The organism is Burkholderia sp. BDU5, from assembly GCF_001522845.1.
GTDB classification, from domain to species: domain Bacteria; phylum Pseudomonadota; class Gammaproteobacteria; order Burkholderiales; family Burkholderiaceae; genus Burkholderia; species Burkholderia mayonis.
Map to the genome: position 1 here is coordinate 1 of NZ_LOWC01000021.1, position 57,671 is coordinate 57,671.

At 66.4% G+C, this 57,671-nt stretch carries 45 protein-coding genes, 1 tRNA gene and 1 pseudogene (1 of these 47 running past the window's edge); 17 read left to right on the plus strand and 30 right to left on the minus strand.

The features are described 5' to 3' along the window. Positions 1–145 precede the first annotated feature (145 nt). Positions 146–232: transfer RNA gene (locus WS69_RS04005), tRNA-Leu, on the plus strand. A gap of 580 nt (positions 233–812) precedes the next feature. Here the strand turns inward: WS69_RS04005 and WS69_RS30035 are convergent. Together WS69_RS30035 and WS69_RS04010 are read right to left on the minus strand one after the other, a co-directional pair. Beyond that, a complete protein-coding gene (locus tag WS69_RS30035; RefSeq protein WP_082715929.1) occupies positions 813–1,073 on the minus strand; it encodes a hypothetical protein in 261 nt (86 codons plus the stop codon). Next, positions 1,054–2,178, minus strand: coding sequence for a type IV toxin-antitoxin system AbiEi family antitoxin (locus tag WS69_RS04010; protein ID WP_231747072.1), 1,125 nt, complete (start codon positions 2,176–2,178; stop codon positions 1,054–1,056). Before WS69_RS04010 ends, WS69_RS30035 begins: the two co-directional genes overlap by 20 nt. An 872-nt stretch (positions 2,179–3,050) precedes the next feature. Here WS69_RS04010 and WS69_RS04015 point away from each other — a divergent pair. Together WS69_RS04015 and WS69_RS04025 are read left to right on the plus strand one after the other, a co-directional pair. Beyond that, entirely contained in the window at positions 3,051–4,532 is a 1,482-nt protein-coding gene (locus WS69_RS04015) for an alkaline phosphatase family protein (RefSeq protein ID WP_059469523.1), read from the plus strand. A 584-nt stretch (positions 4,533–5,116) separates the two neighbouring features. Further along, positions 5,117–6,691 carry a hypothetical protein gene (locus tag WS69_RS04025; protein ID WP_059469524.1) on the plus strand — a complete coding sequence of 525 codons (1,575 nt, stop codon included), beginning with the start codon at positions 5,117–5,119 and terminating at the stop codon, positions 6,689–6,691. A 188-nt stretch (positions 6,692–6,879) separates the two neighbouring features. Here the strand turns inward: WS69_RS04025 and WS69_RS04030 are convergent, their stop codons facing one another. The 3 genes from WS69_RS04030 to WS69_RS04040 form a co-directional block, all read right to left on the minus strand. Continuing rightward, positions 6,880–8,592: a SulP family inorganic anion transporter gene (locus WS69_RS04030; protein WP_059469525.1), complete on the minus strand. Its 1,713-nt coding sequence runs from the start codon at positions 8,590–8,592 to the stop codon at positions 6,880–6,882. A 46-nt stretch (positions 8,593–8,638) separates the two neighbouring features. After that, on the minus strand, positions 8,639–9,265 hold the full coding sequence (locus tag WS69_RS04035) for a ParB-like protein (protein ID WP_059469526.1): 627 nt from the start codon (positions 9,263–9,265) through the stop codon (positions 8,639–8,641). 152 nt (positions 9,266–9,417) lie between these two features. After that, positions 9,418–9,972, minus strand: a complete 555-nt coding sequence (locus WS69_RS04040; protein WP_059469527.1) for a GNAT family N-acetyltransferase — start codon at positions 9,970–9,972, stop codon at positions 9,418–9,420. 323 nt (positions 9,973–10,295) lie between these two features. Between WS69_RS04040 and WS69_RS04045 the strand changes: the two genes are divergently transcribed. The 4 genes from WS69_RS04045 to WS69_RS04060 all read left to right on the plus strand — a co-directional run bounded on the left by WS69_RS04045 (position 10,296) and on the right by WS69_RS04060 (position 15,713). Continuing rightward, complete coding sequence (locus WS69_RS04045; protein ID WP_059469528.1) at positions 10,296–11,522, plus strand: MFS transporter; 1,227 nt, start codon at positions 10,296–10,298, stop codon at positions 11,520–11,522. Between the two features lie 216 nt (positions 11,523–11,738). After that, entirely contained in the window at positions 11,739–12,749 is a 1,011-nt protein-coding gene (locus WS69_RS04050; protein ID WP_059469529.1) for a TetR/AcrR family transcriptional regulator, read from the plus strand. 159 nt (positions 12,750–12,908) lie between these two features. After that, entirely contained in the window at positions 12,909–14,681 is a 1,773-nt protein-coding gene (locus WS69_RS04055; protein ID WP_059469530.1) for an AMP-binding protein, read from the plus strand. A 54-nt stretch (positions 14,682–14,735) separates the two neighbouring features. Continuing rightward, complete coding sequence (locus tag WS69_RS04060) at positions 14,736–15,713, plus strand: DUF1571 domain-containing protein (protein WP_059469531.1); 978 nt, start codon at positions 14,736–14,738, stop codon at positions 15,711–15,713. A 137-nt stretch (positions 15,714–15,850) separates the two neighbouring features. Here WS69_RS04060 and WS69_RS04065 read toward each other — a convergent pair whose 3' ends face one another. Beyond that, positions 15,851–16,123, minus strand: coding sequence for a hypothetical protein (locus WS69_RS04065; protein ID WP_059469580.1), 273 nt, complete (start codon positions 16,121–16,123; stop codon positions 15,851–15,853). A 305-nt stretch (positions 16,124–16,428) separates the two neighbouring features. On the opposite strand from WS69_RS04065, the gene hfq reads away from it, so the two are divergent. Next, complete coding sequence (gene hfq, locus WS69_RS04070; protein WP_059469532.1) at positions 16,429–17,046, plus strand: RNA chaperone Hfq; 618 nt, start codon at positions 16,429–16,431, stop codon at positions 17,044–17,046. Positions 17,047–17,186: 140 nt separating this feature from the next. Here the strand turns inward: hfq and WS69_RS04075 are convergent, their stop codons facing one another. From WS69_RS04075 to WS69_RS04140, 14 genes are all read right to left on the minus strand, one after another. Further along, positions 17,187–17,891: a DUF2968 domain-containing protein gene (locus WS69_RS04075; RefSeq protein WP_059469533.1), complete on the minus strand. Its 705-nt coding sequence runs from the start codon at positions 17,889–17,891 to the stop codon at positions 17,187–17,189. 86 nt (positions 17,892–17,977) lie between these two features. Beyond that, positions 17,978–19,369 (minus strand): sigma 54-interacting transcriptional regulator, encoded by a 1,392-nt coding sequence (locus tag WS69_RS04080; protein ID WP_059469534.1) that lies wholly within the window; start codon positions 19,367–19,369, stop codon positions 17,978–17,980. 16 nt (positions 19,370–19,385) lie between these two features. Beyond that, a complete protein-coding gene (locus WS69_RS04085) occupies positions 19,386–21,194 on the minus strand; it encodes a TadG family pilus assembly protein (RefSeq protein WP_059469535.1) in 1,809 nt (602 codons plus the stop codon). 7 nt (positions 21,195–21,201) lie between these two features. Then, positions 21,202–21,573: a DUF3613 domain-containing protein gene (locus WS69_RS04090; protein WP_059469536.1), complete on the minus strand. Its 372-nt coding sequence runs from the start codon at positions 21,571–21,573 to the stop codon at positions 21,202–21,204. Between the two features lie 21 nt (positions 21,574–21,594). Further along, positions 21,595–22,575 (minus strand): tetratricopeptide repeat protein, encoded by a 981-nt coding sequence (locus WS69_RS04095; protein ID WP_059469537.1) that lies wholly within the window; start codon positions 22,573–22,575, stop codon positions 21,595–21,597. A gap of 27 nt (positions 22,576–22,602) precedes the next feature. Then, a complete protein-coding gene (locus WS69_RS04100) occupies positions 22,603–23,622 on the minus strand; it encodes a type II secretion system F family protein (protein WP_059469581.1) in 1,020 nt (339 codons plus the stop codon). Between the two features lie 5 nt (positions 23,623–23,627). Next, entirely contained in the window at positions 23,628–24,650 is a 1,023-nt protein-coding gene (locus tag WS69_RS04105; protein WP_059469538.1) for a type II secretion system F family protein, read from the minus strand. Further along, the gene (locus tag WS69_RS04110; RefSeq protein WP_059469539.1) at positions 24,643–25,983 is read right to left on the minus strand and encodes a CpaF family protein; all 1,341 of its coding nucleotides are present in this window, start codon (positions 25,981–25,983) and stop codon (positions 24,643–24,645) included. The genes WS69_RS04105 and WS69_RS04110 overlap by 8 nt, the downstream gene beginning before the upstream one ends. Before the next feature lie 3 nt (positions 25,984–25,986). Then, positions 25,987–27,225, minus strand: coding sequence for a fimbrial protein (locus tag WS69_RS04115; protein WP_059469540.1), 1,239 nt, complete (start codon positions 27,223–27,225; stop codon positions 25,987–25,989). Between the two features lie 60 nt (positions 27,226–27,285). Next, positions 27,286–28,611: a type II and III secretion system protein family protein gene (locus tag WS69_RS04120; protein ID WP_059469541.1), complete on the minus strand. Its 1,326-nt coding sequence runs from the start codon at positions 28,609–28,611 to the stop codon at positions 27,286–27,288. 63 nt (positions 28,612–28,674) lie between these two features. Further along, positions 28,675–29,586 carry a Flp pilus assembly protein CpaB gene (cpaB, locus tag WS69_RS04125; RefSeq protein WP_059469542.1) on the minus strand — a complete coding sequence of 304 codons (912 nt, stop codon included), beginning with the start codon at positions 29,584–29,586 and terminating at the stop codon, positions 28,675–28,677. 86 nt (positions 29,587–29,672) lie between these two features. Next, positions 29,673–30,140: a TadE/TadG family type IV pilus assembly protein gene (locus tag WS69_RS04130; RefSeq protein ID WP_059469543.1), complete on the minus strand. Its 468-nt coding sequence runs from the start codon at positions 30,138–30,140 to the stop codon at positions 29,673–29,675. Continuing rightward, the gene (locus WS69_RS04135) at positions 30,137–30,637 is read right to left on the minus strand and encodes an A24 family peptidase (protein WP_059469544.1); all 501 of its coding nucleotides are present in this window, start codon (positions 30,635–30,637) and stop codon (positions 30,137–30,139) included. The genes WS69_RS04130 and WS69_RS04135 overlap by 4 nt, the downstream gene beginning before the upstream one ends. A gap of 82 nt (positions 30,638–30,719) precedes the next feature. Further along, on the minus strand, positions 30,720–30,917 hold the full coding sequence (locus WS69_RS04140; RefSeq protein WP_162498962.1) for a Flp family type IVb pilin: 198 nt from the start codon (positions 30,915–30,917) through the stop codon (positions 30,720–30,722). Positions 30,918–31,551: 634 nt separating this feature from the next. Between WS69_RS04140 and WS69_RS04145 the strand changes: the two genes are divergently transcribed. The 4 genes from WS69_RS04145 (at position 31,552) to WS69_RS04160 (ending at position 36,977) form a co-directional block, all read left to right on the plus strand. After that, positions 31,552–33,123 carry a collagen-like triple helix repeat-containing protein gene (locus WS69_RS04145; protein WP_059469546.1) on the plus strand — a complete coding sequence of 524 codons (1,572 nt, stop codon included), beginning with the start codon at positions 31,552–31,554 and terminating at the stop codon, positions 33,121–33,123. Between the two features lie 50 nt (positions 33,124–33,173). After that, a complete protein-coding gene (locus tag WS69_RS04150; RefSeq protein WP_059469547.1) occupies positions 33,174–34,475 on the plus strand; it encodes a collagen-like triple helix repeat-containing protein in 1,302 nt (433 codons plus the stop codon). 163 nt (positions 34,476–34,638) lie between these two features. After that, complete coding sequence (locus WS69_RS04155; RefSeq protein ID WP_197419202.1) at positions 34,639–36,294, plus strand: ShlB/FhaC/HecB family hemolysin secretion/activation protein; 1,656 nt, start codon at positions 34,639–34,641, stop codon at positions 36,292–36,294. Positions 36,295–36,512: 218 nt separating this feature from the next. Next, the gene (locus tag WS69_RS04160) at positions 36,513–36,977 is read left to right on the plus strand and encodes a DUF2147 domain-containing protein (RefSeq protein WP_010104067.1); all 465 of its coding nucleotides are present in this window, start codon (positions 36,513–36,515) and stop codon (positions 36,975–36,977) included. Between the two features lie 124 nt (positions 36,978–37,101). Here the strand turns inward: WS69_RS04160 and WS69_RS04165 are convergent, their stop codons facing one another. From WS69_RS04165 to typA, 6 genes are all read right to left on the minus strand, one after another. Further along, positions 37,102–37,509 (minus strand): transposase, encoded by a 408-nt coding sequence (locus WS69_RS04165; protein WP_059469549.1) that lies wholly within the window; start codon positions 37,507–37,509, stop codon positions 37,102–37,104. Positions 37,510–37,705: 196 nt separating this feature from the next. Next, positions 37,706–38,803: a cell division protein ZapE gene (zapE, locus tag WS69_RS04170; protein ID WP_059469582.1), complete on the minus strand. Its 1,098-nt coding sequence runs from the start codon at positions 38,801–38,803 to the stop codon at positions 37,706–37,708. A gap of 106 nt (positions 38,804–38,909) precedes the next feature. Further along, a complete protein-coding gene (lpdA, locus tag WS69_RS04175) occupies positions 38,910–40,340 on the minus strand; it encodes a dihydrolipoyl dehydrogenase (RefSeq protein ID WP_059469550.1) in 1,431 nt (476 codons plus the stop codon). 96 nt (positions 40,341–40,436) lie between these two features. Continuing rightward, positions 40,437–41,708: a 2-oxoglutarate dehydrogenase complex dihydrolipoyllysine-residue succinyltransferase gene (odhB, locus tag WS69_RS04180; protein ID WP_059469551.1), complete on the minus strand. Its 1,272-nt coding sequence runs from the start codon at positions 41,706–41,708 to the stop codon at positions 40,437–40,439. Positions 41,709–41,841: 133 nt separating this feature from the next. Beyond that, positions 41,842–44,706: a 2-oxoglutarate dehydrogenase E1 component gene (locus tag WS69_RS04185; RefSeq protein WP_059469552.1), complete on the minus strand. Its 2,865-nt coding sequence runs from the start codon at positions 44,704–44,706 to the stop codon at positions 41,842–41,844. A 356-nt stretch (positions 44,707–45,062) separates the two neighbouring features. After that, a complete protein-coding gene (gene typA / locus WS69_RS04190) occupies positions 45,063–46,889 on the minus strand; it encodes a translational GTPase TypA (RefSeq protein ID WP_059469553.1) in 1,827 nt (608 codons plus the stop codon). On the opposite strand from typA, the pseudogene WS69_RS34480 reads away from it, so the two are divergent. The 5 genes and pseudogenes from WS69_RS34480 to WS69_RS04210 all read left to right on the plus strand — a co-directional run bounded on the left by WS69_RS34480 (position 46,842) and on the right by WS69_RS04210 (position 52,142). Beyond that, positions 46,842–46,980 (plus strand): annotated as a pseudogene (locus tag WS69_RS34480) (pyridoxal-dependent decarboxylase). The gene typA and the pseudogene WS69_RS34480 sit on opposite strands and share 48 nt — an antisense overlap. A gap of 200 nt (positions 46,981–47,180) precedes the next feature. Continuing rightward, a complete protein-coding gene (locus tag WS69_RS04195; RefSeq protein WP_059469554.1) occupies positions 47,181–47,678 on the plus strand; it encodes a MarR family winged helix-turn-helix transcriptional regulator in 498 nt (165 codons plus the stop codon). 99 nt (positions 47,679–47,777) lie between these two features. Beyond that, positions 47,778–49,274: an efflux transporter outer membrane subunit gene (locus WS69_RS04200; protein ID WP_059469555.1), complete on the plus strand. Its 1,497-nt coding sequence runs from the start codon at positions 47,778–47,780 to the stop codon at positions 49,272–49,274. Between the two features lie 62 nt (positions 49,275–49,336). Next, positions 49,337–50,557: an HlyD family secretion protein gene (locus tag WS69_RS04205; RefSeq protein ID WP_059469556.1), complete on the plus strand. Its 1,221-nt coding sequence runs from the start codon at positions 49,337–49,339 to the stop codon at positions 50,555–50,557. 25 nt (positions 50,558–50,582) lie between these two features. After that, positions 50,583–52,142, plus strand: coding sequence for a DHA2 family efflux MFS transporter permease subunit (locus WS69_RS04210; RefSeq protein WP_059469557.1), 1,560 nt, complete (start codon positions 50,583–50,585; stop codon positions 52,140–52,142). 227 nt (positions 52,143–52,369) lie between these two features. Here the strand turns inward: WS69_RS04210 and truB are convergent, their stop codons facing one another. The 4 genes from truB to nusA form a co-directional block, all read right to left on the minus strand. Continuing rightward, positions 52,370–53,278, minus strand: coding sequence for a tRNA pseudouridine(55) synthase TruB (gene truB / locus WS69_RS04215; RefSeq protein ID WP_231747073.1), 909 nt, complete (start codon positions 53,276–53,278; stop codon positions 52,370–52,372). Positions 53,279–53,335: 57 nt separating this feature from the next. Beyond that, positions 53,336–53,704 carry a 30S ribosome-binding factor RbfA gene (gene rbfA, locus WS69_RS04220; RefSeq protein WP_059469559.1) on the minus strand — a complete coding sequence of 123 codons (369 nt, stop codon included), beginning with the start codon at positions 53,702–53,704 and terminating at the stop codon, positions 53,336–53,338. A 105-nt stretch (positions 53,705–53,809) separates the two neighbouring features. Further along, positions 53,810–56,737: a translation initiation factor IF-2 gene (gene infB / locus WS69_RS04225; RefSeq protein ID WP_059469560.1), complete on the minus strand. Its 2,928-nt coding sequence runs from the start codon at positions 56,735–56,737 to the stop codon at positions 53,810–53,812. A 91-nt stretch (positions 56,738–56,828) separates the two neighbouring features. Then, positions 56,829–57,671 carry the 3' portion of a transcription termination factor NusA gene (gene nusA, locus WS69_RS04230; RefSeq protein ID WP_010104097.1) on the minus strand. The gene runs 633 nt beyond the window's last position, so only the last 843 of its 1,476 coding nucleotides appear in the window; its start codon lies beyond the right edge, outside the window; the stop codon is at positions 56,829–56,831.

Below are 57,671 nucleotides of genomic sequence, written 5' to 3' on the forward strand. Positions count from 1 at the left end.
ACGCCGGCTTGCCGCCCCCGCCAACATGCGGACATTTCATTTGCTACAAAACCGGACATTTCTATTTGTCCGCGACATCACCCCAAATTTCTGTTGACAGAATTCATAAGATGTCTAAAATGGCGGTCTTGCTCGATGCAGCAGTGCCCAGGTGGCGGAATTGGTAGACGCACTAGGTTCAGGTCCTAGCGGTGGCAACATCGTGGAGGTTCGAGTCCTCTCCTGGGCACCAGAAAAATAGGTTCAGATCAGTTGCTGGATTTGATGTTCATCATAAAGCCCGCAAAAGCGGGCTTTATGTTTTTGGGACGCCTGGAGGATGATCCGGTCCCACGATAAGCCGACAACGAATGAGTACGTTTTTGAGTACATGAAAGTTCGAGTTCCTCGAAACGCACTCACCGCACGCCCAGCGTCTCTTCCGATAGGTGCGCGCCACGTGCGGAGCCAAGTCTAACCTCCGCCACTATGCCACCCCACACGCCTCGCTTCGCGAGAGATCGCTGACGAACTGCCGTGGTGGTCTGGCGATCTCGGCGATACGCGCCATTATGTGGCCGCAACCGCAGCCTCCGACCATTAGTGCCCCTCCAATTAAGGCCGGCGAATACTTTACAATTCGACCCACGCACTTCATCGTATGGTATTGCGAAGTGTTCTTTGCGAAATGCTGTAGGCCGGCAAGAAAATAGACACTCTCCTCCCGCTGCGTCCGCTCGAGGAACATAGACAGATGGCCTGAACTCGACCGAAGCGGTCAGTCACAATGTGTTAATCGCTGCGTGCAGCGAACGTCCGCTTCGGAACGCGATCTACTCGCCGGAGTCGCCCCAAAAACGGTCGCTCGACGTCCGCCGAAAGCGATCGCCGGCGGCGTAACCAACACTCCCGATGGATGCAACGGTTCTCCCTCGGGCACGAGGGAATCCGTGGAGGTGATACATCAGGATGTCGCGCGCTGTCGCACCGACGACGAAGTACCGCAGGTTCGTCAGCCGGGCCACGCGATCCATGACCGTCAGCAGAACCTGCTTTCCTTCCGGCAGCGGCGTCTCAAGATGAACTGGAGTCATCCGCCCGCTCCATCTGGTTGAGAATCAACACCGCAGCCTCCGCATTGCGGGGTTCCCTCGTACGCCGCAAATCTGCGTACACGAGCAAAGGTGGTGCCACAACTTTTTCCATCCGTGCCTCGTCGAGATGCCAGAAGGCATCGATGATTTCCAGCGTGCCGGCGGGATCGGCACGCAAGCGATGACGCTTGGCGAGTGCCATCGTCGCAGCCGGTCTTGCCGTCGGTTCGACATAGAGCGTTTGCGCGGCCGGCCGAAGCTGCCCGGTCAGCTTTGCAGCAGCAACCTCCCCGCCCCACCACATCTGCCCTGTGGGAAGCTCGGCATGCTGCCACCAGGATGGATCGCCTACTGCGAACCGTTGCACATTGAGCTTCGGCAGCAGGCGAAGCGGATAGTTGATCACCCACTCATCCATGAGCGCTGCTGGATCGACCAAGCGCCGGTCGGCTGTGCCCGCCGGCAAGCCGCGTTCACGCAGGTCGTCCAGTACGCTGCCAACGGTGCCAAGCGCCACGCCCGCCGCTGCCGCAATTTCCCGGTATGGACGGTTAAGCAACTCTGGAGCAGATAACAACACAAAAGTCATTCTGAGCGCAGAGGCGCTCGCGGAACTGGCCGGCTTCCCCGATCTCGATGCCAGACGCCTGATCTCGGGATTCGCCGGCCTGCCGGTGACAAGCATGTATTGGCCAGGCGGATGCACGTACAGATTGCCGGCCAAGTCGATGAACTGCAGGTCGCGTTCGACGCACTCGTCCGCTAACGCGGGTGTCAAATAGGCAGTGGCCAGCAGGACGGGAAAAGCCGCGGCGCGGTTCTTCGCCACGAGGGCTCCGACTTCCGCCCGCGATCTTATCCGGCCTCGGGCCGCGAGCATGTGTTGCTGGACCGCGCCGTTCACATCGAGCGTCAGCGTCCCCTCCTCGACCAAACCATCGCTGCTTCGCCCAGCCGGACGAAAATCGATAACACTGAGCGGAACACGTCCGTGTCGGGTTGCCGCGCGAGTGAGCTGACCGAGTAGCGCTTCGGTCGGGCGATCAAAGTCCGGAAGGCGACCGTCGTCGTTCATAGATTCCGCTTGTTCAAAAAACGTGAACACGCGGGCATTATGAACAACAGACACCAGACGTTTAATTATTTTTCTTGTTCATACTTCATGAACTTGAGCCTGATCTGAACGAACCCAACCTTCCCGCCCCACGTTCGGGCACTGGCAAACCGCAGCCTGGAACGACCAACACGTAACGTCGACCTGCGTTTACGCAAAAAAATGGCACGTTTTCGCGCCAATGGTAAATGAACACATCGACGAGTACATGATGATGACAATCAAAGAAAAATATCGTTACAAATCAATCAACTAGAATTCAAACACGAGTCCTCTCCTGGACCATCATTTTTCGAGCAACACAACGAACCCCGTAACGCATTGCGTACGGTTTTTTTGTTTTCTATGCGAGCGGGGCCGCTCGTTCGCGTCACGCGTGACGCCCGCCGCGAAGCACGGCACACCCCGCGCATATGCGGTCATTGCGACGGCCTTCGCAACCTTCGATCCATCACCCGGTCGTGCGCTCGTCGCGCGATCCGGGAACCGGCCCGAGCCCGCCCTCACGCAGCCCCGCTCGGGACAACCGACAAAACGCCCTCCTGTCAAACGCATGCCGCGCTTGCGAAGCGTCCAGCGCGAGCGCCCCAATGTTGCGCGTTCGAATCGTCCATCCGCCTCGCTCGCACGCGCACTGAATCGCACGTTCGCGCCGCGCCGCCACCCCGCCGTCGAAAGCGCGCCACGCCGCCGTTCCGGTGCATTGCATTTGAACTCCGACGCCGGCATTCGTATAACGATCACGTGCCCGACGCACTTTTCGCGCACGAATCCAAGGCCCGGCGCAAGCCGGGAAGCCCTTCGCCTCCGCCACGCGCGGCCGCCCGAGCGCTAGACGGATGCATCCCGACCGGAGTCGACTCTTGGCGAATCAACTCAAAAGAATCGAACACGTCGTCCATCTGATGCTTGAAAACCGCTCGTTCGATCAGATGCTCGGCTTTCTCTATTCCGACAACGGTAACCGGTCGCCCGCCGGCCAGCCGTTCGACGGACTGACTGGCAACGAATCGAATCCCGACGATCTCGGCCGCCCCGTCGGCGTCTACCGGATCCGAGCGACCGATCCGCATCCGTATCTAATGCCGGGCGCCGATCCCGGCGAAGGCTTTCAGAACACCAACTATCAGTTGTTCTCCGACGACAATCCCGCCCCGGGCGCCGTGCCGACCAATCAAGGCTTCGTCGTCAACTTCAAGTCGGCGATCGCAACCGATCAATCGCGACATGAGAAAGACGCGCTGCCCGGCACGACGGCCGCGCAGATCATGGGCATGTACACGCCCGAGCTGCTACCCGTGCTGTCGGGACTCGCGAAAGGCTACGCGGTGTGCGACCGCTGGTTCGCGTCGGCGCCGACGATGACGATGCCGAACCGCGCGTTCGCGCTTGCCGGCACGTCGCAAGGCCATCTCGACGATCACGTGAAGATCTTCACGTGTCCGAGCATCTTCGGGCGGCTGTCGGATCAACGCGTCGATTGGGCGATCTTCGGCTACAACCGCGATCCGCTCACGCGCCACGACTTCCCCGACACGCAGAACGCCGACGACAGCCACTTCGGCCACTTCCGCGACTTCCAGACGCGCGCGGCGAACGGCACGCTGCCCGCGTTCACGTTCCTCGAGCCGAGCTGGGATGCGAACGGCAACAGCCAGCATCCGAACTACGACGTCTCCGCGGGAGAGCAGCTGATTCATGACGTCTACTACACGCTGCGCAACGGTCCGGCCTGGAACAGCACGCTCCTCATCGTCACGTACGACGAGCACGGCGGCAACTACGATCACGTCCCGCCGCCGTCGGGCGCGACGCCGCCCGGCGACGGCACCGTCGGCGAATTCGGCTTCGACTTCACGCGCTTCGGCGTGCGCGTGCCCGCCGTGCTCGTCTCGCCCCTTATCGCTGCGGGCACCGTGTTCAGGAGTGCGGCGGGCACGATCGATCATGCGTCGGTGCTGAAGACGATCAGCGAGCGCTTCGGCACAGCGCCGCTGACGGCGCGCGACCAGGCCGCTCCGTCGCTTGGCGACGTGCTCACGCTCGCGACCCCGCGCGCCGCCGCCGACGATCCGCTGAGCGGCGTGACGGCGCCCGTGTCGACGCTGCCCCATCCGAATGCAGCGAAGCCTTCGAGGCTCGACAAGCTCCATGCGGCCCGCATCGCCGCGCTGCCGTTGCGCAACGAGAAAGGCCATTACGAGGAGGCGGAGGCGCCGCTTGAATCGACTGCCGAGCTGTCGAACTTCATTCGCGATCGCGGCGCCGCATGGAGCCAGCACCGTCAGCGGCAGCAGCAGCGACTGCAGCAACGGCAACCGCCGCAGCGCAAGCGACGACGCTGAGTGCGGGGGCGCGGCGGTGCCGTCGCGTCACGCGCGGTCTTGCTCTGTCTTGCGCGGCGGCGTGCGAGGCTGAGCGGCGCGCGTCGCCGAGTGCCTCGCGTGGGTGCGAAGCGGCGCGCCTTGGTGTTCGGTGTGTCCGCGACGATGCGTATGCCATGCGGCCGCCGTACGTTCGCCTTCTTTAGCCGCGCCGAACAGCATCGCCAGACGGACTCGTCGCATCGCCCGCAGCACGCAGCACGCAGCACGTCGCACGTCGCACGTCGCATACAACGCACTGCCCGCCACGAGCCACATCGTCGAAGCCGACATGCATCCGCCGCAACCGTCGGGGCGTCGAACATAGCACGAGGCGGCAAGCGTGACGTCTCGCGCGCCGGACGTGCGTCGAAACGCCGGCCGACGCGCGAAGGCCGAGAACGCGAGCCTCGACGTCACGACGCGCATCGCTGTCGACGCATCGCCCCACGCGATCGCATTTCGGTTCGTTCCATTCGTTTCGGATCATCTGGCGAGGGCGCCAACGAGGCCCGCGTCGCATCGCAGATCGGCCGCCCTGCGATCTGCCTCTCGAGGAGATTCGAATGACTCAGCCCATATCACGGACGCGCTGCCTGCTCGGCGTTTCGGGATGCGCACTGTTGCTCGCGCTGTCGATGGCCGAAGCGGCGCACGCCGATCCTAAGCCAGACATCTGGCCGACAGCCGCGTTGCCGGATCGAGCGGCCGTCGAAGTGGACGCGTCGCAGTTCCTGCCGCCGGCACAGCTCGTGCGCTGGCAGATCGATCTCGACCGCCGCGGACTTCGGTCGACCGGCTCGCCCGCGCACGAACGCTATATCGACGCGCTGCGCGGCCGTCTCGCGCGCGCCGGCGTGCCGCAGCTCTATACCGAATCGGTGACGATGACACGTTGGACCGCCCGCCATTGGCGGCTCGACGTCGTCGACGGCGCGCCGCCCGACCGCATCGACGTCGCCGGCTACATTCCGTATTCCGGCGATGCCGGCCGCGAAGGCGTCGTCGCGCCGATCCGGTATCTCGCGCCGGGACAGGCGCCCGAAGCGGACATCGCAGGCAAGATCGCCGTCGTCGAATTGCCCGACGCGCCGCTGTCGGGTGCGTTCTTCCACGAGCGCGCGCTGCGCGTCTTCGATCCGGACAATGCGTTTCCGCCGTCGGCGCCCTACGTCCGCACAAGCTTCATGCTCGGCCCGCTCACCGCGATGCTCGACAAGCTGCAGGCCGCGGGCGCGGCCGGCGTCGTAATGATCGCCGACACGTCCGTCGCCGAAGCGACCGATCTCTACGCGCCGTACGACGGCCAGTTGCGTCGCGTACCCGGCCTCTTCGTCGATCGCGCGACGGGCGCGACGCTCGCGGCGCTCGCGAACCGCGGCGCGACGCTCAGGCTATCGCTCGACGCGGGCATCGATCGCGTGCGGACCCGCAACCTGATCGGCATCATCCCCGGCGCGACCGACGAGCTGACCGTCGTCAACAGCCATACGGACGGCACGAACGGCATCGAAGACAACGGCCCGAACGCGATCGTCGCGATCGCGCAGTACCTGAGCCGCGTGCCGCGCGCCGCGCTGCCGCGCACGATCATGATCATGTTGTCGAGCGGGCATTTCGCGGGCGGCGTCGGCGTCGAGGATTTTCTCGCGCGCCATGCGCACGACGGCCTCGTCGCGCGGATCGCATGCGTCGTCACGATCGAGCATCTGGGCGCGCAGGAATGGCTGCCGAACGCGCGCGGCGTGCTCGTGCCGACCGGCAAGGCGGAGCCGACGGCGCTGTTCATGCCGCCCGTCCCGGCGCTCGTCGACGCGGCCGACGCACTGGTGCACCGCGCGAACGCGGCGCCCGCGTTCGTGATGCCGCCGCTAAACCCGAACGGCGACGGTAGCGCCGACGATGCGGTCTGGCCGGGCGAAGGGCAGTATTTCTGGGGGCGCGGGCGCGTGCCGACGATCAACTTCATCACGAGCCCGACGTATCTCCTCAACTACGGCGTGACGACCGCGAACAAGATCGACTACGCGCGTCTGCGTCGCGAAATCGCAGCGACGACGCAGACGCTGCTCGATCTGTCGCACGTGCCCTTCTCCGAGTTGCGTGCGGTGCAGCCGGGGATGCGCGCCGTGACGCCGTGACGCGCGCGGACCGACACGCGTTGCGTAACGGCGTGCGAGCGAACGGACCAAGCGGATCGAGCAGACCATGCGGACCGGTCGGGCACGGGGGACGCGCAAGCGGAACGAACCGGAGCAGCCGTCGTCGCGATGGGCACCCGCCGCGCGCGTCCAGGCACGAGCGCGCAGCGGCGACCGATGCCGGCGCGTCACGCGCCCGCCGACTCGCCCGCCGCCAGCAATTGCAGACTCTCGTCGACACTCAGCTCTGACAGCGCGCCCGCCCGCAGCGCCCCGTCGGCCGCGCGCTGCAGCACGCGCAGCACGTTCGGCTTCAGGCGCACGAACACGAGACGCCAGCCGCGTGCGTCGCATTCGGCGGCGAACGTCTTCAGCGCTTCGATCGTCGTGCCGTCGATGTCGGGCGACTCTTCGAGACTCAGCATGACCGTATGCACGGACGGCTGCGCGTCGCGCGCGAGATGCCGCACCATGTTCAGCACGCGCTCCGCGTTCGCGAAGAACAGTTGCGCCTCCGGCCGCACGATCAGCACGCCCGGAATCGGCTTTGCGTCCTCGTGCATCGACACGTCGACGAAATCGTGGCTCTCGCGCAGCCGCCCGAGCACGCTCACGTTCGGCTCGGACAGTTGCCGCAGCGTCAGCAGCAGACTCACGCCGATCGCGACGAGCAGGCCGTGCAGCACGCCGAGCACGATCACGGCCGTCAGCGCGGCGATCACGACGATCCGGTCTCGATGCCACGCCCAGTATGGCCGGAACACCTCGGGATGCAGCGAATGGCTGACCGCGAAGATCACGATCGCGGCGAGCACGGGCTCCGGGATGCGCGCGAGCTGCGGCAGCAGCAGCCAGACGATCATTGCGATCACGGCTGCCGCGAAGAGGCCCGCCATGCGCGACTGCGCGCCCGCAGCCTCGTTTGCCGACGTCGCCGAATAGCCGGCGCCGACGGGCATCCCGTGCAGCAGCCCCGACACGAGATTCGCGCAGCCGAGCGCGACGAGATCGCGGTTCGGCGATATCGTGTCGCCGTGCTTCAGCGCGAAGTTGCGAATCGACCCGTACGACTCCGCATACAGAATCAACATCAGCGCGAAGCCGAACTCGGCCGCCTGCATCCATTCGGAGCGGCCGAGCGTCGGCATCCCGACCGCGAGGTTCTGCAGGTCGATCGTGCCGACGACCGCGATCCCGAAGCGATGCCAATCGATCCAATAGCCGGCCGCGATGCCGAGCACGATGACGACGAACGTCGCCGGCACGCGCGAGCGCCGTCCGAGCGCAAACAGGATCGCGAGCGCCGTCGCGCCGAGCGCCGCGCTGTGGACATTGCAATGCGGAATCCCAAGCAGCAGGTCGAGCGCGACGCGCAGCGTATCGCTGTGATGGATCGACACGCCGAGAATCTTCGGCAACTGCTTGATGACGATCGTGAGTGCGAGGCCGAACGTGAAGCCGCGCAGCACCGGGCGCGCGATGAAGTCCGACATGCCGCCGAGGCGCGCGGCGCCCGCGAGGATGAACAGGATGCCCGTCGTCGCGACGAGTGCGGCCGCGAGCAGGAGCTGCGCGGCGACGTTCGGCCCCGCTTCGGAGATCACGGTCGCCGCGAGCACGACGGCCGACGACGACGTCGCCGACACGATCGCGAAACGGCTGCTGCCCGCGATCGCATAGACGACGAGCCCGGCCAGGAGCGCGATGAGCCCCGCCTGCGGCGGCAGGTTCGCGAGCCCCGCGTACGCAACCGCCTCGGGAATCAGCAGGCCCGCGATCGCCAGCCCGGCGAGCGCATCGAGCGCCGTGCGCCGCCCGCGCGGCGTGGGCGGCTCGTCGAGCGCGGCGAAATGCGCGGCGTGCTGCGGCGGCGCGTCGAGACGGTTCGAATGAAGGTCCATGCGCGTTCCGTGTTCGTGACCCGTGGTTCGGCCGAAAACGCGGCGCTCAGCGCGGCGTCGCGATCACGCCGGACCAGCCCGGCAGATAGCGCGCCTCCTGCGCATGCGCATGAGCGAGCGCCGCCTCGAGCGCCTTCGCGAAATCCCTGCGGATGTCCGTCAGCGCGATTTTCGGGCGCAGGAAATCGGCCCACAGGAATTCGCTGAACGGCGTCGCGTCCTTCGCGTAGCCGCCCGCCGTGCGCAGCTCGCCCGCCAGGCTGCGGTAAGGATCGTCTTTCAGGCCGACGAGCGTTTTCGGCAGGCGGGCGTAGTCGTGGCGCGCGCCGTTCGCGCCGAACGGATGCACCCACTGGTTGTGCTCCATCATCCGCCAGAAAATCGTCTCGTCGAGCCACGACAAGTCCTTCAACAGCATCGCCTTCACTTCGCTCACGCCCTCTTCGATGAGCGCGAGCCCGAGATGATGATGATCGGTGATGTAGTATTCGCCGCCCGGCCCGAGCACGGCCGGAAACCAGTGCGATTCGATCGCCGCCTTGCGCGCCTTCTTGCCGAGCGACTTCCAATGCTTGCGCTTCGCCTTCACTTCGCGATAGCCGACCGTGATCTGCGTCGGCCGCAGCGCGTCGAGCCTGGCGGGAATGAGATGCACGTCCTGGCCGATCGTCATGATGGGGCTCCCGAAATCGATTTCGGCAACGATACATGGGATCGGCGTCCGCGTTAATAGCGCATTGTCCCCGAAACTTGCGCAAAGCGCGCTGCCGCACCGCCGCACGATGCGCGGCGCACACGCGCCGCCGTCGGCCGCGCGCCGGCGCATCAGCGGCGAGCCGTCAGATCCGCGCGCTCGATCCGGTGGCGAATGTACGGGATGCCGTCTTGCACGACGCCGACGCGCCGCATCCCGAGCTTGCGCGCGACGTTCAGCGACGCGTCGTTCGCCGCGGCGATGTCGGCGACGATGCGCGGCAGCCTGACCGTCTCGAACGCGTGCCGGACGACGCACTGCGCGGCTTCGCTCGCGATCCCGCGCCCCCACGCGGTGCGCACGAGGCGCCAGCCGATTTCGACGTCACGGCCGCCGTCGACGTAATCGGGAATCAGCAGCGTCCACCCGACGAACCGGTTCGGGCGCACCTTCTCGAAAATCGACCAGTAGCCGAGCCCGGGCGGATACCCGCGCGTGATCCGGTGCTCGACGAAACGACGGTGCTCGACGGGATCGTCCCACGGACCGGCGATGTGACGCGTCACGTCCGGATCGCGATCCATCGCGATGCATGCGTCGAGATCGGCGAGCGCTCGCGGGCGCAGCCACAAGCGGTCGGTCTCGAGAATCGGCAGCGCCGGACGAGCTTGCGAATCCGAATCCATCTGTAAGCACGTGAAAAAAAGAAGACGGCGCCACATTAGCATCGCTCGCCGCATCGCGAAAACCGGTGCGAATCCCAGCGACTCGCACGACGCAACGCAACCTCGCGCGACATCGCGCAACGCAATGCGATGCGATGCGTCGAGGCAAACGCATCGATTGCTCGCCGCGCAACAATGTATTTCATAGGGATAAATCCGGATCGGATCGCTCGGAGCCTTCACGCGCGCAATGAGCGGCGTACACTCGCGTTACCGTCTGCGCACAGCGCCAGCCCGGACGGCGCAAGCGACCAAGGCGCTTCCCTCTCGAGGAGACCGCCGCCATGACCCTAAGCTGGACGCGGGAACAACGCAACGTCACGATCGCCGCCTATCTCGGCTGGACGCTCGACGCATTCGATTTCTTCCTGATGGTTTTCGTGCTGAAGGACATCGCCGCTGAGTTCAACACGAAAATTCCCGCTGTCGCGTTCGCCATCACGCTGACGCTTGCCGCGCGCCCGATCGGCGCGCTGATCTTCGGCCGCCTCGCCGACCACTTCGGCCGCCGGCCGACGCTGATGATCAACATCGCGTGCTACTCGCTGCTCGAGCTCGCGTCCGGCTTCGCGCCGAGCCTGGCCGCGCTCCTCGTGCTGCGCACGCTGTTCGGCATCGCGATGGGCGGCGAATGGGGCGTCGGTTCCGCACTGACGATGGAGACGATTCCGACGCGCGCGCGCGGCGCCGTGTCGGGCCTGCTTCAGGCGGGCTACCCGAGCGGCTATCTGCTCGCATCGGTCGTCTTCGGCCTCTTCTACCAGTACATCGGCTGGCGCGGGATGTTCATGATCGGCGTGCTGCCTGCGCTTCTCGTGCTGTACGTGCGCGCGAAAGTGCCCGAGTCGCCCGCATGGAAGCAGATGGAAAAGCGCGCACGCCCGAGCCTCGTCGCAACGCTCAAGCAGAACTGGAAGCTGTCGATCTACGCCGTCATCCTGATGACCGCGTTCAACTTCTTCTCGCACGGCACGCAGGATCTCTATCCGACCTTCCTGCGCGAACAGCATCATTTCGATCCGCACACGGTGTCGTGGATCGCGATCGTGCTGAACATCGGCGCGATCGTCGGCGGCCTCACGTTCGGCTGGCTGTCCGAGCGGATCGGTCGCCGCCGCGCGATCTTCATCGCCGCGATCATCGCGCTGCCCGTGCTGCCGCTGTGGGCGTTCTCGACCGGCGCGCTCGCGCTCGCCGCGGGCGCGTTCCTGATGCAGATCTCGGTGCAAGGCGCATGGGGCGTGATCCCCGTGCATCTGAACGAGATCTCGCCGGACGAGATTCGCGCGACGTTCCCGGGCTTCGTCTACCAGCTCGGCAATCTGCTCGCATCGGGCAACGCGACGATGCAGGCGCAGCTCGCGGTCAATCACGGCAACGATTACAGCATGGCGCTCGCGACAGTCGCGGGCATCGTCGCCGTTGTCATCTGCGTTTTAATTGTGTTCAGCCGCGAGCGACGCGGGATCGACATGACGCAGGCGGCCGCGATGAGCCCGACGACGGGATAACCATGCACGCGGCGGCGCACCATCGCACAAGCACGCGTCGTACAGTGCGCAGCACGTCGCTCATGCTGCATCGCACCACACGCTCTAGAGGAGTTTGTCCACAAAGAACGCTTGCCGCCGCCCCGTGCCGCTTTTTATCTTAATGAAAACGGCTGTTTCAATTACACATTTGAATCGCTTGTTCGCGTACCGGGAAACCGGCAAGGGAGGCGGAACATGGCAGTTCGACAGGCCAGCCGGCAATCCGGCGGGACGAAGGCGCGCATCCTAGATGCGGCCGAAGATCTTTTCATCGAGCATGGCTTCGAAGCGATGTCGATGCGGCAAATCACATCGCGCGCAGCGGTGAATCTTGCCGCCGTCAACTATCACTTCGGCAGCAAGGAAGCGCTCATCCACGCGATGTTGTCGCGGCGCCTCGATCAACTGAACGAGGAGCGCCTGCGCATCCTCGATCGGTTTGATGCGCAACTCGGCGCGCACGTCACGTGCGAGCACGTGCTGGGCGCGATGTTCATTCCGGCGCTGCAGGCGTCGCGCGATCCGCAACGCGGCGGCCGCGCATTCCTCAGACTCATCGGCCGCGCGTACACCGATCCGTCGGCGTTCGTGCGCAATTTCCTGACCGCGCACTATGCGACCGTCGCCGGCCGCTTCTTCGACGCGTTCCAGCGCGCGCTGCCGAACCTGCCGCGCGCGGAACTCGGCTGGCGGCTGCACTACGCGATCGGCGCACTGTCGGGCGCGCTCGCGGGCGCGGAAACCGAAAGCCTCATCGACGAATTCACGCAAGGCCGCACGATGAACGACGTTCAGATGATCGCGCGGCTGTCGTCGCTGATCGTCGCCGCACTGAGGGCGCCGATGCCCGACGCGACGCAGCTCACGATCTTCGCGTCGGTGCTCGACGGCGCAGCGGCCGCAGCCGACGCGACGCAGCCGGCCGGGCCGCTCGCGGCAATCGCGCCGCCTGTCGTTTCCGCGCCTGTCGTTTCCGCGCCTGTCGTTTCCGCGCCTGTCGTTTCCTCGCCTGTCGTTTCCGCGCCGTCGGCGCCCGCTGTCGCGCCCGCGATCGCACCGGTCTCCGTTTCGGCGCCCGCGGCGGACATCGCGCCGCCGACGTCCGTCGCCCCGGCGTCCGTTGCGCCGATGCCGACGACACCGCGCACCGAAGCGGTCGCGGCCGAGCCGGTCGTCGCGGCCGCGCACGAAACCCACGCAACCTGAGGTCGCGCGCAGCGAGTCACGGCCGCGCGGCGCGCGGCCGATCGCGGCGGCGCCAGGCCCGTCGCAATCCGATGCGCCGCTTCCGCCGCCCCCCCCAGCCACGCGCCGCGCCGCAGACGCCCGCGCGCCGACCCATCACAACGAATCAGGAGACAAGCGATGACCGCCCCCGTTGCGCCCGCCCACGCCCACACCCAAGCGCCGAACACCGATGGCATCTGGTACGCGTCATATCCCGCCGGCGTGCCGCACGACATCGACGTCACGCAATACCGATCGCTTGCCCAGTACTTCGATGATTGCACGACGCGCTACGCGGACCGCGTCGCATTCATCAGCGCGGGCGCGCGCATGACCTACGCGACGCTCGCGCGCAAGGCGGCCGCGTTCGCATCGTATCTGCAGAGCCTTGGCGTGAAGCCCGGCGACCGCGTCGCGATCATGCTGCCGAACACGTTCCAGTATCCGGTCACGCTGTTCGGCGCGCTGAAGGCGGGCGCGATCGTCGTCAACGTGAATCCGCTCTACACGGTGCGCGAGCTCGCGCATCAGTTGAAGGACAGCAGCGCGCAGACGATCGTCGTGTTCGAGAACTTCGCGAAGACGCTGCAGGAAGCACTGCCCGAAACGCAGATCAAGCACGTCGTCGTGACCGCGCTCGGCGATCTGCTCGCCGACGGCCTCAATCCGAAAGGCCATCTGATCAACTTCGTGCTCAAGCACGTGAAGAAGCTCGTGCCTCCGTACCGGCTGCCGCAGGCCGTGCGCCTGCGCGCGGCGCTCGCGGCGGGCGCGCGCCGCGCGCCGACACCCGTCGCGCTCGAGCACGACGACCTCGCGTTCCTGCAGTACACGGGCGGCACGACGGGCGTCGCCAAAGGCGCGATGCTCACGCATGGCAATCTGATCGCGAACCTGCTGCAGGCGAAGGCGTGGATCGAGGATCAGCTGACGGGCGACGTCGAGACGGTGCTCACGCCGCTGCCGCTCTATCACATCTATTCGCTGACGGTGAACGCGTTCATCTTCCTCGGCCTCGGCGGACGCAACATCCTGATCGCGAACCCGCGCGACACGAAGATGATGATGAAGATCCTGCGCCACGAGACCTTCACGGGCATCACCGGCATCAACACGCTCTACAACGCGTTCCTCGACAACGAGGAATTCCGCAAGCGCGACTTCTCCAAGCTCAAGCTCGCGATGGCGGGCGGCATGGCGATGCAGCGCGCGGTCGCCGAGCGCTTCGAGCAGGTGACCGGCTGCCCGATCGTCGAAGGCTACGGGCTCACCGAGTGCTCGCCGATCGTCACGATGAATCCGTACGACGCGAACGAGAAGCGATCGTTCAGCGGCTCGATCGGGCTGCCCGCGCCGTCGACGCTCGTGCGGTTTCGCAAGGAGGACGGCGAGTGGGCGAACGTCGGCGAGCCGGGCGAGCTGTGCGTGCACGGCCCGCAGGTGATGCGCGGCTACTGGCAGCGCGCGGACGAGACCGCGAAGGTGATCGACGCCGACGGCTGGCTCGCGACGGGCGACATCGGCGTCATGGACGAAAAAGGTTTCATCCGCCTGATCGACCGCAAGAAGGACATGATTCTCGTGTCGGGCTTCAACGTGTATCCGAACGAGATCGAAGACGTGCTCGTGTCGCATCCGGGCATCCGCGAGGCGGCGGCGATCGGCATTCCCGATCCCGTTCACGGTGAGCGCATCAAGGTGTTCGTCGTGCCGCGCGATCCGTCACTGACGGTCGAAGCGGTGCTCGCGCACTGCCGCAAGAACCTGACGGGCTACAAGATGCCGAAGGCGGTCGAGTTCCGCGACGCGCTGCCCCAGACCAACGTCGGCAAGATCCTGCGCCGCGCGCTGCGCGACGAAGAACTCGCGAAGCTCGCGAACGCGCCGGCGAGTCCGTCGGCAAGGCACTGACGAAAAACGAAAACACCACTACAAGATTTCTGGACCGCTTCCTGGGAGGAATGCATGACATACGCATCACAGCAATATCGATACCGGTCTTCGTCTTCGCGAACACGGTTCGCGCGGCGCTGTCTCGCCATCGTCTCGGCCGTGGGGGCGCTCGCGCTCGGGCTCGCCAACAGCGCCGCGAACGCGCAGGCGCAGGCCAACGCCGAAACGCCCGCCGCCGTCGAATCCGGCGCGGCGGATGCGGCGCTTCCGCCCGAGCTCGCGAAGGTCTCGAAGCTGTCCGTCGACCAGCAGGTTCGCTGGCTGCGCACGGCCGCTCGCCAGGGCGCGCTCGATAAGCTCGACGATGCGACGCTCGCCGCACTCTTCAAGTCGCTCGATCCGCAGACGGTGCCCGATTACGTCGCGGCGGGGCCGATCGGCTATCCGTCGTATGAATTCACGATGCTGCGCCAGGAGCGCATCAGCGGCAAATGGTCGGATACGCCCGACCACATGTTCGTCAAGGTGACGCACGGGCCGCTGCGCGTCTACGCGAAATGGCTGCCGGACGGCGCGCATTCGGGCCAGGAAGTGATCTACGACTCGACGAAGCGCACCGACGAGATGTACGGCCACCTGGGCGGCCTGCTCGGCAAGGTGCCGATGTGGACGTCGCTCGACGGCGCGCTCGCCCGCGCACAGTCGAACCATCAGGTACGCGATCTCGGCACCGAGTTCGTCGCGAACCTCTATCTGAGCGAAGCGAAGAAATACCGCGAAGCCGGCACGCTGAAGCCGACGCGCGTCGAGGCGAAGACGATCAAGGGCGTGCGCGTTGTCGCGTTCACCTACGAGACGCCCGGCGGCCGGCCGCAGTTCTATGCGAAGAAGGAGACGCTCGGGCTCGATCTGCGGCAGCCGTACTTCCGCACCGTCGAATCGTTCGACAACGACGGCCGCGTGTTCGAGCGGATCGTGTTCGAGAAGGTCGCGCCGAAGTCGTTCGACGAAACGGCGTTCGATCCGAAGAATCCCGATTACAAGTTCTGACCCGTCATCGTTTCGTCACGAACGGCGGCGAGCATTCGCCGCAACGAAACGCCGCGCGGCTCTCCGGCTCGCACGGCGTTTTGTTGCGGCGGCGCCTCGGCTAGCCGAGGCGGCCAACCGTCACGCGATCGACGCGATCAGTCGTCGTCGTGATGGCGGCGCCACCGGCGCTCGTGCCGCTGACGCTCCCAGCGGTCTTCATCGTCGTCGCCGCGCCATTCGTATCCGCCGTACGCGGGATACCCGACGACCGCTGGTTGGGGCGCGACGTAGACGGGCTGCGGCGCCACATAGACGGGCGCGACCGGCACGCCGAGCCCGATCGACAGATCGACGCCGCCCGCCGTCGCGGCGCCCGATGCGGCGAGCGCCGCGATGCCCAGCATCGTGATCGTCAGAATCTTTTTCATGTTCGTCACCTCGTTTCGCCGGCCTGGCCGACTTCGTGAACGCACTCTAGCGGACCTGCACGGCACCAGGTGCAACGGCCATGCGAGAGCTGTAACCCGACGTAACGAAAGTGCGGCCAAACGCGCTTTATCCGATTGGACGGATCGCGCAAATGCACGGGACCGTCTATAGTGGGTAACGGTTGGACACAAACGCTCGCGCGCGCATCGGGTTCGAACAGGGTAAAATCCCGCCCAACGCTGTGTAAGTTCGCATGCGGCGAAACGCATAACTCTTAATTGACGCCGGCATCTGCCGCTTTTTAATGGCCAATCCTGCAGAATCCCATCCGCAAAACGACTTCATCAATGCCGCGCGCAAGGAACGCAAGCGCGTCGAAATCTATCTCGTCAACGGTATTCGCCTGACGGGGTGCATTGAGTCGTTCGACCAGTACCTGGTGATGCTGCGCACGCCCGTCGGCCTGCAAGGCATCTATAAACGCGCCATCTCGACGATCCAGCTCGACACGGGCGGCTCCCGTCCGGGCGGCCCGCGCGGGCCGCGTCCGGGCGGGCCGCACGGCGGCGGCGGCCGCTCCGGCGGGCGCGAAGGCGGCGGCCACGGTCCGTATGGTTCGCACGGCGGCGGCTCCCGCGAGCCCCGCGGCGACGGCGGCGGCTATGGTTCCCGCGAATCCCGCGGCGACGGCGGCTATGGTGCTCGCGAATCCCGCGACGGCGGCGGCTATGGTTCCCGCGAATCCCGCGGCGACGGCTACGGCGCGCGCGAGCCGCGTGAACCGCGCGAGCCCCGTGAATCATACGGCGCGCCGCGCGAGCCGCAAGACGGCGTGTCGACGCCGTCCGGCGCGCAAGAGCGCAACGGCCCCGTGATCGTCACGCGCCGCCGCCGCTCGCTCGGCCCGACTGACGGCCAATAAGCGCCTCCGTCCATACGAAAAAGGGCAAGCCGGTGAACGGCTTGCCCTTTTTCTCATTGAGCGTCGGGAGCGCACATCGCGGCGAAAGCCGGCGCTCGCCCGAAGCCGGGCCGTCCGGTTCCGCCCCGCCCCATTTGTGATTACCGTACTCTCGGCAATCCAGCGTCAGCCTGCCTCTGTAGCGAGCGCACCTGCTTCTGCAGCTTGCGCAGCTGATCCTGCAGCTCGTTCTTCTGCGCCTGCAGCGCGACCGCCTCGTCGAGCTTGTCCTTCTGCCGGCTCGCGACGGCCGCCCGTTGCTCGCGTGCAATGTTCAGATCCGCCTGCAGCCGGTTCGCCCGCTCCTGCGCGGCGGCGATCTGCCGGTCCGTCTGCGCCTTCTGCGACTCGAGCTTCGCGGCCTGGAGCTCGCTCACCGCGAGATTCTCGGACTGTTTCGCGAAATCGCGGTAGACCGCTTCCGCACGCGCATCGTTCGCCGTCTTGATCACGCGCCAGAACGCCTTCTGCTGGAACAGCGCGATGAAGTATGTACCTTCCTCGACGTTGAACAGCAGGCTCGCGCCGTAGCTGCCGTTGTACGTCGTGCGCATTTCGGTCAGCTCGCGCGCCTGGATCTGCCGTTGCAACTCGTCGATCGTGCTCTGCCCGTTCGCGTCGACGCTCGCGGCCGTCGGCGCGCTCGGCGCCGACAGGTTGACGACGGCCGGCGCCGAAACGGCCGATGCCGCCGGCACGGCGGACGCCGTCAACACCGGCGACGCGCCGCCGTCGCCATCCAATGCCTGCGCATGCGCGCCGCAGAGGCCGCCCGCCGCCGCGATCGCGACGAAGACGCGCCCCATTCCCCGTATGTGGCTCATTGTGTTTTTCCTGCTTCGATGTTGTAGTTTTTCGAATGCATGTCTGCCGGCTGCCTCGCAGCCGCGCTTCACTCGCTTTCCCGTGCTTCAGGCTCCTCGTCGAAAATCTGGTATTTGCGCATCTTTTCCCACAGCACCTTGCGGCTGATCCCGAGATGCTGTGCGGTATCCTGCCGACGCCAACCGTTTGCGTCAAGCGCGGAAATCACGCGGCTGCGCTCGGTCATGTCCCACTTGCTGCGATCGACGAACACGTCGGGCGCGCTCTCGGCCGGCACCGGCTGCGCGGCGCTGCGCGCATGCGCGACGAGCCGCTGCAGCCGCGCCGCGTCCCAGCCGCCCGTCTGCCTGACCGTCACGCCGACCCGTTCGGCCAGATTGCGCAGCTCGCGCACGTTGCCGGGGAAGTACGAATCGGCGACCGCTTCGGCGAGCCAGTAAGGCAGCTCCGGCAGCGCCGCGAGGCGATCGTCGCCGACGACCGATGCGACGAACGACTTGAAGAGCGCGATCTTGTCGATGGGACCGCGCTCCTCGAGCGACGGGATGCTGAGCTCGATCACTGCGAGCCGGTAGTACAGGTCCGCGCGGAAGAGGCCGTCCTTCACGAGCTGCGGCAGTTTCTTGTTGCTCGCCGCGACGAGCCGGAAATCGACCTTGACGGACGCCGTCGCGCCGACACGCAGCACCGCGCCGTCCTCGAGCACGCGCAGCAGCTTGACCTGCTGATAGAGCGGCAGGTCGCCGACTTCGTCGAGAAAGAGCGTGCCGCCCGCGGCCTGCTCGAAATACCCCTTGTGCGTGCCGACCGCGCCCGTAAACGAGCCCTTCGCGTGCCCGAAGAACAGCGATTCGAACAGGCCGTCCGGAATCGCGCCGCAGTTGACGGGCACGAACTCGCCCATGCAGTAGCGCGAGTGTTTCTCGTGCAGCAGCTGCGCGATCCGCTCCTTGCCGACGCCCGTCTCGCCGTGCAGCAGCACGTTCGTGTCGCAGTCGGCGAACGTGTCGACTTCCTGCAAAAGCGCCTGCATGCACTCGGAATGCGCGACGAGCGCGCTCGGCTCGAGCGTTTTTGCCGCGTGCGCGCGCAGTTGCACCGCGAGCTTCGAGATCATCCCGCGCAGTTCCGCGCACGTGAAGTCGAGCGGCAGGACATGCGAATACTCGGGCGGGTACAGCGACGGATCGTGATCGCGCGCGGCGCCGACCCAGACGACCGGCATGCCGATGTCCGACTGCCAGCTACGAAGGAACGCCGCCCCGCTTTCGATCATCGTGACGCTGATGATCGCGAGCGACGGCCGCATCGCGGTCCGCTCCGGCGACAGCACCTCGTTGTCGGCGCGGATCACCTCGACTTCGAAGCTCGACATGCAGCGTGCGACCCGGTCGACGATGTCGGCCTTGCCCTCCCAGACGTACAGGTCGAGTCCCTCGATTGCGTTCGTGTTTCTCATCGTTATCGTGACTTCTTCAATAAACCGTTTGCGCGGTGCCGCAGGTCAGCGCCTCGTTGTGGACTGTCGCCGCGCCAACTTGCACGCCGAGCAGGTTCAGGAGCGGCACGACGACCTGATCGAGCGAGCTCAGCACGGGGCCGAGCTGGTTCAGGAGAACCGTCACCACCGGATTGAGCGTGCTGCCGACCGGCACCGGCACACCGAGCACATAGAGCGTCAGGCCATTCTGCCCCGTCAGCGATTGCGCGGCGCCCGACAGCGCGTTCGCGAGCACCGAGCCCACCGCGTTCGAATTCGCCGTCTGGTAGTCGTCGGCGTCACCCGTCACGCCGTTGAACGTCAGCGTCGCGGCGCTGGCCTTCGGCACGACCGCCGGCAGCGCGACGGCCGACTTGACCTGCAGGAGCGGTGCGTTCACCAGGCCGATCGATGCAATCGTCGCAGGCGCGTCGCAGGCGAACGTCTGCTGCGCGGAAAGATCCGTCGGCGGGTCGCCCACGCACAGGTTCGCGAGGCCCGGCTGCACGACGATCGTCGCGCGGCTCGCTGCGGCGGTTGCAGCGCAACTCGTCGATTGCAGCCACGCGGAGCCTGTCGCGACCTGCAGCGCGATCGGCAGGCTCAGATCGACCTGTATCAGGTTCTGCACGAGGCTCACGAGCAGCGCGAGCGGCAACAGCACGCCGGTGGGCGACAGCCCCGTGGTGCCGAGACTCACTTTCACATACAACCGGATCTGCGCATTGTTCGCCTGCGTGCGCCACGCCCCCGTCTTCGGGTCCGTTCCCGCCTCGCCGATCGCGATCGACGGCGGCTCGATGATCTGCAGCTTCAGCGTCGCGCCCTGGCCCGCGAGCTGCAACCCCGTCGCGACGTCGACGGCCGGCTTACCCGCCGCCGCCACCTCGGCCGCGACCATCAGTGCGTCGAACACGTTGATCTTCGCGTCGGCGGCCGCCTGCGTGTCGGACAAGCCGAGCGCGAACACTCCGGGCCCGCCCGACCGGCTGCCGATGCTGAACTTCCCGCCGCCCAGATTCGCGCCGACGATCGCCTGCAGCGCGGCGACGCTCGCCTGCAGGTTCGCGTTCACGACCCGGGTGCGCGACAGCGCGGTCAGCGTCAGCTGCGCGAACTGCCCCGCCGTCACCTGTGTCGACAGCAGTTCATTGACCGTCAGCACGTTCGCGGCCGCCATCAGGTCGCCGAGCTTGATCTGCGTCGACGCGAGCGCCTGATACGACAGCACGTTCAAGCTCAGATTCGCGCCGAGCAGCGCGTTCAGCACGTTGTTCACGAGGCCGCCCTGCAGGCTCGCGAGCGTCGTGCCGACCGTGAACTGATCGATGTTGGTCGCCTTCGCGGTCGACGTCGCGCTGACCGTGCGCGACGGGCCGAGGAAGAAGTACGGCACGCTCTGCGTCGCCGTCACCTGCACCGCGTTCAGCGGCGTCGACGTCGTATTGAAATAGCTCGGCCCCGCGTTGCTCTGCGTGTCCCAGCGCCCGCACGAAAGCGCGAGCGTGTTGCCGCTCTTCGTCGGGTCGAAGCCGTTCGAGCGCGCGTTCGCGTTCGCGGCAGCGGCAGGCTGAGTGCACTGGTCGTCCATCTTCTGCGCGGCGGCGAGCGCTGCCATGTCGGCGACCCGCTGCAAGTCGCGGCGCGCGAAGAACACGCTGCCGATGTCGACCGCGCCGAGCGCCGCGATCGCGACGAGCATCCAGACCGCCGCGACGACGGCAAACGAGCCGCGTTCGCGCGCGATCGTCCGGCGTCCGCGAGCGGACGGCCGGCCATCGACGCAACGGCGAGCTAACGGCATGCGAACCTCACTGAGAAGGCGACGCCGGCGTGAGAGGTGAGCCCGTCCCGCCGCCACCGCCGCTCATGCTCGCCGCCGATCCGTAGAACGCCGGAATCTTGGTCTTGAACGAATCGAGATAGCGCTCGTACGCGATCGACGCCGCCTCCCCGATCATCGGCTGCGACGGCCCCGCGTCGCGGTTGCTCGCCTGCCATTCGAGCCACGTGTGCGTCACGTGGCCGATTTCCGATGCGGCAGGCGTCGCGCCTTGCTGCGATTGCGCGCGGGCGGCGCCCGCCGCGCCCGCGAGCGCACCCGCCAGCGCGAGCGTCGCGCAAAGCGCGCGGCTGCGTCCGGGGCGGGCCGCGGCGGTCTTGATGTGGTCATGCGTCGTCATGTCGGCTCCGTGTCACGTCTGTCATTGCGAGAATCGCTGCAAGAGCGGCACCGTCGGCTCGAAGCCCGACGAGGATGCCGACGCCACGGGCGCGGGCGCCCCCGCGACGGCCGTTGCGCCCTTGGCGCCGGCCGCGCCCATCGCGCCTGTGGCGCCTGTGGCGCCTATCACGCCCAACGCCCCGGCGACGATGCCCGCCATATTGGCGCCGCCCGTCGCGCTCGCCGAGCCGGTCGCGTTCGGCGCGCCCGGACGCGCGAGCGCCCGCTGCCGCGCGCGCGACGCGGCCGCGATCTTCGTCGCGTCGTTGCGGATTTCCGTGCGCACCGCGGGCGCGAGCTTCAGCTGATTCATCAAGCCGAGCGCGTCGCGCGTCTGCCCCGTCGCTAGCAGGAAGAGCGCGACGTTGCTCAGGATCTTCGGATTGTTCTGGTCGAGCTCGGCCGCCTTCATCAGCGGCACGCGCGCGCCCGTGACGTCGCCGCCGCGCATCCGCGCATAGGCGAGATCGGACAGCGTCAGCGAATCGGTCGGCGCGAGCGTCGCCGCCTGCGCGAGCGCCTGCGACGCGGCGTCGAAATCGCCCGACGCGCCGGCCAAGAGGCCGAGCCCGCGATAGCCGCGCGCGGCAAGCGGCGTGTTCAGCAACTGCCTGTACGCGACCGTGCTCGCAGCCGGCTGATCGGTCGCGCGCAGCGCATCCGCACGCAGCAGGACCGTATCCGGCGACGCGCCGTACTGCTTCTCGTACGCGTCGATGTGCGCGAGCGACGCGTAATAGAGCCCTTGCGACTGCATCCGGCCGATCAGCCCGAGATACATGCCGGGCGTGTCGGGCGGCGCGTTCTTGTCGGCCGCGGCCTGCATCAGCGCCGCGCGCTCGGCCTGCGCGCCGATCCCGTATCCCGACTCCTTGAACGACCCGCACGCGGCAAGCGACAGCGCAAGCATCGCGAGCGCCGCCGTCGTCGTCGTCATCGGAGAAAAGCTGCTTCGTCTCATGTCGTTCCTTCCTTCGTTGCGCGCCGGCTAACGACGCGCGGCTGTGAGCGCATGCGTGACAGCGAGCATCCCCGGTCCCGCCGTCACGATGAAGAGCGCGGGCAGCAGCGTGACGATCATCACGCCCGTCATCTTCACAGTGAGGCGGCCGATCCGCTCGCGCAGCATCGCGCGGCGCACTTCGCGCAGCCGGTCGCCGAACTGCTTGAGCGGCTCCTGCACCGCGCCGCCGTGCTTGTCGACCTGGATCAGCAAGCGCACGATCGCGCGCAGATCCTCGTTGTCGAAGCTCATCGCGAGGCGCTGCAGCGACTGCTCGCGGGTGCGGCCCGCGACGAACTGCCGCTGCGCGATCCCGAGTTCCGACGACAGCACGGGCAGCATCCCCTTGAAGTCGTTCGTGACGACCTGGATGCTCTGGTCGAGCGACAGCCCGACGCCCTGCAAGAGCCGCAGCATGTCGACGAGGAGCGGCATCTCGTCGACGACGGACTGGCGGCGCGCCGCCGCGCGGCGACGCACGTAGATCTTCGGCAGCATGAAGCCGATGATGACGGACAGCGCGACCCACGCGCTCAGATGCGTGCCGGCCGTCTCGCCGCCGACGATCGCGACGGCGGCCGGCAGCGCGATCCCGCTCGCGATCCGCGCGCTCAGGAAAATGCCGCGCGTGTGCGCGTCGACGTACCCGCACTGCTCGAGCAGCATCCGGTCCTCGTCGGCGACGATCTGCTTGCCGAGCCGCGTGTCGAGCAATCGCATCCCGAACTTGCCCGCGCGGTCGAGCAGCGTCGCGAAACGCGGCTGGCGCTCGGCGGGCGCCGCATCCGCGGCGGGCGGACGCGGCACGCCGGTCGCGGCCGCGGCGCCTGCCGTCGTCCGCGCGGCGGCCGCTTCCAGCGCGGCCGCGCGCTGGTCGAGCGCGTCGGCGAGCGCGCGGCCGGTGCGCTGCGTGAGCACGATCCGCATGATCGCGAGCACGGCGAGCATCAGCACGCCGAGTGCACCGAGTGCGAGCGCAATCGCGCCGAGACGGCTGGAATCCATCGTCGTCACCTCAATCTGGCGAGCCGGTACAGCCAGTAGCCGCCGCCGACTTGCAGGATGAACGCGAGATACACGAGCTGGCGCCCCGTCGGGTCGAGCCACATCGCGCTGAAGTACTTCGGATTCGTCGCGATCACGAAGCTGCCGATTCCGACGGGCAGCGCGCCGAGCACCCAAGCTGACAGCCGCGTCTCCGCCGACATCGCGACGAGCTCGCGCTCCGCCTGCTCGAGGTCGCGCATGAAGACGGCCATCCGGTCGAGCATCACGTCCGCACGGCCGCCGTACTTGACCGACAGCCGCAGCACCGAGCCGACGAGCTCGAATTCCTTGATCCGATAGAGCGCCGCGATATAGACCATCGCGCGATCGATCTCGACGCCCGATCGCAGCATCCGCGACACGTGATCGAGGCAGCCTCGCAGCGGCGCCTCGGTCGTCTGCAGCGTCGCCTGGAACGCGGCGGGCACGCTGTTGCCGAGCGTGACGAGCCGCACGATGCCGTCGAGGAACGACGGCAGTTGCCGGACGATCTGCAGGCGCCGCTTCTGCATCCGCGACACGAGCCAGAACAGGACGAGCGTCGCCCCCGCGACGAGCGTCGCGACGGCGGCGAGCAAGCCGCCGCGCAGCCCCGTCCACAGCGTCGCGACGAGCGTCGCCGCGACGAGCAGGATCAGCGGCGTGCGAATCTCGGGCACGCCCGCGCGGTTCGATACGTTGAGCCACGCGTCGGCCGCGCGCTCGCGCCATCGCGCGAAACCGAAACCGTCGGCAGGCTTCGCGCCCGGCGCGCCGCCCGCCGCGCCCGCGGCGGACGCAGACGCAGACGCGGCCGCACGCGTCGACTCGCCCGCGAGCGGCGCCTTCGGCTGCGCGCCCGGGCGCGCGCCGGGCTCGAGCCGGCTGTCGATGTAGCGCGCCGCATGCGCGCGCTCCTTGGTCGCCTCGCCGCGCCGCCACAGCGCGAGCGCCGCCGCCGCGCACAAGAGCGCGAGGGCGAGCGCGAAGAGCGCCGCGCTAGACATTGAAGCCCCCGCCGCGGCCGAACGGCTCGCCGCCGCGGCCGCCGCCCGCGAGCATCTGCCTGAAGCGCGCGAGCTTCGGCGAATGCGGATGGATGCCGAGCGATTCCCACGCGTCGATCTCGTCGCCGTCCGCGTTCACGCGCGGCTCGTAGCGATAGAGCTCCTGCGTCGCGATGATGTTGTCCGACAGTCCCGTCACTTCGGTGACCGACAGGATCCGCCGCCGCCCGTTCGACAGCCGCCCGATCTGCACGATGAAGTCGACTGCGTTGGAGATCTGCCGGCGCAGGCTCGATTCGGTGCCCTGGAAGCCTGCGAAGCCGGCGAGCATTTCGAGGCGGTACAGGCATTCGCGCGGCGAGCTCGCATGGATCGTGCCCATCGAGCCGTCGTGGCCGGTGTTCATCGCCTGCATCATCTCGAGCACTTCGCCGCCGCGCACTTCGCCGACGATGATCCGGTCCGGCCGCATCCGCAGCGTGTTGCGCAGAAGGTCGCGGATCGACACGACGCCCGTGCCGTCGAAACCGCCCGGCCGGCTCTCGAGCCGCACGACGTGCGGATGGTTGAGCGACAGCTCGGCCGTATCCTCGATCGTGACGACGCGCTCGGCTTCGGGAATGTGGAACGCGAGCGCGTTCAGAAGCGACGTCTTGCCGGAGCTCGTGCCGCCCGACACGAGGATGTTGCAGCGCGCGGCGACCGCGGCCTCGAGCAGCGTGGCGATCTCGTCGTCGAACGTGCCGTTCGCGAGCAGATCGGCGGGCTTGAGCGGATCCTTGCGGAACTTGCGGATCGACACGACCGGGCCGTCGATCGACAGCGGCTCGATCACGACGTTCACGCGCCCGCCGTCCGGCAGCCGCGCGTCGACCATCGGGTTCGATTCATCGAGACGGCGGCCGATCGGCGCGAGGATGCGCCGCACGATCCGCAGCAGATGTGCGTTGTCGGTGAAGCGCACCGGCAGCTTCGTCAGGATCCCGTGCTTCGACACGTACACGTCGCTGTAGCCGTTGATCAGGATGTCTTCGACGTGCGGATCGGCAAGCAGGTCCTCGATCGGCCCGAAGCCCGCGAGCTCCTTCGTCAGCGCCTCCGCGATCGCCCGCACTTCGTTTTCGTTGAGCGGAATGCGGCGCAGCCGCACGAAGCTGTCGATCTCGAGATCGACGAACTGGTTGATCGCCTGCCGCGACCAGCGTCCGAACTCCGCGCCCAGCTCCTCGATGCGCGTCAGCAGATGCTCGTGCGCAGCGTTCTTGATGTCGTGAAACTGCTGCGTTTGCGAGAACGGCGTCGCCCCGTCGGCAAATTGAATGTCGTGTGCCATCTCTTACGACCGCTTGGAGGTGGGTTGAATGAAGCGCTTGAGCGCGGAAAGACCGCTCGCCGTGCGCGACGCGGCGGCCCCCGTGCCACCCGTCACGCGTTCGACGAGCGGCTCGAGCGCGCGCACGTACGGGTCGCGCTCGGCAACGTCGACGATCAGCTTGCCCTGATTGGCCGCATGCCCGATCGGCACGCGCCGCGACGGCAAGGTCACGGCGAGCGAGAGGCCGAGGCGCTCGGCGATCTGCGCGGGCGACAGGCCGAGCGCCGGATCGTACTGGTTGACGACGAGACGCACGTTGCCCGTGTCGACGCCCGCGTCGCGCAGCGAATCGAGCAGCTCGACCGCCGACACGACGGATGCGACGCCCTGGTCGCACAGGAGCCACGATTCGTCGGCCGCGCACGCGGTCTGCGCGACGAAGTCGCGGTTCGAGAAGCCGCCCAGGTCGATGATCTGATAGTCGAAGAACGCGCGCAGACGGTTCAGCAGTCCGACGCAAGACGCGTACGACACGTCGCGCAGCCCGGCGAGATTCGGCGGCAGCGACGTCAGCGCGACGCCGCTCGAATGGCGCGCGAGCGCAGTGTTGACGAAGGTCCGGTCGAAGCGGCGCAGGTTGCGCACCGCCTCGACGAAGTCGAATTCACAGCGCGTGTTCAGGTACAGCGCGCCGTCGCCTGCCGGCAGCCCGAGATCGACGAGCGCCGTCTGCCGTCCCTGCGCGGCCGAGCGCTTCTGCAGCAGCACCGACAGGTTCGCGGCGAGCGTGCTTGCCCCCATCCCGGCGCGCGCGCCGAGAAGCGCGATCAGCTTGCCGTGGCGGCTCGGCTGTTCGCCGACGTGATCGAGGAGCCCGCGCGTGATCCGCAGCGCGTCCTCGGCGGGCGCGGAGAAGTCGACGAAGTCGTGCACGCCCGCGCGCAGCGCAGCGAGCGCGCTCTCCGGCTCCGCGATCGACCCGAGCGCGACGATCGGCAGTCCAGGATGCGACAGGCGCACCGCGGCTGCGGCGGCGCTCGCCGCCTGCGCATGGCCGCCCGAGAAGTCGACGAAGACGAGCACCGGATTGAGCCCGGCGATCCGCTGCGCGAGCGCCGTCGGTTCGAGCGGCGCAGCCTCGACGGCGCCCGCCGAGACGAGCGTCTGCGCGAGCCAGTCCACGTGTTCGCCAAGCGGCGACGCGCAGACGAAGTAGTCGGTGACGGCAGGCTCAGCCAAAGATTGTGCTCTCGCGTTCATGTTGAAGCGTTCCGGTTGCGCGCCGTGTCGCGGCGCTCGCGCTGTCGATGCGGCACGCGCTCATTTCGAGAACCCCGGTCCTGCGTCCGGCGACAGCGCGCCGCCGAGATACGACCGCCATACGGGCCCGTCGCGCTGCTCGGACAGCTCGCCGGGCGTCGCGGGCAGCGACGCGTTCTTCGCGATCGGCGCGACGAGATGCGGCGTCGCGATGATCACGAGTTCCTTGTCGTTCTGCTGATAACTGAGGTGCTTGAAGAACGTGCCGATGACCGGCAGATCGCCGAGGAACGGCACCTTGTCGACGTTCGACGTCGTCTCGCGATCGATCAGGCCGCCGATCACGAAGCTCTCGCCGTCGCCGAGCTCGACCGTCGTGTCCGCGCGGCGCGTCGTGAGCGCGGGCACCGTCACGCCGTTGATCGTGATCGAATGGACGAAGTCGAGCTGACTCGATTCCGGCGCGACCTTGAGCGCGATCCGGCGCGGGCTCAGCACGGTCGGCGTCAGCGTGAGGCCGACGCCGTACGGCTTCCAGTCGATCGAGATCGTGCCGAGCGACTGCGGCACCGGCACCGGAATCTCGCCGCCCGCGAGAAAGCTCGCGCTTTGCCCGGACAGCGCGACGAGCGTCGGCTGCGCGAGCACGCGCGCGAGGTTGTTCGCCTCGAGGATCGACAGGTCGGCGAAAAGGCCGCGCGTCGCCGAGCCGACGACGAGATTGAACGCGGACGCGATCGGAATGTTCGCGGACACCGACATCGACGGCGTCCCGCCGCCCGTCACCGACGCAAGGCCGCTCGGCGCGAACGAGCCGAACGTGAAGCCGTTGTTCTGCTTGAAGAAGTTGAGGCCCGCCTGCTTGAGCACCGAGCGGCTGAATTCGACGACGCGCACGTCGACCTGCACGACGTTCTTGCCGCCGACCGTCGACGCGTCGACGACGCCGCCGTCCTTGCCCGCCATCCCCTTGCCGAGCGCGAGCGCGCGCGCATGCGCGTCGAGCGTCGCGGCCGAGCCGGACATGACCGCCGTGCCGCCGTACGCCTTCACGCTCGGCGAGCCGCCGTCGAGCAGCGCACGCGCGGCGCCGCTCACGACGTTGACCGTGTAGACGGCCGGCTCGTCGCGGCCTCGCTCCCACACCATCAGGCTCGTCGAGCCGGCCGCCTTCGCGACGAGCAGCACGCTTCCTCGCCCGCCCTTCGCGACGAGCACGTCGGCGACGCTCGGATCGCCGACCGCGACCCGCTGCACGTTGCGGCCGACGGAAATCTGCCGCTGCGCGCCCGTCGCGAGCTCGATCGCCCCCATCTCCGCCGCCCGCGCGGCGAACGACAGCAACACGCCGAACGCCATCGCCAATGCAATCAGTCTATTTTTCATCGTGTCGGAAACCGGCGCGAGCCGGCTCTCTCCCTGCCGTCACTGTTCGAATCAATTTGTCGATCAATAGGCGACCGTTTCGGCTCGCCCGCCCCGGATCACTTCGATGCTGCCTCCTGCGCGCGGCGCGGCCGCCACCTGCGCGCCCCGCGGTGCGGCCGCACGCGGCGCCGGCGCGTGCGCGCCGCCGCTGCCCGACAGCTCGCTCAACACGAGCCCCGCCGCCGCCTGGTTCGACGGCCCCGCGCCGCCTAACGCGCGCACGGCGACCGTCTGCGCAGCGACGTCTTCGTCGCGTGGGCTGCGCAGCGCGAGCACGAGCCGTCCGCTCGCTTCGGCGAGCGTCAGCGCGTCGACCTGCGCGGTCGGCACCGCGAGCACCGCGGTGCGCGCGCCCGCGCCCGTCGGGCCCGGCGTGCCGTCACGATCGGCCGTCGCGTCGCCGAACGACAGCACACGCACCCGCGACAACAGCAGCCGCGCCTGCGATTGCGAGATTTCCGAGCCAGTCGTACCGAAGCTGCCTTCGCGCTTCATATTCACGAACACGTCGACGAAGTTGCCGGGACGCAGCCGGTTGCCGACCGCGTTCGTGTCGTCGACCTTGACCGCGACCGCGCGCTCGCCCGGCGCGATCTGGTCGGCGAGCCCCGACATCAGCTCGCTTTCGAGCACGGGCGCCTGCGCGACAATGTCGCTCGCCGGGATGCGGCCCGTGACGAGCGTCGGATTCGGAAACGCGCCGGCGATCGGCGCAGGCATCTGCTGCACCTTGAGCGCGTCGGCGGGAATCGGCTGCCCCGCCGGCAGCGCACGCGTCGCGACGACGACGGGCACCACCGCCGTCGCGACGGCGGTCGCGGCGCTCGGCGCGGCGGGCGCCGGCTTGCGCCCGAGCAGCCACGCGTAAATGCCGAGCAGGATCGCGATCCCGATCAGCAACCCCGCGATGATCTTGGTCAGATGATTGGCCATGGTTGTTATCAGTGCAGCGGCGAAAGAAGTCGTTGGAGAAAACCGCACCGGCTGGCGGCGCGGCGGCCCGGCCTAGTCGATCACGTTCATATGATGTTCGTCGGGTTGATCTGCACCGTCGCCTGGCTCGTCAGCGTCGTCGGCAGCACCGCGTCGAAGAGCGCGACCGTCGGCACGAGCGGATTGGCCGCATACGGATACGTAACCGTCACCTGGATGCAGTACATCGTCGCGTCGTACGAGCAGGTGAAATTCTGCGAGGTCGAGCACGTCGCGCCCGTCAGCCAGCCCGTCAGATTGCTCGCGGCCGTGCACGCGGCCGCTGCACGCAGGCCGAGCGCCGCCGACTGCGTTTGCGCGACCTGGTAGTTGAGCGCCGCGCGCGCGCCCTCCGTCGCGGCGAGCGTCAGGCTCTGCTGCGCGGCGAAGATCATGCCGTACGTGACGATCCCGTAGAGGACCATGAAGAAGACGGGGAACAGGATCGCGAATTCGATCGCGGTCGCGCCGCGCTGGAAGCGCCGCGGCCGGAACTGTCCGAGCGCGTGCTTCATCGCGTGCCTCCGGTATGAACCAGATAGGCGAGCCATGCCGCGGCGGGCGCGGCGAGAAACGCCGCATAAGGCGCGGAGCGGCGCGCGCCGAGCGCGAACACAGGCGCGCCGTGACGCCCGAGCGTGCCGAACGACGTGCGGCTCAGCAGCATGAGGCCGAGCGAGTGAATGCCCGCTGCGATGCTCGCGACGATCCACAGCCACGGCAGCACCGACAGGCCGCACCAAGCGCCGAGCACCGCGAATACTTTGACGTCGGCAGCACCCATCACGCGCAGTGCGAAAAACGGAAAAAGGGAAACGAGACCGACCACCCCGCCGATCAATGCGCCGGCCAATGTCGTCTCGAACGGATTTTGTCGGCAGACTGTAAAAATGATAACGGCAGCAAGACCAACGAACACCAATTCGTTGGGAATACGGCGATCGCGACAATCAGCAATTGCAACAGCCGCAGTCCAGGCGAAAAAGAACCCAATACTGAATAAATGAACCATTTCAGCCCCAGCCGCCCAGCGACGTGTTGCGGATTGCCGAAGCAATCCGCAATTCGTGGTAACGCGCAATTGGAAGTAAACGTTAAGCCGCCGGCAATTTGCTGGCGATCGTGCTGAACAGGTTGCTCAGGTCGGTACCGAGCGTGCCGACCGTCGTCGCGATGGCCACCGCGATGAGACCCGCGATCAATCCGTATTCGATCGCGGTTACCCCTGCCTCCTCCGTGAGGAAGCGATTCATCAGTTGTTTCATGTTGATCCTCGTGCCTTGAGTCCTCATTGGCCTTGCTTTTCGCTATCGGCCGACCTTGCCCCGCCATTCGACTTTAATGTCGGATCGGGCGGTTTCGTTATAACTCCTTTTTCAAGAGTTTCTAACAATTTGATACAAGTTAACATTCATGTCGGCGGCGTCCTCCTCGTATTCCCTGATGTACCAGGCCGTACAATTAGTGCACGAGCGAATCTTATATCTGAACCTTTTTTTGTTCCACATTTTTGTCAATTTTGATCAGACAACATGACTGCGCGCACGCTTATTTTTATGACTTGTCGGTACTCCTTACACATAAGGACTTACGATAGGTTAGATCTATATACCTAATTCATTGGCAAAAAGATCGATTCAAATATCGATGACCCATCCCGTGCATGGGGCGCACGTTACGCCGCACGCGTAACGCAAAGCGCGTGGCGTTACGTTACGAACGCATAAAAACTCGGCCGCCGCGCGCACCTCCCGCTCCTTTTCAAGCAACGTCCCGCCTCGCTCAAATCCTTTACCGACAAGGGTTTGCGGGAAGTCATTGCACGCACCGAAAAGTTCGTCCAGCGAAATGGCACGCCAGTTGCAGAGCAATCACTCGCAAGTGCAGCACACCAATGATCAGACAACACACCAATGCGAGGACGATATGAACACCCAGACGATTTCCCATGGCACGCTCCGGACGACTTTGATCGCGGCCACCGTGGCAGCCATGCTCTCCCTCTCCGCTTGCGGCGGCTCCGGCTCGATCAGCAAGGGGCTCGACGGCTCGGGCTCCAGTAGCGGCAACGCAATTTCCACGACGGGCGACGGTTCGGGTTCGGGCGGCACGAGCGGCTCGGGTTCGAGCGGCGGCTCGACTTCCGGCGGCGGCTCGACTTCCGGCGGCGGCTCGACTTCCGGCGGCGGCTCGACTTCCGGCGGCGGTTCGACTTCCGGCGGCGGCACGTCGACCTCGTCGAGCGTCAATGCGCTCGGTACGATCGCCGGCAACACGGGCGGCATCATCGGCGGCGTCGGCTCGACCGTGTCGGGTGTCGGTACCGTCGTCGGCAGCCAGACGCTGCCCGGCGCGAACCCGCAGACGACGCAAGCGCTCGGCGGCATCGTCCAGAACCTCGGCGGCGCCGTCAGCGCGCTTGGCACGGGCGTGACGAGCGGCATCGGCCAGCTCGGCTCGTCGACGAACCCGATCGGCACGACCGTCGCAAGCACGGGCGGCGTGGTCAGCCAGCTGGGCGGCGCCGTCACGCAAACGGGCAACCTCGTCACGAGCCTCGGCACGGGCCCGCTCGCGCCGCTGTCGCCCCTCACGTCGCCGCTCGGCGGTGCGGTCAGCACGCTCGGCAACGCAATCACCGCAGGCGGCACGACGCTCACCACCGCACTGTCGACGGGCCCCGTCCAGCAACTGACGCAAACGGTCAGCTCGGCGATCACGCCGATCACGTCGATGGTCACGGGCACGACGCAAACGGTCGGCAACGTGACGGGCCTCGGCGCGCCCGTCAACACGCTGCTCGGCACGATCGGCGGCGGCCTGAACCAGGCCGGCGCGCTGATCACGAAGACGGGCAGCAATCCGGTCACGACGAGCCTCGGCCAGACGGTGTCGGCAACCGGCAACACGATCACGTCGGTCGGCGGCCTGCTGACGGGCGGTACCGGCTCGACGAATCCGCTCGCGCCGATCACAGCCGCGGTCGGCAGCCTGACGGGCACGCTGAGCGGCGTCGGCGGAGCGACCTCGGGCACTCCGCTCGCTCCGCTGACGAACGTCGTGTCGACGGTGACGGGCGCGCTCACGGGCGCAGCAGGCGGCACGTCGACGAGCAATCCGCTCGCCCCCGTCACCGGCCTCGTGTCGACCGTCACGGGCGCGCTCACGGGTGCCACCGGCGGCACGACGTCGAGCAACCCGCTCGCCCCCGTCACCGGCCTCGTGTCGACCGTCACGGGCGCGCTCGCGGGCGCCACCGGCGGCACGACGTCGACGAGCCCGCTCGCCCCGGTCACGAACCTCGTGTCGACCGCGACGGGCGCACTCGGCGGCGCGACGACCGCGCCGACGACGAGCTCGACGACCGCCGCGACGAACCCTGTCGCGAGCCTCACCGCGCCACTGACCGGCACGAGCAGCGGCACGAGCGGGTCGACCAACCTGCTGTCGCCCGTCACGTCGCTCGTCGGCGGCCTGCTCGGCGGCATCAAGAAGTAAACCGGGCCGGCGCCCACCCAGCATCAAAAAAGACAGCGAGGAGCAGCATCATGAATCAGCAACGTTTCGTTCCGTCGTCCGCGCTTGCGGCCTGGCGCGTTCCGCTCACCGCGCTCGCGACCGCGTGCGTACTCGCCGCGTGCGGCGGCAGCGACATCGCCGCGCCACCGTCCGCGGGCGACAGCGGCAGCGGCGGCAAGACGACGCCGACCAACCCGAATAACCCGACGCCGACCGCGACCGGCACGTCCGGCGTCGTCAACACGCTCGGCAAGACCGCGACCGATCTCGGCAACACGATCGGCTCGACGAGCGTGCCGGGCCTCGGCAGCGGCGTCACGCAAGGCGTCGGCGCGACGGTCGGCAGCACGGGCGGCATCCTCAACGCCGCGGCGGACGCGGTGAGCAACGGCCTCGGCCAGATAGGCTCGACGCAGAATCCGGTCGGCACGACGGTCGCCGGCCTCGGCAACGTCGTGAGCGCGGCGAGCAACACCGTGCAAGGTCTCAGCCAGACCGTGCAGGCTGTCGGCACGGGCCCGCTCGCACCGCTTTCGCCCGTCACGACGCCCGTCGCAGGCGCGCTCGCGACGGCGGCGAACGGCGTGAACGCGGCCGGCACGATGCTCGGCAACGCGCTGTCGACAGGTCCCGTCCAGCAGATCACGCAGCCGATCAGCTCGGCCGTGACGCCGCTCGTCATCACGGCGGGCCAGGTCACTCAGACGGTCGGCACGACGACGGGCGTCGGCCAGCCGGTGTCGGGCCTGCTGCAGCAAGTCGGCGGCGCGATCAGCTCGGCCGGCCATCAGATCGCGGGTACGTCGTCGCAGCCGCTCGTCGGCGACGTCGGCCAGCTCGTGTCGTCGGTCGGCAACACCGTGACGAACACGGGCGGCCTCGTCAATCCCGCCGCACCGAACGGAGCGGCGCCGATCCCGGGTCTCATCACGAGTCTCGTCGGCGGCTCGACGGCAACGGTCGCCACCGGTTCGGGTTCGGGCTCGGGCTCCACGCTTAGCAACCCGCTGAGCGGCGTGTTGTCGAGCCTCGGCGGAGGCGCACTCGGCGGGAGCGCCACGTCCGGCGGCGCGAGCAATCCGCTCGCACCGGTCACGAGCCTCGCGAGCGGCGGCACGGGTGGTAGTACAAACCCGCTCGCGCCCGTTACCGGTTTGCTGAATACTGTCACGGGCGCGCTCACGGGCGCGACGGGATCGAGCGGCGGCACGAATCCGCTCGCCCCCATCACGTCGCTCACGGGCGGCGCGACCTCGTCGACGGGCAGCTCGACCGGGCTCCTCGCACCGGTGACGAACACCCTCGGGACGCTGGGCAGCATTAGTAAGTGATACGAAGCACTGCGCGCCCCCTCCGGCGGGGAGCGCGCAATCGGATTGGAACAACGGAAGACCACGATGCGCGGCGCGCGATATGCCGCGCATCTGCATTAGAAGATCACAAGCACAAAGAGGCCCACGAGGAATCACAATGAAATCCAGACACGAATCTTGGATGCTGTTGCTCGCGCTCGTTGCGGCCGCCGGCGCCGCGCACGCGCAAAGCCGGTCGGGCGGCAACCCGCTCGAATCGCTGCCGCAAATCAACACGCCGCAGCGGCCGAGCGTGACCGTGCAGGTCGCGCCGCAGGAAGTCCAGGTGCAGGCGCTGCTCGCCCGCCATCTGACGCCGACTTCGTTCCAGGTCGAAGGCGTCAAGTCGATTCCGTTCGAAGAGATCTCGCAGCGCTTCACACCGCTCGTCGGCAAGGACATCACGATCGGCCAGTTGATCGAAATGGCGAACGGCGTGACGAAGCTGTATCAGGCGCGCGGCTACGCACTGTCGTTCGCGTTCATCCCCGCGCAGACGTTCGAAGGCGGCGTCGTGCGCGTGACGGTCGTCGAAGGCTACGTCGCGAACGTGAAGATCACCGGCCGGCCCGGCGCGATGGAGCCGAAGGTCCGCGCGATCGCCGCGCACATCATGGACGACCGGCCGCTGCGCCGCGCGACGTTCGAGCGCTATGTGAACACGTTCGGCCTCTTGCCCGGCGTCACGGTGAAGGCGAACGTGCCGCCGCCGCAGAACACCGACGGCGCGACGACGCTCGAGCTCAACGTCGATCGCAAGCCGTTCAACGTAAGCGCGGGGCTCAACACGAACAACCCCGGCTTGCAGGGGCTCTTCACGGTGACCGAGAACGGCCTCACCTCGCTCGGCGAGCAGATGAGCATCTCCGCCCTCTTCCCGAAAGGCCCGAACAACCAGACGTACGTGTCGTTCAACGGCGCCGTGCCGATCGGCAGCAACGGCCTCGTCACACGTCTCGACGCGAGTCACTACCGTGGCAATCCGTCGGTCGACCAGACGGTGCTGCCGAACGTCCAGCGCACCGTCATCAACGACAAGCTCGGCCTGTCCGCATCCTATCCGCTGATGCTGAGCAACCAGCGCAGCCTGCTCGGCACGGTGTCGGGCTACGCGTCGCACAGCGAAGATCGCTACCAGAACCAGATCACGGGTGCGATGATCGGCACGCGCTCGCAAGTGCGCGTGCTGCAGATGCAGCTCGACTACACGAGCGTGCAGCCGAAGCAGGTCCAGAAGCTGAGCTTCAACGTCGCGAAGGCGTTCGACATTCTCGGCGCGTCGAAATCGGGCATCACGAACATTCCCGGCGTCACCGCGACGAATCCAGCATCGACGACGTTCGTGCGCACGGGCGCGACGTTCGTGCAGACGAATGAGTGGCCGTTCAAGATCGGCTCGACCGTGCAGCTCACCGGCCAGTACAGCCCCGATTCGTTGCCGACCACCGAGCAGATCTCGTTCGGCGCGCAGCGCTTCGCGCTCGGCTATCAGCCGGGCGAGACGTCGGGGGATTCCGGCTGGGGCGCGTCGCTCGAGCTCAATCGCGCATTCGCGCCGGGCTTCACGTATCTGAAGAACATCACGCCATACGTCGTATACGACATGGCGCGCGTGTATCTGCATTCGGGCACGCCGGTGCCGCGCAGGCTGTCGTCGGTCGGGCTCGGCGTGCGCTTGACCGACAGCCGCTTCTACAACCTCGACGTGTCGATCGCGAAGCCCGTCGGCGACTCGCCGATCGAGAGCGCATCGCGCAGCCCGCGCGTGAATGCGTCGTTCTCCTATCAGCTCTACTGACGCGCTCGCGCCCTTCCCGCTTCGCTTCGCGCACGCGGCCCGTCATGCGACGGGCCGCTTCCGTTTTCACTTCACATCTTCACGTCGATTAGAAGCACTTGTATCAAACGCGGCGCGCGGATTCACGTATTCTGCGCGAAGCTCGCACGCATCGCCGTTCGACGCAAACGGCCCGCGAGCCCGATGAAAATGACATTGTGCGATCCAAGGAGGAAGACATGTTTCAAATGACCCGTTCACTGCGCTCGATCACCGTTGCAGGCGCGCTCCTCGCATGCGCTGCGAGCGCATTCGCTCAAGCGGACAGCCCGATCGGCACGTGGCAGACGATCGACGACCACACGGGCAAGCCGAAGGCGCTCGTGCAAATCAGCGAAGACTCGAGCGGCGAGCTGTCGGGCAAGGTTCTCAAGGGCCTCGGCGAGAACGACACGCCGGATCGCCGCTGCACCGCGTGCACCGACGAACGCAAGGATCAGCTGATCAAGGGCATGACGATCATCAAGGCGATGAAGAAGGAAGGCGACGGCTGGGACGGCGGCAACATCCTCGACCCGGAAAACGGCAAGGTCTACAAATGCAAGATGAAGCTCGAAGAAGGCGGCCAGAAGCTCGTCGTGCGCGGCTACATCGGCGTGTCGCTGCTCGGTCGCTCGCAGACCTGGATGCGCGCTGCGCAATAAGCCCGTTTGACGTCGACAAGCGCGGCTTGTCGACGCTCGCGTTCTGCGTTTCGCGAACGCTGGCGGCAAAACAAAACCGGCCTGTGCATTTCCGCCAGGCCGGTTTTTTCATGCGCGCGTCGCGTCAGATCATGTGCTCGAGCGCGCGATCGCGGCGAGGCGCGGTCGATGTCGTCGACGCTCCGCCGCTGCGCGCTTCCGCCGCTTTCGAGCGCGTATGCGTCCGCATGCGCATCGCCATCAGCTCGCTCAGATCGTCGCTTTCTGCGCCGAACAGCTCGACCAGCACGCGCTTCAACGCGCCTGAGTCGTGCCACGCCTTGAAGCGGCGATGACACGTCTGATACGCGGGAAAACGGCGCGGCATCGCCGACCAGTTCGCGCCGCTGTAAATCACCCACAGCACGCCGTTCAGCACCGCGCGCGTATCCGCGAGCGGCCTGCCGCGCAACTCCTTGCGCGGACGCAGCTCGGGCAGCAACGGAGCGACGCGCTGCCACTCCTCATCATTGATATCGCGATACGGCGTCATGTGTCTCTCCGTTCGTGAAGAACATGACGCAACGATATCGAGACGAATCGGCATTGGATACGACGCGCATGCCGATTTAAGAATAGTTAATACCGAATTAACCGAAGTTAACCGTCTGGCGTGCTTTTTCGAATTCGGGTCGGGTCGTTCGGGGTTCGCGCCGTGCAATATGCAACCGTCGGCCAGTCGGGTCGGATCAGGTCAGCGACGTATCGATCAGGCGTCGCGGCGTCTCGAGATACTCCTTCGACTGCATTTCGACGATGCGCGAGACCGTCCGGCTGAATTCGTTCGCCATCGGTCCTTCGATGTACAGATCCTCTGCGGGCACCGCGGCCGACATCAGCAGCTTGACCTTGTGGTCGTACAGCACGTCGATGAGCCACGTGAAGCGGCGCGCCTCGGACGCCATCCGCGGCGACATCTGCGGCACCTCGGACAGCACGATCGCATGGAAGCGGCTCGCGAGCTCGAGATAGTCGTTCTGCGAGCGCGGGCCGCCGCAGAGCGTCGCGAAATCGAACCAGACGACGCCGTCCGCGCGGCGCAGCGCCTTGATCTCGCGCTTTTCGATGTGCAGGATCGGGCTCTCGTCGGGCACCGCGGCGAGCTGCGCGAACGCATGGCGCAGCGCGCGATCGGCTTCCGCGCCGAGCGGCGTGTGATACATCCGCACCTGCGTGAGCGTGCGCTGCCGGTAGTCGATGCCTGCGTCGACGTTCAGCACGTCGAGCTTGTCCTTCAAGAGCGCGATCGCCGGCAGCATGCGGTCGCGATGCAATCCGTCGGGGTACAGATCGTCCGGATCGTAATTGGACGTCATCACGAACTGCACGCCATTCAAAAACAGCCGGTCGAGCAGCCGGTACAGGATCATCGCATCGGCGATGTCCGACACGTGAAATTCGTCGAAGCAGATGAGCCGATAGCGCTTCGCGATGCGGCGCGCGAGCTCGTCGAGCGGATCGGCCTGCCCTTTGAGCTCCTCGAGCTCGCGATGCACTTCGCGCATGAATTCGTGGAAATGCAGCCGCGTCTTGCGCTGCACCGGCACGACCGCATAGAAGCTGTCCATCAGGAAGCTCTTGCCGCGCCCGACGCCGCCCCACATGTAGACGCCGCGCGGCAGATCCGGGCGAATGACGAGTTTCTTGAACGCATTCGAGCGACGCGCCTTGTAGGCGACCCATTCGCCATAACAGCGCTGCAGGCGTTCGACCGCGGCGCGCTGCGCGGCATCGGACTGATAGCCGCGCGTCTTCAGCTCGTGCTCGTAGTATTCGGTGACGTTCATCATGCAAACCGGCAAAAACGAAGGCGAGCGGGAAACCCCGCCCGCCTTCGCCGAGAAACTGCGACGCCGGCCGCGACGGCCGGCGCGCGGTGCTGCGTTTTCGCGCTTAGCTGTTGAGCGAGCGCTTGTCGACGGCGAGCGCCGCTTCGCGCATCACTTCGGACAACGACGGGTGCGGATGGCAGATCCGGGCGATGTCTTCCGACGCCGCCTTGAATTCCATCGCGACCACGGCTTCGGCGATCAAGTCCGACGCGTTCGGCGAGATCACGTGCACGCCGAGCAGTTCGTCCGTCTTCGCGTCGGCGATCATCTTCACGAAACCGTCCGAACGGCCCATGCCGAGCGCGCGGCCGTTGATCGAGAACGGGAACTTGCCCGACTTGATCTCGCGGCCTTCCGCCTTCAGTTGCTGCTCGGTCTTGCCGACCCACGCGATTTCCGGCTCGGTGTAGATCACCCACGGAATGCAGTTGTAGTCGATGTGCGGCTTTTGGCCGTCGATCACTTCCGCGACGAGCACGCCTTCGTCTTCTGCCTTGTGCGCGAGCATCGGGCCGCGCACGACGTCGCCGATCGCGTAGACGTTCGGCACCGCGGTGCGGCAGTGGTCGTCGACGTCGATGAAGCCGCGCTCGTTCGCCTTCAGGCCGATCGCTTCGAGGCCGAGGTTGTCGGTGTTCGGCACGCGGCCGATCGACACGATCAGGCGATCCGCTTCGAGCGTCTTCGCGCTGCCGTCCTTGTCCGTGTACGCGATCGACACGCCGCTCGCGCCCGCCTTCACTTCGTCGATCTTCACGCCGAGGTTGATGTCGAGGCCCTGCTTCTTGAACAGCTTCGCCGCTTCCTTGGCGAGCGCTTCGTCGGCCGCGCCGAGGAATGCCGGCAGCGCTTCGAGCACCGTCACTTCGGCGCCGAGGCGACGCCACACCGAGCCGAGCTCGAGGCCGATCACGCCCGCGCCGATCACGGCGAGCTTCTTCGGCACCGCATCGAACGTCAGCGCGCCTTCGTTGTCCGCGACGATCTTGTTGTCGACCGGCACGTTCGGCAGATGGCGCGCCTTCGAGCCCGTCGCGATGATCACGTTCTTCGCGGTGACGACTTCGGTTTCGCCTTCGCCGCTCACTTCGATCTGCACGCCGGCGTCGGTCTTGCCGGTGAACTTGCCGTGGCCCTTCAGCCACGTGATCTTGTTCTTCTTGAACAGGAACTCGATTCCGCCCGTCATCTTCTCGACGATCGCATCCTTGCGGCCGATCATCTTCGCGACGTCCATCTTCACGTCGCCGACGCTGATGCCGTGGTCGGCGAGGTGATGCGACGCCTTCTCGAACTCTTCCGACGAGGCGAGGAGCGCCTTCGACGGGATGCAGCCAACGTTCAGGCACGTGCCGCCCAACTTCAGCGCGCCCGCCGGGTTCTTCCATTTTTCGATGCAGGCAACCGTTTTGCCCAACTGCGCGGCGCGGATCGCCGCGATGTAGCCGCCAGGGCCGGCGCCGATCACGACGACGTCAAATTCCTTCGACATGACAATCCTTTGATTTGGCTGCGGCGCGCCGAACGGGCGCCCGGGAAGGGGCGCCCGCGCGGCTCGCCGCAGCGGTTCGATGCGGTAAAAGCGTGCTTACAGGTCGAGCAGCAGGCGCGCCGGATCTTCGAGCGCGTCCTTCATCGCGACGAGCGACAGCACCGCTTCGCGGCCGTCGATGATCCGGTGGTCGTACGACAGCGCGAGGTAGTTGATCGGACGGATCACGATCTGGCCGTTCTCGACGACCGGGCGCTCTTTCGTCGCATGCACGCCGAGGATTGCCGACTGCGGCGGGTTGATGATCGGGGTCGACAGCATCGAGCCGAACACGCCGCCGTTCGAGATCGAGAACGTACCGCCCGTCATTTCGTCGATCGACAGCTTGCCGTCCTTCGCCTTCTGGCCGAATTCGGCGATCTTCTTCTCGATCTCGGCGAGGCTCAGCTGATCCGCGTTGCGCAGGATCGGCACGACGAGGCCGCGCGGCGAACCGACCGCGATGCCGATGTCGAAGTAGCCGTGGTAGACGATGTCGTTACCGTCGATCGACGCATTCACGAGCGGGAACTTCTTCAGCGCGTGGACCGCGGCCTTCACGAAGAACGACATGAAGCCGAGCTTCACGCCGTGTTCCTTCTCGAACTTGTCCTTGTACTTCGCACGCAGGTCCATGACAGGCTGCATGTTCACTTCGTTGAACGTCGTCAGGATCGCGTTCGTCTGCTGCGACTCGAGCAGACGCTCGGCGATGCGCGCGCGCAGACGCGACATCGGCACGCGCTGTTCCGGACGGTCGTTGAGCCACGTCGTCGCCGACGCCGGCACCTTCACTTCCGGCAGCGCCGGCTTCGCGGCGGCCAACGCCCGCGCGGCGGCCGGAGCGGCCTTCGGCGCGCTGCCCGCGGACAGCACGTCACCCTTCGTGATGCGGCCGTCGCGGCCCGAGCCGGCGACGTCGCCTGCGGCGAGACCCTTCTCGGCCATCAGCTTCGCGGCGGACGGTGCTGCGGCAGCCGTGCTCGACGCAGCGGCGGCAGCCGGTTGCGCGGCCGGTGCGGCAGCGGGCGCGGCTGCCGGCTGGACTTCGGCGGCGCCTGCCGCAGCCGCGGCGGCGCCCGCCTTCGCTTCGGTGTCGATCGTCGCGATCAGCTGGTCGGCGACGACCGTGTCACCATCGTTCTGCAGCACTTGCGCGAGCACGCCCGCGGCGGGCGCCGGCACTTCGAGGACGACCTTGTCGGTCTCGAGCTCGATCAGGATTTCGTCTTGCGCGACGGCTTCGCCGGGCTTCTTCTTCCACTGCAGCATGGTCGCTTCCGAAACCGATTCGGAGAGCTGGGGGACTTTGACTTCTACGATAGCCATTTGAATTTCCTGGATGCTTAATCTGGGTAATGACGAGACGTCTGCGCGCGCTGTCGGGAGTCGCGGCGCACGGCGCCTGCGATCGAAAGCGTGCGGGAAAGCGCACCGCGCCTTCCCGCTTCGCTACGTCTCTTTATTTCGCGATCGATGCGCTCTTCAAGCGGCCGAATGCGCCTTCGATGAGGGCCTTCTGCTGCTCGTAGTGCTTCGCGTAATAGCCGACGGCCGGCGAGGCGGAAGCCGGGCGGCCGCTGTACGCGAGCTTCTGCCCTTCCTTCATACCTTCCTTCAGGTGGTGTTCGACGTAGAACCACGGCCCCTGATTTTGCGGCTCGTCCTGCACCCAGACCACTTCCGTCGCATTCTCGAACTTCTTCATCTCCGCTTCAAACTGCTTGTGCGCGAACGGATAGAGCTGCTCGATCCGGACGATCGCGACGTCGTTCGCCTTCGCTTCGCGGCGATGCGCGACGAGGTCGTAGTACACGCGGCCCGAACAGATCAGCACGCGCTTGACCTTCTTCGCGTCGATGCCGCCGTCGATTTCGCCCAGCACCGGCTGGAACGAGCCCTTCGCCAGCTCCGACAGGTCCGACACCGCTTCCTTGTGGCGCAGCAGCGACTTCGGCGTCGCCACGACGAGCGGCTTGCGGAACAGGCGGATCATCTGACGGCGCAGCAGATGGAAAATCTGCGCCGGCGTCGTCGGCTGCACCACTTGCATGTTGTGATCCGCGCAGAGCTGCAGGAAACGCTCGATGCGAGTCGACGAGTGCTCCGGACCCTGGCCTTCGTAGCCGTGCGGCAGCAGCATCGTCAGACCCGACACGCGGCCCCACTTCACTTCGCCCGACGAGATGAACTGGTCGATCACGACCTGCGCGCCGTTGACGAAGTCGCCGAACTGCGCTTCCCACGCGACGAGCGTGTTCGGCTCGGCGGTCGAGTAGCCGTATTCGAAGCCCAGCACCGCCTCTTCCGACAGCACCGAGTCGATCACCGTGAACTTCGCCTGGCCTTCGGCGATGTTCTGCAGCGGCACGTAGGTGCCGTCGTTCCAGCGCTCGCGGTTCTGGTCGTGCAGCACCGCGTGACGGTGGGTGAACGTGCCGCGGCCCGAGTCCTGGCCGGTCAGTCGCACGGCGTAGCCCGACGCGACGAGCGATGCGAACGCGAGGTGCTCGCCCATGCCCCAGTCGAGCGGCTGCTCGCCGCGCGCCATCGCGCGACGGTCGTTGATCACGCGCTCGACGAGCGGGTGGACCTTGAAGTTCTCGGGCACCGTCGTGATGCGTTCGCCGAGGCGCTTCAGCTCGGCGAGCGGCACCGCGGTGTCGGCCGCGTCAGTCCACTTGCGGTTCAGGAACGGCATCCAGTCGACCGCGTACTTGCTCTTGTAGTTCGACAGCACCGGATCGACCGTGTGATGGCCGTCGTCCATCGCCTTGCGGTACGCCTTCACGAAGCCGTCGCCTTCTTCAGCCGTGATCACGCCCTGCTGGACGAGCTTCTCTGCGTACAGCGCACGGGTGCCCGGGTGCTGCGCGATCTTCTTGTACATCAGCGGCTGCGTGACGGCAGGCGTGTCCTGCTCGTTGTGGCCGAGCTTGCGGAAGCAGACGATGTCGATCACGACATCCTTGTGGAACTGCATCCGGTAGTCGATCGCGATCCGCGTCGCGAGCACGACCGCTTCCGGATCGTCGCCGTTCACGTGCAGCACCGGCGCCTCGATCATCTTGACGACGTCGGTACAGTACAGCGTCGAGCGCGAATCGCGCGGGTCCGACGTCGTGAAGCCGATCTGGTTGTTGATGACGATGTGCAGCGTGCCGTGCGTGCCGTAGCCGCGCGTCTGCGCGAGGTTCAGCGTTTCCATCACGACGCCCTGGCCCGCGAACGCCGCGTCGCCGTGGATCTGCACGGGCAGCACTTGCAGACCGTCGGCGTCGCCGCGGCGGTCCATCCGCGCCTTCGCGGAACCTTCGACCACCGGGTTGACGATTTCGAGGTGCGACGGGTTGAACGCGAGCGACAGGTGAACCGGGCCGCCTTCCGTCGAGACGTCCGACGAGAAGCCCTTGTGATACTTCACGTCGCCTGCCGGCAGATCGTCGACGTGCTTGCCTTCGAATTCGGCGAAGAGATCGGCCGGCATCTTGCCGAGCGTGTTCACGAGCACGTTCAGACGGCCGCGGTGCGCCATGCCGATGACGATTTCCTGTACGCCCTTCGAGCCCGCGTGCTGAACGACTTCGTCCATCGACGCGATGAAGCTCTCGCCGCCTTCGAGCGAGAAGCGCTTCTGGCCGACGTACTTCGTGTGCAGGTAGCGCTCGAGGCCTTCGGCGGCCGTCAGGCGGTTCAGGATGTGCTTCTTCTTGTCAGCCGAGAAGTTCGGCGTCGCGCGGATCGTCTCGAGGCGATCCTGCCACCAGCGCTTCTGCTCAGGGTCGCCGATGTACATGAACTCCGCGCCGATCGTGCCGCAGTACGTGTCGCGCAGACCCTTGACGATGTCGCGCAGCGATGCCTGCTCGAAACCGAAATACAGGTTGCTCGCGCTGAACGTCTGGTCGAGGTCGGCTTCGGAGAAATCGTAGAACGCGGGTTCCAGCTCGGGAATCGCGGGACGCTCGCGGCGCTTCAGGGGATCGAGATTGGCCCATTGCGAGCCGAGGAAGCGATAAGCGCTGATGAGCGACTGAACGTGAACTTGCTTGCGAGCGGTAGCGAGGTTGCCGCCGCTTTCGCGCGGGATGAAAGCACTGGCCTTCGCGCGCTGCGCGAACGATTCGACGATCGGATTGTGGGCCACGTCGCTCGCGTTGGAACCGTCGGTCGCGGGAACATTTTGCAGTGCGTCGAAATATTCGCGCCAGTTTTCCGGCACCGACGCCGGATTATCCAAATAGGCTTCGTACAGTTCTTCAACATACGAAGCGTTGCCGCCGAACAAATACGAGTTCAGCTGGAACTGCTTCATTACATCTGACATTTGACGCTCACCTTTCTTCGAGCTTCTCGAGAAATAGCGGGTTACTCAACCTTCCGCGACACGGCCTGACCGTTTAGCGGATTGCGCGAATCAAGTCTTGCTTGGAAGGACCTAAAACTTGCGTGCGCGCAGCATATCACAGAAAACCCTGCGGCGAGCACGGCGATAGCGCCCTGAAAGCCCGTCCCGACGGGCTTTCGCGCGGTTCGCGATCATTCCGGCGACGGCATGCAACACTGTTTTTCAAACGGCGCGCCCACCCTCTTTCCGCGCATGCGAAAAAGCCGCCCGAAGGCGGCTCTTTCGATGCGTCGCGGAGGAGGCGGTGCGACGCGCGGACAACGCCCGGCGAACGTTCAGCCGGCTTCGGCCTCGCGGCTCGCGCGGCGACGCTCGTGCTCCTTCAGGTGACGCTTGCGCAGGCGGATCGATTGCGGCGTCACCTCGACGAGCTCGTCGTCGTCGATGAACTCGACCGCGTATTCGAGCGACATCTGGATCGGCGGCACGAGGCGCACCGCTTCGTCGGTGCCCGACGCGCGCACGTTGGTCAGCTGCTTGCCCTTGATCGGGTTCACGACCAGGTCGTTGTCGCGGCTGTGGATGCCGATGATCATGCCCTCATAGAGCGCGTCGCCCGGCTTCACGAACATGCGGCCGCGATCCTGCAGCTTCCACAGCGCATAGGCAACCGCCGCGCCGTCGTCCTGCGAGATCAGCACGCCGTTGCGGCGCTCGCCGACCGAACCTTCCCTGACCGGCGCGTACGCATCGAAGATGTGGCTCATCAGGCCCGTGCCGCGCGTGAGCGTGAGGAATTCGCCCTGGAAGCCAATCAGGCCGCGCGCCGGAATCCGGTATTCGAGACGCGTGCGGCCGCGGCCGTCCGACACCATGTCGAGCATCTCGCCCTTGCGACGGCCGAGTTCCTCCATCACGCCGCCCTGGTGCTCGTCTTCGAGATCGACCGTCAGGAGTTCGTACGGTTCGTGCTTGACGCCGTCGACTTCCTGCATCACGACGCGCGGACGCGACACCGCGAGCTCGTAGCCTTCGCGGCGCATGTTCTCGACCAGGATCGTCAGGTGCAGCTCGCCGCGGCCCGACACCTCGAACACCGTTTCGTCGCCCGTGTCCTTCACGCGCAGCGCGACGTTGTGGTTCAGCTCCTTCATCAGGCGGTCGCGGATCTGGCGGCTCGTCACGAACTTGCCTTCGCGGCCCGCGAGCGGCGACGAATTGACGAGAAAGTTCATCGTCAGCGTCGGCTCGTCGACAGTGATCATCGGCAGCGCTTCAGGCGTGTCGACCGCGCAGATCGTCGCGCCGATGCCGACGTCCTCGATGCCGTTGATGAGCACGATGTCGCCCGCCTCGGCCGACTCGACCTGCACGCGCTCGAGACCCTCGAACGACAGCACCTGGTTGATCTTGCGGCTCAGCACGTCGCCTTCCGGGCCGAAGCGCATCACGACCGGCATGCCGGGCTTGATGCGCCCGCGCGTGATGCGGCCGACGCCGATCCGGCCGACGTACGTCGAATAGTCGAGCGACGTGATCTGCAACTGCAGCGGCGCGTCCGGATCGGCCGGACGCACCGGCACGTGCTCGAGGATCGCCTCGAACAGCGGACGCATGTCGCCGTCGCGCGCGGCCGGATCGAGCGATGCGTAGCCGTTCAGGCCCGACGCGTAGACGATCGGAAAATCGAGCTGCTCTTCGGTCGCGCCGAGCTTGTCGAACAAGTCGAACGTCTGGTTGATCACCCAGTCGATCCGCGCGCCCGGACGGTCGATCTTGTTGACGACGACGATCGGCTTGAGACCGAGCGCGAGCGCCTTCTTCGTCACGAAGCGGGTCTGCGGCATCGGGCCTTCGACCGCGTCGACGAGGAGGAGCACCGAGTCGACCATCGACAGCACGCGCTCCACTTCACCGCCGAAGTCCGCGTGTCCCGGCGTGTCGACGATGTTGATGTGCGTGCCGTCGTACTCGACCGCGCAGTTCTTCGCGAGAATCGTGATCCCGCGCTCCTTTTCGATGTCGTTCGAATCCATCACCCGCTCGGCGACCTGCTGGTTCTCGCGAAAGGTGCCGGACTGGCGAAGCAGTTGGTCGACGAGCGTCGTCTTGCCGTGGTCGACGTGGGCGATGATGGCGATGTTGCGAAGGGCGCGGGTCATAGAAACCTGAAAACGGATGGAACGCGCAAATGCGCGCGCACCGTTGCCCGATGCGCGCGCGGTTTGCAGCTTGGAAAGCCTGAAATTATAGCACGTCAAGATGTCGCAAGCTGAGCCGCCCGTTGCGATGAGGCATCGGCGCCACCATGCGCCCGGTCGCCGAAGGGCCCACTCGCGTCAGGGCCATTTTTGCAGTTCTGCATCCAAATCGAGCTTCAATTAACATTTGCCGCAGCAACTAATCGCGCCTATACTGACTGCCTAGTCAACTATTGCAGCCTCAGAGAATTTATGTCGGATCCCTCTTCTTCACAGCATGATCTGGATCTGTCCCTGTACCAGATCAACGACAGCGTCGGCTATCTGATGTCGCGCGTGAAATCGCTGATGACGAACATGGTCACGCAGCGCACGCAGACGGAGCTCGGCATCACTGGCACGCAGGCGACCATGCTGTTCATGCTCGCCGTCGGCAAATGCTCGACGGCGGCCGAGCTCGCGCGCGAGTACGGCATCGACGCCAGCGCGATCACGCGCCTGCTCGACCGCGTCGAGAAGCGCGGCCTGCTGCAACGGGTGCGCAGCAGCGAGGACCGGCGCGTCGTGCGGCTCGAACTGACCGACGAGGGACGCGAACTCACGAGGCGCATGCCGGCAATCTTCCGCAGCGTGCTCGATCAGGTGCTCGACGGCTTCACGCCCGAGGAAGTCGGCTTCCTCAAAAGCATGCTGCGTCGCATTCTCGTCAATTCGGGCGAATGTCCGGGCACGGGCGGAAGCCCGTCGTAAATATTGCCACAACAAGTAATTCAGACAGATAAATGTAAGGAAATCCTTGCAGTGTCCACTATTCATTCCGAGTCAGATTCCGAGTCAGGATACCCAGCGATGAAAACCTTCCCGTTGTCCGCCTGCCGGACCGCCACGGCCGTCGCGGTCGCCGCGCTCGCGCTCGCGGGATGCGCGAACTATTTCGGCATCAAGAGCGACAAGGCAATGGCCCCCGCGACGCAGTTCGAAAGCGCGCAGAGCCTGCCGGCGCAAGGCGGCCGGTGGCCGTCGCTCGACTGGGCGAACCAGTTCGACGACCCGCAGTTGCCGAAGCTGATCGACGAAGCGCTCGAAGGCAATCCGACGATCGCGCAAGCGCAGGCGCGAATCGCGAAGGCGTCGTCGTACATCGAGACGTCGCGCTCGACGCTCCTGCCGCAGGCGGACGCGAAGTATTCGTGGACTCGCGAGCTGTACTCGGGCAACGCCCTCTTCCCGCCGCCGTACGGCGGCCAGTGGTACAGCGAGAACAACGCGCTCGCGAGCGCGTCCTGGGAGCTCGACCTGTGGGGCAAGAACCGCGCGCGCCTGCATTCGGCCGTGTCGCAGGAAAAGGCCGCCGAAGCCGACATGCAGCAGGCGCGCGTGACGCTCGCGACGTCGGTCGCGCGCACCTACAACCAGCTCGCGCAGCTCTACGCGCTGCGCGACATCGCCGAGCACGAGATCTCGAACCGGCAGACAGTCGGCAAGATCACCGACGGCCGCGTCGGCGCGGGCCTCGACACCAACGTCGAGCGCCAGACCGCGCGCGGCAACATCGCGACGAGCCAGTCGACGCTGTCCGATCTCGACGGCCAGATCACGAACGTGCGCTATCAGCTCGCCGCGCTGCTCGGCAAGGGCCCCGACCGCGGGCTGAAAATCGCGGCGCCCGTGCTGAGCCCGGGCAGCGTGGTCGCGCTGCCGGACAACCTGCCCGCCGATCTCGTGTCGCGCCGCCCGGACATCGTCGCCGCGCGCTGGCAGGTCGAGGCTGCAATGCACGACGTGAAGGAAGCGAAAGCCGAGTTCTTCCCGGACATCAACCTCGCGGCGGGCTTCGGCTTCGATGCGTTCGGCTGGGGCAAATTCCTGAACTTCGCGAGCCGCCAGGCGCAATTCGGTCCGGCGATCCATCTGCCGATCTTCGACGGCGGCGCGTTGCGCGCGCAGCTGAAGGGCCGCTACGCCGACTTCGATCTGTCCGTCGCGAACTACAACCAGGCGCTGATCAATGCACTGAACGACGTCGCGACGCAAGTCGCGTCGATCCGCTCGATCGACACGCAGATGGGCGACGCGCAGCGCGCGCTCGACGCGTCGACGCGTGCATACGAGCTCGCGGTGATCCGCTACAAGGCGGGCCTGTCGCCGCAACTGCAGGTATTGAATGCGGACAGCAACCGGCTCGCCGCCGAGCAGATGGTGACGAACCTGAAGATGCGCCGCCGCGACCTGCAGATCGGCCTCGTGAAAGCGCTCGGCGGCGGCTTCGACGCGACCGGCACGCGGCTCGCCGCGCCCGCCCCCGCGTCGACGCCGGACGCCTCCGCGCAGCACGCGTCGAACTGAATTCCCGGACCCATCCGGACCCTCGCTTTAATCGCCTTAGATAGAAGACGGAGAAACTCGCCATGAGCGACCCTCAACAAAACGCAGCGACCGCGCAGCCGCAGAGCAACGGCAAGCGCAAGCGGATGATGACGCTGCTCGTCGCGGTGATCGCGATCGCCGCGATCGCCTACGGCCTCTATTACCTGCTCGTCGCGCGCTTCCACGAATCCACCGACGACGCCTATGTGAACGGCAATGTCGTGCAGATCACGCCCCAGGTGACGGGCACCGTGATCGCGGTGAAGGCGGACGACACGCAGACCGTGAAGGCAGGCGACCCGCTCGTCGTGCTCGACCCGGCCGATTCGCAAGTCGCGCTGCAACAGGCCGAGGCAAACCTCGCGCAGACGGTGCGCCAGGTGCGCGGCCTCTATGTCAACGACGACCAGTACCGCGCGCAGGTCGCACTGCGCCAGTCGGACCTGTCGAAGGCACAGGACGACCTGCGCCGCCGGCTCGCCGTCGCGCAGACGGGCGCCGTGTCGCAGGAAGAAATCTCGCACGCGCGCGATGCGGTGAAGGCCGCACAGGCATCGCTCGACGCCGCCGAACAGCAGCTCGCGTCGAATCGCGCGCTCACCGCGAACACGACGATCGCCGATCATCCGAACGTGCTCGCCTCCGCCGCGAAGGTCCGCGACGCGTACCTGAGCAACGCGCGCAACACGCTGCCCGCGCCCGTCACCGGCTATGTCGCGAAGCGCTCGGTGCAGGTCGGACAGCGCGTGTCGCCGGGCACGCCGCTGATGTCGGTCGTACCGCTCTCCGCCGTGTGGGTCGACGCGAACTTCAAGGAAGTGCAGTTGAAGCACATGCGGATCGGCCAGCCCGTCGAGCTGACGGCCGACATCTACGGCTCGTCGGTCAAGTACCACGGCAAGGTGATCGGCTTCTCGGCCGGCACGGGCGCCGCGTTCTCGCTGCTGCCGGCGCAGAACGCGACGGGCAACTGGATCAAGGTCGTCCAGCGTCTGCCCGTGCGCGTCGAGCTCGATCCGAAGGATCTGAAGGATCATCCGCTGCGGATCGGCCTGTCGATGCAAGTCGACGTCGACATCAAGGACGAAAGCGGCAACCAGCTCGGCAACGTGCAGAACACCGTGTACGAGACCGACGTGTTCGCGAAGTACGGCGACGAAGCGAATGCGGAGATCGCGCGCATCATCGCGGCGAACTCGGGCGGCTCGGGCGGGCCGACGCCGGCCTCGAAGGTCGCCGGCCGCACGTCGAACCTGATGTAAGCGCCTTTCGGCCGGACCACGAAGCATGGCACAGCCACAAGCTCCCCTTCCTCCGCTCACCGGCGGACAGCTCATACTCGGCACGATCGCGGTATCGCTCGCCGTGTTCATGAACGTGCTCGACACGTCGATTGCCAACGTCGCGATCCCGACGATCTCGGGCGACCTCGGCGTGTCGTCCGACCAGGGCACTTGGGTCATCACGTCGTTCGCGGTCGCGAACGCGATCTCGGTGCCGCTCACGGGCTGGCTCACCGAGCGCTTCGGCCAGGTGCGCCTCTTCCTCGCGTCGATCATCCTGTTCGTGATCTCGTCGTGGATGTGCGGCCTTGCGCCGACGCTGCCGTTCCTGCTTGCGTCGCGCGTGCTGCAAGGCGCGGTCGCCGGGCCGATGATCCCGCTGTCGCAAGCGCTGCTGCTGTCGAGCTATCCGCGCGCGAAAGCGCCGATGGCGCTCGCGCTGTGGTCAATGACGACGCTGATTGCGCCCGTGGCCGGCCCGATTCTCGGCGGCTGGATCTCGGACAACTACTCGTGGCCATGGATCTTCTACGTGAACATTCCGGTCGGCTTCGCCGCCGCGGCCGTCACGTGGATGATCTATCGCAGCCGCGAGTCTGCCGTCCGCCGCGCGCCGATCGATGGCGTCGGGCTCGCGCTCCTCGTGATCTGGGTCGGCTCGCTGCAGATCATGCTCGACAAGGGCAAGGATCTCGACTGGTTTTCGTCGACGACGATCGTCGTGCTCGCGCTCACCGCACTGATCGCGTTTGCGTTCTTCGTCGTCTGGGAATTGACGGCCGAGCATCCGGTCGTCGATCTGTCGCTGTTCCGGATGCGCAACTTCACGGGCGGCACGATCGCGCTGTCGGTCGGCTACGGGCTCTACTTCGGCAATCTCGTGCTGCTGCCACTATGGCTGCAAACGCAGATCGGCTACACGGCGACCGACGCGGGGCTCGTGATGGCGCCCGTCGGCTTTTTCGCGATCCTGCTGTCGCCGCTCACGGGCAAGTTTCTGTCGCGCACCGATCCGCGCTACATCGCGACGGCCGCGTTCCTGACGTTCGCACTGTGCTTCTGGATGCGCTCGCGCTACACGACGGGCGTCGACGAATGGTCGCTGATGGCGCCGACCTTCGTGCAAGGCATCGCGATGGCGGGCTTCTTCATTCCGCTCGTATCGATTACGCTGTCCGGCCTGCCCGGCCACCGGATTCCGGCGGCGTCGGGTCTGTCCAACTTCGTGCGGATCATGTGCGGCGGCATCGGGACGTCGATCTTCCAGACCGCGTGGGACCACCGGAACAACTTCCACCACGCGCAGCTCGTCGAACAAGCGAATCCGTACAACCCGACGTTCAATCAAGCGGTCACGCAGATGGGCCAGCTCGGCCTCACGCGGGAGCAGGCGCACGGGCTCATCAACAACCTCGCGACGCAGCAGGCCGCGCAGTTGGGCGTGAACGACCTGTTTTACATCTCGGCCGCGATCTTCGTGCTGCTGATCGCGCTCATCTGGATCACGAAGCCCGAGCGTGCGGGAAGCGGCGATTCGGGCGCGGCGGCGTCGGCCGCGCACTGAGCGACGCCTCGCACCGCTTGCGCCGCACCAAGCAAAACGCCCGGCCTTCGAGCCGGGCGTTTTGCTTAGCTGACAATGACGAATCGATCACGCCGACATCGCGCGCGCTGCGTCCCTGCATGCCGCGTGGCGCGACGGCGTATCCATCATCGGCCCACGGCATCGCACATCGACTTGCATGTGTGCGGGGCGATGCTGGCCTCCCCAACCACTACCCGCCTCAACGACTACTCGCCCGTTACGACGAGCCGTTCCGGCGCGAGCACCCCTTCTACCGCACGCGCGACGCCAAGCAGCCGATCGTCGCCGTCGTAAACGCGCACGCGCGCGCCTTCGTCCGTATCGGGCCGCGCGGCCAGTTCGGCGAGCTTCAGGCGCTGGCCGTGCAGGAAACGCTTCGTGAGCGCCGCGTCGAGCTTCACGAGCGGGAAGGTCGACAGCAGCGCGTCGACCGGCGCGAGCCGCGCGTCGCGCTCGTCTTGCGTCGCGGCGTCGAGCGCATCGAGCGTCACCGCATGCTCGAGCGAGAGCGACCCGACACCGGTACGGCGCAGCATCGTCAGATGCGCGCCGCAGCCGAGTGCTTCGCCGATGTCCTCGGCGAGCGTGCGCACATAGGTGCCCTTGCTGCACGTGACGCGAAACGTCACGTCGGGCAGCGCACACGACAGGAGCTCGAGCGAGCGAATCGTCACCGTGCGCCCTTCGCGCTCGAGCGTCTGGCCGGCACGCGCATATTCGTATAGCGGCTTGCCATCGCGCTTCAACGCCGAGTACATCGGCGGCACTTGCACGATATCGCCGATGAAACGCGCGAGCGTCGCAGCGACCGCGGCCTCGTCGCACGCCACGTCGCGCGTGTCGAGCACATCGCCTTCTGCGTCGCCTGTCGTCGTGCGGACGCCGAGGCGCATCGTCGCTTCATAGGTCTTGTCGGCGTCGAGCAGATCCTGCGAGAACTTCGTCGCTTCGCCGAAGCAAAGCGGCAGCAGTCCCGATGCCAGCGGATCGAGCGTGCCCGTGTGGCCCGCTTTCTTCGCAAGATACAGGCGCTTGGCGCGCATCAGCGCATCGTTGCTCGAAAGCCCAACCGGCTTGTCGAGCAGCAGCACGCCGTCGAGCGCGCGGCGCGGAATCCGGGGGCGAGGCGAAACAGTCGTCATGTGGTCTACGCGCAAGGGCTCGTGCGATGCTCAGTCGTCCTTCGCACGCGTCGCGTTTGCCTCTTCGATGAGGCGCGACATCGCGACGGCCTTCTCGATCGTCTGGTCGTAATGGAAATGGAGCGTCGGCACCGTATGAATGTGCAGGCGCTTGAAGAGCAGATTGTGCAGATGGCCGGCCGCGTGATTGAGCGCGTCCTGCGTGTCCGCGGGATTGCCCGTGAGCGCGGTGAAATAGATCTTCGCGTGCGCGTAGTCGGGCGTGAGCTCGACCGACTGGATCGTGACGATCCCGATGCGCGGGTCCTTGACTTCGCGCATGATGAGCTCCGACAGATCACGCTGGATCTGATCGGCGATCTGCACGTTGCGATTGGGAGAACTGCGTTTTTTAGACATGATAAATCCGTCATCCGGTTGATCGGCGCTGCGCGCGACACCATTCATGAAAATGGGCGGGACGGGCCCAAGCCCGACCCGCCCATTCAAGCCGTCACGCCGATGTTACAGCGTACGCGCGACTTCCGTGACCTCGAACACTTCGAACTGATCGCCTTCGACGATATCGTTGAAGTTCTTGATCGACATACCGCATTCGAAGCCCTGCTTCACTTCCTTCACGTCGTCCTTGAAGCGCTTCAGCGAATCGAGCTCGCCCGTGAAGATCACGACGTTGTTGCGCAGCACGCGCACCGACGACGTGCGCTTGACGACGCCGTCCGTGACCATACAGCCCGCGACCGCGCCGACCTTCGGCACCTTGAATACCTGGCGCACCTCGACCATGCCCGTCACGACTTCGCGCTTCTCCGGCGCGAGCATGCCCGACATCGCCGCCTTCACCTCATCCACTGCGTCGTAGATGATGTTGTAGTAGCGGATGTCGATGCCGTTCGATTCGGCGAGCTTGCGAGCCTGAGCATCCGCACGCGTGTTGAAGCCGATGATGACGGCCTTCGATGCGGTTGCGAGGTTGACGTCGCTTTCGCTGATGCCGCCCACCGCGCTGTGCACGATCTGCACGCGCACTTCGTCGGTCGACAGCTTGAGCAGCGACTGCACGAGCGCTTCCTGCGAACCCTGCACGTCCGCCTTGATGATGAGCGGCAGGTTCTGCACTTCGCCCTCGCCCATCTGCTCGAGCATGCTTTCGAGCTTCGCTGCCTGCTGCTTCGCGAGCTTGACATCGCGGAACTTGCCTTGACGGAACAGCGCAATTTCGCGCGCCTTGCGCTCGTCCGGCAGCACGATGACTTCCTCGCCCGCGCCCGGCACTTCGGACAGGCCCTGGATCTCGACCGGGATCGACGGGCCGGCTTCCTTCGTCGGCTTGCCGTTCTCGTCGAGCATCGCGCGCACGCGGCCGTAGGCGGAGCCTGCGAGCACCACGTCGCCGCGATTCAGCGTACCGGACTGCACGAGCACCGTCGCAACCGGACCCTTGCCCTTGTCGAGCTTCGCTTCGATCACGATGCCCTTCGCGGGCGCGTCGACGGGGGCCTTCAGCTCCAGCACTTCCGCCTGCAGCAGCACGTTCTCGAGCAGGTCGTCGATGCCGACGCCCGTCTTCGCCGACACCGGCACGAACGGCGAATCACCGCCGTACTCTTCCGGCACGACGCCTTCCGCGACGAGTTCCTGCTTGACGCGATCCGGATTCGCTTCCGGCTTGTCGATCTTGTTGATCGCGACGACGATCGGCACGCCGCCCGCCTTCGCGTGCGAGATCGCTTCCTTCGTCTGCGGCATTACGCCGTCGTCGGCCGCCACCACCAGAATGACGATGTCGGTCGCCTTCGCGCCGCGCGCACGCATGGCCGTGAACGCCTCGTGACCCGGGGTATCGAGGAACGTGACGACGCCGCGCGGCGTTTCGACGTGGTATGCGCCGATATGCTGCGTAATGCCGCCCGCTTCGCCCGCTGCAACCTTCGCACGACGGATATAGTCGAGGAGCGACGTCTTGCCGTGGTCGACGTGCCCCATGACGGTGACGACGGGCGGACGCGGCAGTTGCTCCGCATCGCTGCCGGTCTCGCCTTCGACGAGCAGCGCTTCCGGATCGTCGAGCTTCGCGGCGACCGCACGGTGACCGAGCTCCTCGACGACGATCATCGCGGTTTCCTGGTCGAGCACCTGGTTGATCGTGACCATCTGGCCGAGCTTCATCATCACCTTGATGACTTCCGAAGCCTTCACCGCCATCTTGTGCGCAAGATCCGCGACGGAGATGGTCTCCGGCACGTGCACTTCACGCACGATCGGCTCGGTCGGCGCCTGGAACGACGATGCACTATCCTGATGCTTGCCGCGCCCCTTCGGGCCGCCGCGCCAGCCGCGATCGACGCCGCCGCTCGAATCGCCGCGCGTCTTGATCCCGCGGCGCTTCGCCGCGTCGTCCTGCCAGCCGCTCTTGCCGGTGCCCGGCTTCTTGGCGCGATCGCCGGCGGGCGCAGCGGCGGGCGCCGGTGCAGCGCCCGCCGGCTTCTTCGGCGCGGGACGGGCCGCGGCCGCCTCGCCGGCGGGCTTCGCCGGCTTGTGCAGCGTGCCCTTCGCCTCGGCCGCCTTCGCAGCCGGTTGCTCGGCGGGCTTCGGCGGCTCGACCGCCTTCACCTGCGCCCGGCGCGGCGTGTTCATCATTTCGCGAATCGCGCGCGCTTCCGCCTCGGCGGCTTCGCGGCGCTTGCGGATCTCTTCCTGCTCGGCGCGCGCCTTGTCGGCGGCTTCGCGCGCGGCATCCTCGGCCTTCTTCGCCGCTTCGCGCTGCGCGGCACGCTCGGCGGCCGCGCGTGCTTCTTCCTGAGCCGACTGCTCGGTCTGGGTCTGGGCACGCTGCGCTTCCTCACGGGCGGCCGCAGCCTGCTGCACGGCCTCGGCCTGTGCGGCAGCCGTCGCGCGCTTCGCCGCGGCGTCCTCTTCCGCGCGGCGACGCTCGGCTTCGGCAGCCTCCTCGCGCGCACGGCGCTCGGCTTCCTCGCGCTCGAGGCGCTCCTGACGCTCGCGCAGTTCCTGAGCCTGCTTCTCGAGCAGCTCAGCCTCGCGGCGCGCTTCTTCCTCGCGTCGCTTCAGCTCCGCATCGGCTTGCTCGTCGGCCTGCGCCTGTGCTTGGTCGGCGCCCGTCTCGCTCACGTCGTCACGCTTGACGAACGTGCGCTTCTTGCGCACCTCGACCTGAATGGTGCGAGCCTTACCCGTCGCGTCGGCCTGCTTGATCTCCGACGTGTGCCGGCGAGTCAGCGTGATCTTGCGCTTGTCGCCATCGGCCGCGCCGTGCGACTTGCGCAAATGATCGAGCAGACGCGCCTTGTCCGTCTCCGACAGCGCATCGTCCTCGCTCGCTTTCTGGACGCCCGCCGCCTGCAGCTGTTCGAGCAGCACACCAGCAGGCATTTTCAGTTCCGCGGCAAATTGGGCTACGTTGTTACTCGCCATTCATTCCTCTTAGTGCAAGGACCAATTCCTTGCGGTTAGCATCGGGTCAGGCCTTCCGGCCGCCAGCAAATCATTGCGCCATGGTCATTTCTCACTGGAACCAGTGTTCGCGCGCCTTCATGATCAGCGCCTTCGCGGATTCCTCGTCCATGCCGGTCATGTCGACCAGTTCGTCCACGGCAAGCTCCGCGAGATCGTCGCGCGTCTGCACGCCCTGCTCCGCGAGCTTCGCGAGCAGTTCGGACGTGACGCCGTCGAGGCTCTTCAGATCGAGTGCGGCCGTCTCGACCTTCTCCTCGTTCGCGATCGCCATCGTGAGCAGCGCGTCGCGCGAGCGGTTGCGCAGTTCATGGACGGTGTCTTCGTCGAACGCCTCGATCTCGAGCATTTCGTTCAGCGGCACGTAGGCAATCTCTTCGAGGCTCGTGAAGCCCTCGTCGATCAGGATGTCCGCGACTTCCTCGTCGACGTCGAGGCGCGCAATGAAGAGACCGCGCAGCGCATCGCGCTCTTCGTTCTGCTTCAGGGCGGATTCGTCCGGCGTCATGATGTTGATCTGCCAGCCGGTCAGTTCGCTGGCCAAACGAACGTTCTGGCCACTGCGGCCGATCGCGACAGCCAGCTCGTTCTCATCGACGACGACGTCCATTGAATGCTTTTCTTCATCGACGACGATCGACTGAACGGCCGCCGGCGCGAGCGCGCCGATCACGAACTGGGCGGGATCCTCCGACCATAGCACGATGTCGATGTTTTCGCCACCGAGCTCGTTGCGCACGGCCTGCACGCGCGAACCGCGGATGCCGACGCAGGTGCCGATCGGATCGATCCGCTTGTCGTAAGCGACGACGCCGATCTTCGCGCGCACGCCGGGATCGCGCGCCGCCGCCTTGATCTCGAGGAGGCCCTGCTCGATCTCCGGCACTTCCATCTC

Bases quoted from the DNA above. Each gene is read 5' to 3' on its own strand.
- WS69_RS04105 (WP_059469538.1), bottom strand. From the start codon at position 24,650: ATGTCTAGCGCGGCGCTCTTCGCGCTCGCCCTCGCGCTCTTGTGCGCG.
- WS69_RS04130 (WP_059469543.1), bottom strand. From the start codon at position 30,140: ATGAAGCACGCGCTCGGACAGTTCCGGCCGCGGCGCTTCCAGCGCGGC.
- WS69_RS04135 (WP_059469544.1), bottom strand. From the start codon at position 30,637: ATGGTTCATTTATTCAGTATTGGGTTCTTTTTCGCCTGGACTGCGGCT.
- WS69_RS04075 (WP_059469533.1), bottom strand. From the start codon at position 17,891: ATGGGGCGCGTCTTCGTCGCGATCGCGGCGGCGGGCGGCCTCTGCGGC.
- infB (WP_059469560.1), bottom strand. From the start codon at position 56,737: ATGGCGAGTAACAACGTAGCCCAATTTGCCGCGGAACTGAAAATGCCT.
- zapE (WP_059469582.1), bottom strand. From the start codon at position 38,803: ATGAACGTCACCGAATACTACGAGCACGAGCTGAAGACGCGCGGCTAT.
- WS69_RS04140 (WP_162498962.1), bottom strand. From the start codon at position 30,917: ATGAGGACTCAAGGCACGAGGATCAACATGAAACAACTGATGAATCGC.
- WS69_RS04185 (WP_059469552.1), bottom strand. From the start codon at position 44,706: ATGTCAGATGTAATGAAGCAGTTCCAGCTGAACTCGTATTTGTTCGGC.
- WS69_RS04080 (WP_059469534.1), bottom strand. From the start codon at position 19,369: ATGAGAAACACGAACGCAATCGAGGGACTCGACCTGTACGTCTGGGAG.
- typA (WP_059469553.1), bottom strand. From the start codon at position 46,889: ATGACCCGCGCCCTTCGCAACATCGCCATCATCGCCCACGTCGACCAC.
- WS69_RS04040 (WP_059469527.1), bottom strand. From the start codon at position 9,972: ATGGATTCGGATTCGCAAGCTCGTCCGGCGCTGCCGATTCTCGAGACC.
- WS69_RS04110 (WP_059469539.1), bottom strand. From the start codon at position 25,983: ATGGCACACGACATTCAATTTGCCGACGGGGCGACGCCGTTCTCGCAA.
- WS69_RS04050 (WP_059469529.1), top strand. From the start codon at position 11,739: ATGGCAGTTCGACAGGCCAGCCGGCAATCCGGCGGGACGAAGGCGCGC.
- WS69_RS30035 (WP_082715929.1), bottom strand. From the start codon at position 1,073: ATGACTCCAGTTCATCTTGAGACGCCGCTGCCGGAAGGAAAGCAGGTT.
- WS69_RS04085 (WP_059469535.1), bottom strand. From the start codon at position 21,194: ATGCCGTTAGCTCGCCGTTGCGTCGATGGCCGGCCGTCCGCTCGCGGA.
- WS69_RS04160 (WP_010104067.1), top strand. From the start codon at position 36,513: ATGTTTCAAATGACCCGTTCACTGCGCTCGATCACCGTTGCAGGCGCG.
- WS69_RS04205 (WP_059469556.1), top strand. From the start codon at position 49,337: ATGAGCGACCCTCAACAAAACGCAGCGACCGCGCAGCCGCAGAGCAAC.
- lpdA (WP_059469550.1), bottom strand. From the start codon at position 40,340: ATGTCGAAGGAATTTGACGTCGTCGTGATCGGCGCCGGCCCTGGCGGC.
- odhB (WP_059469551.1), bottom strand. From the start codon at position 41,708: ATGGCTATCGTAGAAGTCAAAGTCCCCCAGCTCTCCGAATCGGTTTCG.
- WS69_RS04115 (WP_059469540.1), bottom strand. From the start codon at position 27,225: ATGAACGCGAGAGCACAATCTTTGGCTGAGCCTGCCGTCACCGACTAC.
- hfq (WP_059469532.1), top strand. From the start codon at position 16,429: ATGGCCAATCCTGCAGAATCCCATCCGCAAAACGACTTCATCAATGCC.
- WS69_RS04055 (WP_059469530.1), top strand. From the start codon at position 12,909: ATGACCGCCCCCGTTGCGCCCGCCCACGCCCACACCCAAGCGCCGAAC.
- WS69_RS04145 (WP_059469546.1), top strand. From the start codon at position 31,552: ATGAACACCCAGACGATTTCCCATGGCACGCTCCGGACGACTTTGATC.
- WS69_RS04035 (WP_059469526.1), bottom strand. From the start codon at position 9,265: ATGACGATCGGCCAGGACGTGCATCTCATTCCCGCCAGGCTCGACGCG.
- WS69_RS04065 (WP_059469580.1), bottom strand. From the start codon at position 16,123: ATGAAAAAGATTCTGACGATCACGATGCTGGGCATCGCGGCGCTCGCC.
- WS69_RS04090 (WP_059469536.1), bottom strand. From the start codon at position 21,573: ATGACGACGCATGACCACATCAAGACCGCCGCGGCCCGCCCCGGACGC.
- WS69_RS04195 (WP_059469554.1), top strand. From the start codon at position 47,181: ATGTCGGATCCCTCTTCTTCACAGCATGATCTGGATCTGTCCCTGTAC.
- rbfA (WP_059469559.1), bottom strand. From the start codon at position 53,704: ATGTCTAAAAAACGCAGTTCTCCCAATCGCAACGTGCAGATCGCCGAT.
- cpaB (WP_059469542.1), bottom strand. From the start codon at position 29,586: ATGGCCAATCATCTGACCAAGATCATCGCGGGGTTGCTGATCGGGATC.
- WS69_RS04150 (WP_059469547.1), top strand. From the start codon at position 33,174: ATGAATCAGCAACGTTTCGTTCCGTCGTCCGCGCTTGCGGCCTGGCGC.
- WS69_RS04030 (WP_059469525.1), bottom strand. From the start codon at position 8,592: ATGGACCTTCATTCGAACCGTCTCGACGCGCCGCCGCAGCACGCCGCG.
- WS69_RS04100 (WP_059469581.1), bottom strand. From the start codon at position 23,622: ATGGATTCCAGCCGTCTCGGCGCGATTGCGCTCGCACTCGGTGCACTC.
- WS69_RS04045 (WP_059469528.1), top strand. From the start codon at position 10,296: ATGACCCTAAGCTGGACGCGGGAACAACGCAACGTCACGATCGCCGCC.
- WS69_RS04120 (WP_059469541.1), bottom strand. From the start codon at position 28,611: ATGAAAAATAGACTGATTGCATTGGCGATGGCGTTCGGCGTGTTGCTG.
- WS69_RS04025 (WP_059469524.1), top strand. From the start codon at position 5,117: ATGACTCAGCCCATATCACGGACGCGCTGCCTGCTCGGCGTTTCGGGA.
- WS69_RS04060 (WP_059469531.1), top strand. From the start codon at position 14,736: ATGACATACGCATCACAGCAATATCGATACCGGTCTTCGTCTTCGCGA.
- WS69_RS04210 (WP_059469557.1), top strand. From the start codon at position 50,583: ATGGCACAGCCACAAGCTCCCCTTCCTCCGCTCACCGGCGGACAGCTC.
- WS69_RS04165 (WP_059469549.1), bottom strand. From the start codon at position 37,509: ATGACGCCGTATCGCGATATCAATGATGAGGAGTGGCAGCGCGTCGCT.
- WS69_RS04095 (WP_059469537.1), bottom strand. From the start codon at position 22,575: ATGAGACGAAGCAGCTTTTCTCCGATGACGACGACGACGGCGGCGCTC.
- WS69_RS04200 (WP_059469555.1), top strand. From the start codon at position 47,778: ATGAAAACCTTCCCGTTGTCCGCCTGCCGGACCGCCACGGCCGTCGCG.
- WS69_RS04155 (WP_197419202.1), top strand. From the start codon at position 34,639: ATGCTGTTGCTCGCGCTCGTTGCGGCCGCCGGCGCCGCGCACGCGCAA.